General features: G+C 69.4%; 56 protein-coding genes, 1 tRNA gene and 1 pseudogene (2 of these 58 cut by a window edge). 37 read left to right on the forward strand and 21 right to left on the reverse strand.

The annotated features are described in order from the left end of the window. Together clpA and clpS are read right to left on the reverse strand one after the other, a co-directional pair. Positions 1-2,113 carry the 5' portion of an ATP-dependent Clp protease ATP-binding subunit ClpA gene (gene clpA / locus BN940_RS11060; protein WP_043683004.1) on the reverse strand. It extends 206 nt beyond the left edge of the window, so the window shows 2,113 of its 2,319 coding nt (coding positions 1-2,113); the start codon lies at positions 2,111-2,113; the stop codon falls past the left edge of the window. A 220-nt stretch (positions 2,114-2,333) separates the two neighbouring features. Next, positions 2,334-2,657, reverse strand: coding sequence for an ATP-dependent Clp protease adapter ClpS (gene clpS / locus BN940_RS11065; RefSeq protein ID WP_043683007.1), 324 nt, complete (start codon positions 2,655-2,657; stop codon positions 2,334-2,336). A gap of 134 nt (positions 2,658-2,791) precedes the next feature. On the opposite strand from clpS, the gene BN940_RS11070 reads away from it, so the two are divergent. Both BN940_RS11070 and BN940_RS11075 read left to right on the forward strand, forming a co-directional pair. Beyond that, positions 2,792-3,031, forward strand: coding sequence for a cold-shock protein (locus BN940_RS11070; RefSeq protein WP_043683009.1), 240 nt, complete (start codon positions 2,792-2,794; stop codon positions 3,029-3,031). Positions 3,032-3,255: 224 nt separating this feature from the next. Further along, positions 3,256-3,597, forward strand: a complete 342-nt coding sequence (locus tag BN940_RS11075) for a DUF192 domain-containing protein (protein ID WP_242404189.1) — start codon at positions 3,256-3,258, stop codon at positions 3,595-3,597. 8 nt (positions 3,598-3,605) lie between these two features. On the opposite strand, the gene BN940_RS11080 is transcribed toward BN940_RS11075, so the two are convergent. The 3 genes from BN940_RS11080 to xseA form a co-directional block, all read right to left on the reverse strand. After that, positions 3,606-4,856 carry an MFS transporter gene (locus BN940_RS11080; RefSeq protein ID WP_043683011.1) on the reverse strand — a complete coding sequence of 417 codons (1,251 nt, stop codon included), beginning with the start codon at positions 4,854-4,856 and terminating at the stop codon, positions 3,606-3,608. Between the two features lie 117 nt (positions 4,857-4,973). Continuing rightward, complete coding sequence (gene sodB, locus BN940_RS11085) at positions 4,974-5,555, reverse strand: superoxide dismutase [Fe] (RefSeq protein WP_043683013.1); 582 nt, start codon at positions 5,553-5,555, stop codon at positions 4,974-4,976. A 110-nt stretch (positions 5,556-5,665) separates the two neighbouring features. Further along, positions 5,666-6,970, reverse strand: coding sequence for an exodeoxyribonuclease VII large subunit (gene xseA, locus BN940_RS11090; RefSeq protein WP_043683016.1), 1,305 nt, complete (start codon positions 6,968-6,970; stop codon positions 5,666-5,668). 437 nt (positions 6,971-7,407) lie between these two features. On the opposite strand from xseA, the gene BN940_RS11095 reads away from it, so the two are divergent. From BN940_RS11095 to rpsT, 9 genes are all read left to right on the forward strand, one after another. Continuing rightward, complete coding sequence (locus tag BN940_RS11095) at positions 7,408-8,016, forward strand: MotA/TolQ/ExbB proton channel family protein (RefSeq protein ID WP_043683018.1); 609 nt, start codon at positions 7,408-7,410, stop codon at positions 8,014-8,016. After that, entirely contained in the window at positions 8,013-8,426 is a 414-nt protein-coding gene (locus BN940_RS11100; RefSeq protein WP_043683021.1) for an ExbD/TolR family protein, read from the forward strand. The genes BN940_RS11095 and BN940_RS11100 overlap by 4 nt, the downstream gene beginning before the upstream one ends. A gap of 34 nt (positions 8,427-8,460) precedes the next feature. After that, the gene (gene lpxK, locus BN940_RS11105; protein WP_043683024.1) at positions 8,461-9,570 is read left to right on the forward strand and encodes a tetraacyldisaccharide 4'-kinase; all 1,110 of its coding nucleotides are present in this window, start codon (positions 8,461-8,463) and stop codon (positions 9,568-9,570) included. Between the two features lie 172 nt (positions 9,571-9,742). Further along, positions 9,743-9,952 carry a Trm112 family protein gene (locus BN940_RS11110; protein ID WP_043683027.1) on the forward strand — a complete coding sequence of 70 codons (210 nt, stop codon included), beginning with the start codon at positions 9,743-9,745 and terminating at the stop codon, positions 9,950-9,952. Positions 9,953-10,019: 67 nt separating this feature from the next. Further along, a complete protein-coding gene (gene kdsB, locus BN940_RS11115) occupies positions 10,020-10,802 on the forward strand; it encodes a 3-deoxy-manno-octulosonate cytidylyltransferase (RefSeq protein WP_043683030.1) in 783 nt (260 codons plus the stop codon). Between the two features lie 72 nt (positions 10,803-10,874). After that, positions 10,875-11,543, forward strand: a complete 669-nt coding sequence (adk, locus tag BN940_RS11120; protein ID WP_043683033.1) for an adenylate kinase — start codon at positions 10,875-10,877, stop codon at positions 11,541-11,543. An 18-nt stretch (positions 11,544-11,561) separates the two neighbouring features. Continuing rightward, a complete protein-coding gene (locus BN940_RS11125; RefSeq protein WP_043683036.1) occupies positions 11,562-12,320 on the forward strand; it encodes a 3-hydroxyacyl-CoA dehydrogenase in 759 nt (252 codons plus the stop codon). 1 nt (position 12,321) lies between these two features. Further along, positions 12,322-13,878, forward strand: coding sequence for a murein biosynthesis integral membrane protein MurJ (gene murJ / locus BN940_RS11130; RefSeq protein ID WP_043683038.1), 1,557 nt, complete (start codon positions 12,322-12,324; stop codon positions 13,876-13,878). Between the two features lie 46 nt (positions 13,879-13,924). Next, the gene (rpsT, locus tag BN940_RS11135; protein ID WP_043683041.1) at positions 13,925-14,188 is read left to right on the forward strand and encodes a 30S ribosomal protein S20; all 264 of its coding nucleotides are present in this window, start codon (positions 13,925-13,927) and stop codon (positions 14,186-14,188) included. 227 nt (positions 14,189-14,415) lie between these two features. Here rpsT and argF read toward each other — a convergent pair whose 3' ends face one another. Beyond that, positions 14,416-15,354, reverse strand: coding sequence for an ornithine carbamoyltransferase (gene argF / locus BN940_RS11140; RefSeq protein ID WP_043683044.1), 939 nt, complete (start codon positions 15,352-15,354; stop codon positions 14,416-14,418). A gap of 187 nt (positions 15,355-15,541) precedes the next feature. Between argF and BN940_RS11145 the strand changes: the two genes are divergently transcribed. The 3 genes from BN940_RS11145 to ada all read left to right on the forward strand — a co-directional run bounded on the left by BN940_RS11145 (position 15,542) and on the right by ada (position 17,807). Beyond that, positions 15,542-15,877 carry a DUF3579 domain-containing protein gene (locus BN940_RS11145; protein ID WP_052355800.1) on the forward strand — a complete coding sequence of 112 codons (336 nt, stop codon included), beginning with the start codon at positions 15,542-15,544 and terminating at the stop codon, positions 15,875-15,877. A 201-nt stretch (positions 15,878-16,078) separates the two neighbouring features. Continuing rightward, positions 16,079-16,729 (forward strand): DNA oxidative demethylase AlkB, encoded by a 651-nt coding sequence (gene alkB, locus BN940_RS11150; RefSeq protein ID WP_043683047.1) that lies wholly within the window; start codon positions 16,079-16,081, stop codon positions 16,727-16,729. 127 nt (positions 16,730-16,856) lie between these two features. Further along, positions 16,857-17,807: a bifunctional DNA-binding transcriptional regulator/O6-methylguanine-DNA methyltransferase Ada gene (ada, locus tag BN940_RS11155; protein WP_084330651.1), complete on the forward strand. Its 951-nt coding sequence runs from the start codon at positions 16,857-16,859 to the stop codon at positions 17,805-17,807. A gap of 107 nt (positions 17,808-17,914) precedes the next feature. Here the strand turns inward: ada and argG are convergent, their stop codons facing one another. Both argG and BN940_RS11165 read right to left on the reverse strand, forming a co-directional pair. Beyond that, positions 17,915-19,258: an argininosuccinate synthase gene (gene argG, locus BN940_RS11160; RefSeq protein ID WP_043683050.1), complete on the reverse strand. Its 1,344-nt coding sequence runs from the start codon at positions 19,256-19,258 to the stop codon at positions 17,915-17,917. Between the two features lie 130 nt (positions 19,259-19,388). Next, positions 19,389-20,612 (reverse strand): alpha/beta hydrolase family protein, encoded by a 1,224-nt coding sequence (locus tag BN940_RS11165; RefSeq protein ID WP_043683053.1) that lies wholly within the window; start codon positions 20,610-20,612, stop codon positions 19,389-19,391. A 150-nt stretch (positions 20,613-20,762) separates the two neighbouring features. Between BN940_RS11165 and BN940_RS11170 the strand changes: the two genes are divergently transcribed. The 4 genes from BN940_RS11170 to BN940_RS18590 all read left to right on the forward strand — a co-directional run bounded on the left by BN940_RS11170 (position 20,763) and on the right by BN940_RS18590 (position 23,686). Further along, on the forward strand, positions 20,763-21,350 hold the full coding sequence (locus tag BN940_RS11170) for a peroxidase-related enzyme (protein WP_043683055.1): 588 nt from the start codon (positions 20,763-20,765) through the stop codon (positions 21,348-21,350). Positions 21,351-21,417: 67 nt separating this feature from the next. Then, positions 21,418-21,493: transfer RNA gene (locus BN940_RS11175), tRNA-Ala, on the forward strand. A gap of 233 nt (positions 21,494-21,726) precedes the next feature. Then, a complete protein-coding gene (locus tag BN940_RS11180) occupies positions 21,727-22,104 on the forward strand; it encodes a toxin-antitoxin system TumE family protein (RefSeq protein WP_043683058.1) in 378 nt (125 codons plus the stop codon). Continuing rightward, positions 22,097-23,686, forward strand: a complete 1,590-nt coding sequence (locus BN940_RS18590) for an HVO_A0114 family putative DNA-binding protein (RefSeq protein WP_158386283.1) — start codon at positions 22,097-22,099, stop codon at positions 23,684-23,686. The genes BN940_RS11180 and BN940_RS18590 overlap by 8 nt, the downstream gene beginning before the upstream one ends. Positions 23,687-23,718: 32 nt before the next feature. On the opposite strand, the gene BN940_RS11190 is transcribed toward BN940_RS18590, so the two are convergent. Genes BN940_RS11190 through BN940_RS11200 form a run of 4 tightly spaced genes read right to left on the reverse strand, consistent with a single transcriptional unit; the run spans position 23,719 to position 26,214 of the window. After that, positions 23,719-24,042 carry a hypothetical protein gene (locus tag BN940_RS11190; RefSeq protein WP_148304950.1) on the reverse strand — a complete coding sequence of 108 codons (324 nt, stop codon included), beginning with the start codon at positions 24,040-24,042 and terminating at the stop codon, positions 23,719-23,721. A 20-nt stretch (positions 24,043-24,062) separates the two neighbouring features. After that, on the reverse strand, positions 24,063-24,206 hold the full coding sequence (locus tag BN940_RS19265) for a hypothetical protein (RefSeq protein ID WP_158386285.1): 144 nt from the start codon (positions 24,204-24,206) through the stop codon (positions 24,063-24,065). After that, positions 24,203-25,438 (reverse strand): MFS transporter, encoded by a 1,236-nt coding sequence (locus tag BN940_RS11195; RefSeq protein WP_052355801.1) that lies wholly within the window; start codon positions 25,436-25,438, stop codon positions 24,203-24,205. The genes BN940_RS19265 and BN940_RS11195 overlap by 4 nt, the downstream gene beginning before the upstream one ends. Before the next feature lie 50 nt (positions 25,439-25,488). Then, the gene (locus BN940_RS11200) at positions 25,489-26,214 is read right to left on the reverse strand and encodes a LysE family translocator (RefSeq protein WP_242404190.1); all 726 of its coding nucleotides are present in this window, start codon (positions 26,212-26,214) and stop codon (positions 25,489-25,491) included. Positions 26,215-26,393: 179 nt separating this feature from the next. Between BN940_RS11200 and BN940_RS11205 the strand changes: the two genes are divergently transcribed. From BN940_RS11205 to BN940_RS11225, 5 genes are all read left to right on the forward strand, one after another. Next, entirely contained in the window at positions 26,394-27,815 is a 1,422-nt protein-coding gene (locus BN940_RS11205) for an aminotransferase-like domain-containing protein (protein ID WP_043683065.1), read from the forward strand. Between the two features lie 8 nt (positions 27,816-27,823). Beyond that, on the forward strand, positions 27,824-28,762 hold the full coding sequence (locus BN940_RS11210; protein WP_043683068.1) for an alpha/beta hydrolase family protein: 939 nt from the start codon (positions 27,824-27,826) through the stop codon (positions 28,760-28,762). A gap of 78 nt (positions 28,763-28,840) precedes the next feature. Further along, positions 28,841-29,608: an SDR family NAD(P)-dependent oxidoreductase gene (locus tag BN940_RS11215; protein ID WP_052355802.1), complete on the forward strand. Its 768-nt coding sequence runs from the start codon at positions 28,841-28,843 to the stop codon at positions 29,606-29,608. Positions 29,609-29,800: 192 nt separating this feature from the next. After that, positions 29,801-30,253: a MarR family winged helix-turn-helix transcriptional regulator gene (locus BN940_RS11220; RefSeq protein WP_043683071.1), complete on the forward strand. Its 453-nt coding sequence runs from the start codon at positions 29,801-29,803 to the stop codon at positions 30,251-30,253. Positions 30,254-30,356: 103 nt separating this feature from the next. Then, on the forward strand, positions 30,357-31,595 hold the full coding sequence (locus BN940_RS11225; protein ID WP_198408268.1) for an MFS transporter: 1,239 nt from the start codon (positions 30,357-30,359) through the stop codon (positions 31,593-31,595). Between the two features lie 509 nt (positions 31,596-32,104). Here the strand turns inward: BN940_RS11225 and BN940_RS19840 are convergent. Beyond that, a pseudogene (locus BN940_RS19840) lies at positions 32,105-33,013 on the reverse strand (HD-GYP domain-containing protein); the annotation flags it as partial. Between the two features lie 200 nt (positions 33,014-33,213). On the opposite strand from BN940_RS19840, the gene BN940_RS20110 reads away from it, so the two are divergent. The 3 genes from BN940_RS20110 (at position 33,214) to BN940_RS11245 (ending at position 37,921) form a co-directional block, all read left to right on the forward strand. Beyond that, positions 33,214-35,259 (forward strand): methyl-accepting chemotaxis protein, encoded by a 2,046-nt coding sequence (locus BN940_RS20110; RefSeq protein ID WP_052355803.1) that lies wholly within the window; start codon positions 33,214-33,216, stop codon positions 35,257-35,259. Between the two features lie 206 nt (positions 35,260-35,465). Continuing rightward, positions 35,466-36,887, forward strand: a complete 1,422-nt coding sequence (locus BN940_RS11240; RefSeq protein WP_084330654.1) for a methyl-accepting chemotaxis protein — start codon at positions 35,466-35,468, stop codon at positions 36,885-36,887. Beyond that, positions 36,884-37,921: a PIG-L family deacetylase gene (locus BN940_RS11245; protein ID WP_052355804.1), complete on the forward strand. Its 1,038-nt coding sequence runs from the start codon at positions 36,884-36,886 to the stop codon at positions 37,919-37,921. The genes BN940_RS11240 and BN940_RS11245 overlap by 4 nt, the downstream gene beginning before the upstream one ends. Here the strand turns inward: BN940_RS11245 and trmD are convergent. From trmD to BN940_RS11280, 7 genes are all read right to left on the reverse strand, one after another. Next, positions 37,918-38,733, reverse strand: coding sequence for a tRNA (guanosine(37)-N1)-methyltransferase TrmD (gene trmD / locus BN940_RS11250; RefSeq protein ID WP_052355805.1), 816 nt, complete (start codon positions 38,731-38,733; stop codon positions 37,918-37,920). The genes BN940_RS11245 and trmD overlap by 4 nt on opposite strands. Before the next feature lie 92 nt (positions 38,734-38,825). Continuing rightward, positions 38,826-39,449 (reverse strand): ribosome maturation factor RimM, encoded by a 624-nt coding sequence (gene rimM / locus BN940_RS11255; protein WP_043683073.1) that lies wholly within the window; start codon positions 39,447-39,449, stop codon positions 38,826-38,828. 21 nt (positions 39,450-39,470) lie between these two features. After that, on the reverse strand, positions 39,471-39,731 hold the full coding sequence (rpsP, locus tag BN940_RS11260; RefSeq protein ID WP_043683076.1) for a 30S ribosomal protein S16: 261 nt from the start codon (positions 39,729-39,731) through the stop codon (positions 39,471-39,473). A gap of 109 nt (positions 39,732-39,840) precedes the next feature. After that, complete coding sequence (locus BN940_RS11265) at positions 39,841-40,086, reverse strand: sulfurtransferase TusA family protein (RefSeq protein ID WP_043683079.1); 246 nt, start codon at positions 40,084-40,086, stop codon at positions 39,841-39,843. Between the two features lie 16 nt (positions 40,087-40,102). After that, positions 40,103-42,727, reverse strand: a complete 2,625-nt coding sequence (gene alaS, locus BN940_RS11270) for an alanine--tRNA ligase (protein WP_043683082.1) — start codon at positions 42,725-42,727, stop codon at positions 40,103-40,105. A 171-nt stretch (positions 42,728-42,898) separates the two neighbouring features. Continuing rightward, the gene (locus BN940_RS11275; RefSeq protein WP_043683084.1) at positions 42,899-43,309 is read right to left on the reverse strand and encodes a hemerythrin domain-containing protein; all 411 of its coding nucleotides are present in this window, start codon (positions 43,307-43,309) and stop codon (positions 42,899-42,901) included. A 107-nt stretch (positions 43,310-43,416) separates the two neighbouring features. Further along, positions 43,417-44,169 carry an RNA polymerase sigma factor FliA gene (locus tag BN940_RS11280; protein ID WP_043683086.1) on the reverse strand — a complete coding sequence of 251 codons (753 nt, stop codon included), beginning with the start codon at positions 44,167-44,169 and terminating at the stop codon, positions 43,417-43,419. A 269-nt stretch (positions 44,170-44,438) separates the two neighbouring features. Here BN940_RS11280 and BN940_RS11285 point away from each other — a divergent pair, with 269 nt between their 5' ends. The 6 genes from BN940_RS11285 to BN940_RS11310 all read left to right on the forward strand — a co-directional run bounded on the left by BN940_RS11285 (position 44,439) and on the right by BN940_RS11310 (position 48,851). After that, positions 44,439-44,825, forward strand: a complete 387-nt coding sequence (locus BN940_RS11285; protein WP_242404191.1) for a flagellar protein FlaG — start codon at positions 44,439-44,441, stop codon at positions 44,823-44,825. Positions 44,826-44,911: 86 nt separating this feature from the next. Further along, on the forward strand, positions 44,912-46,285 hold the full coding sequence (gene fliD / locus BN940_RS11290; protein WP_043683091.1) for a flagellar filament capping protein FliD: 1,374 nt from the start codon (positions 44,912-44,914) through the stop codon (positions 46,283-46,285). A 21-nt stretch (positions 46,286-46,306) separates the two neighbouring features. Further along, the gene (fliS, locus tag BN940_RS11295; protein WP_043683094.1) at positions 46,307-46,738 is read left to right on the forward strand and encodes a flagellar export chaperone FliS; all 432 of its coding nucleotides are present in this window, start codon (positions 46,307-46,309) and stop codon (positions 46,736-46,738) included. A gap of 14 nt (positions 46,739-46,752) precedes the next feature. Next, complete coding sequence (locus BN940_RS11300) at positions 46,753-47,088, forward strand: flagellar protein FliT (protein ID WP_052355806.1); 336 nt, start codon at positions 46,753-46,755, stop codon at positions 47,086-47,088. 34 nt (positions 47,089-47,122) lie between these two features. Beyond that, positions 47,123-48,508 carry a flagellar hook-length control protein FliK gene (gene fliK, locus BN940_RS20115; RefSeq protein ID WP_052355807.1) on the forward strand — a complete coding sequence of 462 codons (1,386 nt, stop codon included), beginning with the start codon at positions 47,123-47,125 and terminating at the stop codon, positions 48,506-48,508. Then, positions 48,489-48,851 (forward strand): EscU/YscU/HrcU family type III secretion system export apparatus switch protein, encoded by a 363-nt coding sequence (locus BN940_RS11310; protein ID WP_052355808.1) that lies wholly within the window; start codon positions 48,489-48,491, stop codon positions 48,849-48,851. Before fliK ends, BN940_RS11310 begins: the two co-directional genes overlap by 20 nt. Before the next feature lie 27 nt (positions 48,852-48,878). On the opposite strand, the gene fliE is transcribed toward BN940_RS11310, so the two are convergent. Next, a complete protein-coding gene (fliE, locus tag BN940_RS11315; RefSeq protein ID WP_148304951.1) occupies positions 48,879-49,211 on the reverse strand; it encodes a flagellar hook-basal body complex protein FliE in 333 nt (110 codons plus the stop codon). Positions 49,212-49,543: 332 nt separating this feature from the next. Between fliE and fliF the strand changes: the two genes are divergently transcribed. The 5 genes in view from fliF to fliJ are tightly spaced (each overlapping or abutting the next) and all read left to right on the forward strand, a layout consistent with a single transcriptional unit that may run on beyond the window. Next, on the forward strand, positions 49,544-51,250 hold the full coding sequence (gene fliF / locus BN940_RS11320) for a flagellar basal-body MS-ring/collar protein FliF (RefSeq protein ID WP_043683099.1): 1,707 nt from the start codon (positions 49,544-49,546) through the stop codon (positions 51,248-51,250). Beyond that, the gene (gene fliG / locus BN940_RS11325; RefSeq protein WP_043683101.1) at positions 51,237-52,238 is read left to right on the forward strand and encodes a flagellar motor switch protein FliG; all 1,002 of its coding nucleotides are present in this window, start codon (positions 51,237-51,239) and stop codon (positions 52,236-52,238) included. Before fliF ends, fliG begins: the two co-directional genes overlap by 14 nt. Further along, on the forward strand, positions 52,231-53,004 hold the full coding sequence (gene fliH / locus BN940_RS11330; protein WP_043683103.1) for a flagellar assembly protein FliH: 774 nt from the start codon (positions 52,231-52,233) through the stop codon (positions 53,002-53,004). The genes fliG and fliH overlap by 8 nt, the downstream gene beginning before the upstream one ends. Continuing rightward, on the forward strand, positions 53,001-54,464 hold the full coding sequence (gene fliI, locus BN940_RS11335; RefSeq protein ID WP_052355809.1) for a flagellar protein export ATPase FliI: 1,464 nt from the start codon (positions 53,001-53,003) through the stop codon (positions 54,462-54,464). Before fliH ends, fliI begins: the two co-directional genes overlap by 4 nt. Continuing rightward, positions 54,461-54,737, forward strand: partial view of a flagellar export protein FliJ gene (gene fliJ, locus BN940_RS11340; RefSeq protein ID WP_043683106.1) — the 5' portion only. It continues 173 nt past the right edge of the window; the window shows 277 of its 450 coding nt (coding positions 1-277); its start codon is at positions 54,461-54,463; its stop codon lies off the right edge, out of view. The genes fliI and fliJ overlap by 4 nt, the downstream gene beginning before the upstream one ends.

Genomic DNA, 54,737 nt, shown 5'->3' on the forward strand with positions numbered 1-54,737 from the left:
CCATGGCCGGGTCGAAGCCGGCGCGCGCCAGATGATCGCGCAGCGCCTGGGTGAACACCACCTCGACGTGCTTGTCGTGGAGCTGGTCTTCGAGCTGCATGAGGAACTTGTCCACCACCTGCAGGATGACCTCGCGCGGCAGGGGCGAGAAGCCGATGATGGCGTCCAGCCGGTTGCGGAATTCGGGCGTGAACTGGCGCTTGATTTCCGCCATCTCGTCGCCCGTGCGCTGCGGCGCGGCAAAGCCGATGGCATTGCGGTTCAGCGTGTCGGCGCCCGCGTTGGTGGTCATCACCAGGATCACGTTGCGGAAATCCGCCTTGCGCCCGTTGTTGTCGGTGAGCGTGCCGTGGTCCATGACCTGCAGCAGGATGTTGTAGACGTCCGGATGCGCCTTTTCGATTTCGTCGAGCAGCAGCACGCAATGCGGCTGCTTGGTCACGGCCTCGGTCAGCAGGCCGCCCTGGTCGAAGCCGACGTAGCCCGGCGGCGCGCCGATCAGGCGCGACACGGTGTGGCGTTCCATGTATTCGGACATGTCGAAGCGCAGCAGTTCGATCCCCAGGACGAAGGCCAGCTGGCGCGCGACCTCGGTCTTGCCCACGCCCGTGGGGCCGGAAAACAGGAAGCAGCCGATGGGCTTGTCGGGGCGCCCCAGGCCCGAGCGCGCCATCTTGATCGAGGCGGCCAGGGCGGAGATGGCCTGGTCCTGGCCGAACACCACGGCTTTCAGGTCGCGCTCCAGCGTGGCGAGCTTGTTGCGGTCGTCCGTGGAGACGTTCTGCGGCGGGATGCGGGCGATGCGCGCGACGGTGGTCTGGATCTCGGCGCGGCCGATGAGCTTTTTCTGGCGCGACTTGGGCAGCAGGCGCTGGGCGGCGCCGGCCTCGTCGATCACGTCGATCGCCTTGTCGGGCAGGAAGCGGTCGCTGATGTGGCGCGCGGCCAGTTCCGCCGCCGCCGTGATCGCCGCCCCCGAGTAGCGCACCTGGTGGTGGGCCTCGAAGCGCGCCTTCAGGCCGCGCAGGATCTGGATGGTCTGCTCCACCGTGGGCTCGGGGATGTCGATCTTCTGGAAGCGCCGCGCCAGCGCGTGGTCCTTCTCGAAGACGCCGCGATATTCGGTGTAGGTGGTGGCCCCGATGCACTTCAGGTGCCCGGAGGACAGCGCCGGCTTGAGCAGGTTGGACGCGTCCAGCGTGCCGCCCGAGGCGGAGCCCGCGCCGATCAGCGTGTGGATCTCGTCGATGAACAGCACCGCGTGGCGGTTGTCCTTCAGGGTCTTGAGCACCAGCTTCAGGCGCTGCTCGAAATCGCCGCGGTACTTGGTGCCCGCCAGCAGCGCGCCCATGTCCAGCGCGTAGACCTGGGTCTGGTGCAGGACCTCGGGCACGTCGCCCTGGGTGATGCGCCAGGCCAGGCCTTCGGCGATGGCCGTCTTGCCGACGCCGGCCTCGCCCACCAGCAGGGGATTGTTCTTGCGCCGGCGGCACAGCACCTGGATGACGCGCTCGACCTCGTCCTCGCGGCCGATCAGCGGGTCGATGCGGCCCTTGAGGGCCTCGGCGTTGAGGTCCGTGGCGTAGGTTTCCAGGGGGGATTTCTGCTGCTCGGACTTGGGATCGGCCACGGGCGGCTCCAGGCGCGGATTGTCCGCGGCCGGCGGGTCCTCGGACACCTTGGTGATGCCGTGCGACAGGTAATTGACCACGTCCAGCCGGGACACGCCCTGCTGCACCAGGAAATACACCGCGTGCGAGTCCTTTTCGCCATACATGGCGACCAGCACGTTGGCGCCGGTCACGGCGTTCTTGCTGGAGCCGTTGGAGGACACGTGCATGATGGCGCGCTGGATCACCCGCTGGAACCCGAGCGTGGGCTGGGTATCGACGTCGCCCTCGCCGGGGAAGACCGGCGTGTTCTCGACGATGAATTTGCGCAGATCCTGACGCAGCAGCTCGATGTCCGCGGCGCAGGCGCGCAGGACTTCGACGGCCGAGGCATTGTCCAGCAAGGACAGCAGCAAGTGCTCCACGGTGATGAATTCGTGTCGGGCGGCGCGGGCCTCGACGAACGCCATGTGCAGGCTGACTTCGAGCTCTTCGGAAATCACGCTTCCTCCATTGCATATCGGAGCGGATCAAGCAATCCGTTATGCCTATTCTATGACTAAAACCGCCCGCCGTTTGAGGCTCCGGGGCTCGGGATCGTCCCTAAGCGCGGGCGCGAGGGGCGGAGAAGCGCCGATGCGTCAGAAAATACCCCCACGCTGCGCAGCCTGCGGCCGCTTGCTGCCCCCAAGGGGGCGCTTTTTGCCTTGGGGCGGCCCGGCGTCAAAAAAACGGCACAGGCTCCATCAGGCATTGCAGCGGATGCTGATCGGCATGGGCCAGGCGCAGCACGGCGTCGACCCGGGTGGCGGCCACGTCGCGCGTGTAGATGCCACAGATGCCGCGGCCTTCGTGGTGGACCTGCAGCATGATGCGCTCGGCCTCTTCGCCGCCCTTGTGGAAGACCCGCTGCAGCACGTGCACCACGAAATCCATCGGCGTGTAGTCATCGTTCAGCAGCACGACCTGATACATCGGCGGCGGCGCGAGGCGCACCGGCGCGGTTTCACGCACCAGTTGCTGCTGATTTTGGATGTCGGTCGGCATGCGAATCAGAACCTAGTGGTTTCCATAGTTGACTGAATGACTTGGAATTCAGCATGATCGTCGTGTCCCGCAGGCCGCCCTCACGGATGGCCGGGGCCGTTCAAACCCCACACTATAGTCGAGAGGCAGTTTGCATGTCGGAATCCATCGAAAACACCGGAGAGTCACAAAAGCTGACAGGAACGGTCAAATGGTTCAATGACGCCAAGGGCTTTGGCTTCATTACCCCCGACAATGGGGGTGAAGACCTTTTCGCACATTTTTCGTCCATCCAGATGAACGGCTTCAAGACCCTGAAAGAAGGGCAGAAGGTCGTTTTCGATATCGCGCAGGGTCCGAAAGGCAAACAAGCCCTGAACATCACCGCCGCCTGATCGAGGCGCGGGTGTTCTTTTCCATTTTAACGCGATGCGGGGCCCGGGGCGGGCCCTGTTTTTTTGCCGCCGGGCCGTCCCAAGGCAAAAAGCGCCCTCGCCGGGGGCAGCGAGCGGCCGCAGGCTGCGCGGCGTGGGGGCCCTCTTTTGCCGTCATCCTTGCCGCCCTCGTCCTGGCGGGTCTGCCGTGCCTTCGGGCGGCGGCGCAGCCGCCCCTGCCCATCGTGGCGCTGCGCGTGGGCGGCCATCCGGTCCAGGCCGAATACGCCGCCACGCCCGAGGCCCTGCGCGAAGGGCTGATGCACCGGACCGCGCTGGCGGCCGACGCCGGCATGCTGTTCGAGCTGGGCGAGCCCGACATCCACTGCTTCTGGATGAAGAACACCCTCATCCCGCTGTCCATCGCCTTCATCGGCCGGGACGGGCGCATCGTGGACATCCAGGACATGCAGCCGCGCAGCCTGGAGCCGCACTGCCCGACGGCGCCGGCGACCCAGGCCCTGGAAATGAACCAGGGCTGGTTCGCCCGGGCCGGGGTGCGCGCGGGCGACCGGGTGACGCGCTGAGCCGCCGCTTACGAGGCCGCGCTTTCCCGCTCCGCCGGCTTGCGGTCCGCGCGCCGGGCCATCACCGCCAGCGCTGCGAAGGCCAGCGCCAGCGGCACGAAGGACACCCACAGGACCACGTCCCAGCCATAGGCCGCGAGCAGGCCGCCCGAAGAGAAAGAACCGACCGCCATCAGGCCGAAGACGATGAAGTCGTTGAGCGACTGCACCCGCGTCTTTTCTTCGGGCCGGTGACATTCGAGCACCAGGGTGGACGCGCCCAGGAAGCCGAAATTCCAGCCCAGCCCGAGCAGGATCAGCGTCGCCCAGAAATGCGCCACGTCCACGCCCCCCAGCCCGATCGCGGCCGACAGGCCGGTGAGCACCAGGCCCGCCGTCACCACGCGCCCGGCGCCCCAGCGCGCGATCAGGTCGCCGGTGAAGAAGCTGGGCCCGTACATGGCGATCACGTGCCACTGCAGGCCCCAGTTGGCCGATTCCTGGGAATGGCCGCACAGATGCATCGCCAGCGGCGCGGCCGTCATCAGGAAATTCATCAGCAGGTAGGACACCGCCCCGCAGGTCGCCGCCGCGATGAAGCGCGGCTGGCGCGCGATCCGCCCCAGCGGCCGGCCGCCGGCGATCTCCTGCGTCGTGGGCAGGGGCAGCCTCACCCCCAGCAGGATGAGGGCGGACAGGGCCGCCACGACCGCCTGCATGAGGAAGGTGGCCGTGAAGCGATGCGGCGGCCACAGGTCCATGGTGTAGGTGACCAGTTGCGGTCCCACGACGCCCGCGGCGACGCCTCCGGCCATGACCAGCGAGAGCGCGCGGGCGCGCCGGCCGGGCGCGACGCCGTCGGCGGCCGCGAAGCGGAAGGACAGCACCACGGCCGCATAGCCGCCGCCGAAGAAGGTCCCCAGGCAGAACAGCCAGAACCATCCCAGCAGGACGGCGCACATGGCGAGCAGCCCCGCCAGCACGCCGGCGCCCGTGCCGGCCAGGAAGGCGGCGCGCCGGCCATGGCGCCGCGCGATCGCGCCCGCGGGCAGGATGCAGGCCGCCATCCCCACCACGAAGATGGAGATGGGCAGGGTCGCCAGCACCGGCGAGGGCGCGAGCTGGTCGCCGACGATGGCGCCGGTGGCGTAGACCACCACCGCGTTCGCGCCGGCCAGCGCCTGCGCGATGGCAAGCCGCCAGATGTTTCCGTTCTGGACTTCCACGGGCAGGAGGCCGGCGGAGTCGTGCGCGGATGCGGCCGGGCTGTCGTGCGTCATGCTCTTTCCGTCGTCGTCATGGAAAGACGGCGGACGCATCGCTGCGCCGCCGTCTTCGCGGGAGCGGCCCCGCAGGGGGCCGGGACCGGCGCGCCGCGCGCGCCGCGTCGCGGAGGATCAGGAAGCCAGGTTGGCCGCCGCGAAGTCCCAGTTCACCAGGTTCCAGAAGTTTTCCAGGTACTTGGGACGGGCGTTGCGGTAGTCGATGTAGTAGGCGTGTTCCCACACGTCACAGGTCAGCAGGGCCTTGTCGTCGGTGTTGACGGTGGTGCCGGCGTTGCTGGTGTTGACGATGTCCAGGCTGCCGTCGGGCTTCTTCACCAGCCAGGTCCAGCCGGAACCGAAGTTGCCGGCGGCGGACTGGGTGAAGGCGGTCTTGAAGGCATCGACGCTGCCCCACTTGGCCTCGATGGCCTGGCGCAGCGCGCCGGCGGGCTCGCCGCCGCCCTTGGGCGACAGGCTGCTCCAGTAGAAGGTGTGGTTCCAGACCTGGGCGGCGTTGTTGAACACGCCGCCGCTGGACTTGCGGATCACCTCTTCCAGGCTCAGGGAGGCCAGCTCGGTGCCTTCGATCGCCTTGTTCAGGTTCGTCACGTAGGCCTGATGATGCTTGCCGTAGTGGTATTCCAGGGTTTCCTGGGAAATGTGGGGGGCCAGTGCGTCCATCGCGTAGGGCAGCGGCGGCAGGGTGAAAGCCATGACAGTTCCTTCAAAAAGATGTTGCATGCACCACGTTCGGCGCGTCCTGGAAACGGCCCGTCCGGCAGCGATTCCGCCGGGCGGAGCGGACCAGGACGCCCCTGGTGTCCCTAGAGCAGCGCATCGGTCCGGGTGACCTCGGCCTGGGCCCTGCCCTGGCCGAACTCGATCTCGATGGGCTCATGAATCTTCAAGTCTAACGCATTTTTGACGATCGTCCCGTCGCCGCGGCGGACCAGGGCATAGCCCCGTCCCAGCACGCGGTGCGGATCCAGCGCGCCGAGGGCGGCCAGGACCGCGTCCAGCCGCCGGTGGCGGCGCTGCAGCAGGCCGTCCAGGCCCGCGGACAGCCGATCGAGCGCCGCCTGCGGGAGCAAGCGGCGTTCCCGCAGCCGCCGGTCCAGGCCGGCCTGCAGCCGCCGGGCGGCGAATTCCAGGCGCTGGCGCCGCAGCTGCAGGCGCTGGGCCGGGGACACGAGCTGGGCGCGGGCCCGGTCCAGGCGGATAGCCGCGTGCTCCAGGCGCCGCTGCTGGCCCCGCACCAGCAGGTCGCGCGCGGCCAGCAGGCGGCCCAGCGCCTGGCCGCGGTCCTCGCAGCACAGTTCGGCCGCCGCCGTCGGCGTGGGCGCGCGCAGGTCGGCGACGAAATCGGCGATGGTGAAATCCGTCTCGTGCCCCACGCCGCTGACGACCGGCATGGGGCAGGCGGCGATGCGCCGCGCCAGGGTCTCGTCATTGAAGCACCACAGGTCCTCCAGGCTGCCGCCGCCGCGCACCAGCAGCAGCGTATCGACCTCGGCCCGTTCGGCGGCCCGGTCCAGCGCGGCGCACAGCTGCGGCGCGGCGTCGCGTCCCTGGACCTGGGCCGGGTAGACGATCACCCGCACGTGGGGTGCGCGCCGCGCCATGACCGACAGCACGTCGCGCAGGGCGGCCGCCGACAGTGAGGTCACGACCCCCACCGCCCGGGGCAGCACGGGCAGCGGGCGCCGCCGGGCCGGATCGATCAGGCCTTCTTCCGTGAGCCGGTCGCGCAGGCGCAGGAAGGCCTCGTGCAGGTCGCCCCGGCCCGCCTGGCGCAGGGACTCGACCTGCACCTGGTAGTCGCCCCGGGGCTCGTAGAGCGAGACCTGGACGCGGAATTCGTAGCGGCCGCCGGCCTCGGGCACGAACCCCACCGCCTGGGCGCGCCCGCGGAACATCACCGCGCGCACGGCGGCGGCCTCGTCCTTGATGGAAAAATACCAGTGTCCGGACGCGGCCCGGGTGAAGTTGGAAATCTCGCCCGCCACCCACAGGCGCGGCACGCCCTCCTCCAGCAGCCGCGCCACCCGGCGATTGAGCTGCGACACCGTCAGGACGGCGTCGCCGGCCGAAAAACCGCCTTCGGCAAGCCTCGGAACAGAAAAACTCATCGAAACCTATCCACAGAAAGCCCTGCTTTGTCAAACCCGCCTATTTTCGGGCCTGCCAGGGGGACTCATCAACATTCACTTCAAAAAATACACGTAAGTCTTTGATTTTCAATAAATTGAAATTCCATCGACCGGTGTGCAAAAAATAACCAATCCAGTACGAAGGGCCATGAAACGTGCGCATCCGGACTCTTGTGCACAGAATTATCCACAGAAACTGTGGATACCGCCGCGAAAGCCGCGTCCCGTCTTGCGCTCGGCCCCTGGAAGGCCCGCGGACGCGGCCTGCGCGCCGGACGCACCCGCGCAAGCCGGCGGCCGGCCCGCCGCCGGGCACCCCCGGCATGCCCGGCGGCGGCCTTGGGGCCTTGGCATGACCTTGGCATAAAATACGCATTTGCGCCGATTCCCGGCCCCGCACCCCAAGGATCAGGACTGTGCTGGACATCATTCACGCGGCCGGCTGGCCGATCTGGCTGCTCGTCGCCACCTCGGTCATCACGCTGGCGATCATCATAGAACGATTCCTGGCCCTGCGCGCCCGCCACGTCATGCCCGCCGGCCTGCCCGAACAGGTGCTCGAACTCGTGCGCCGCCAGCAGGACGAGCCCGACGCCATCCTGCGCCTGGCGCGCGGCAGCCCCATGGGCCGCATCCTCGCCGAGATCGCCGCCCACCGCCACCAGGACGACACCTGGCGGCTGGCCGCCGTCGAGGCCGTCGGCCGCGACGTGTCCTGGCGCCTGAACCGCTACCTGCCCGCCCTGGCGACGATCTCCGTGATCGCGCCGCTGCTGGGCCTGTTCGGCACCGTGGTCGGCATGATCGAGATCTTCGGCGCCTACGACCCCGCCGGCGGGGACCCGGCCCAGCTCGCCCGCGGCATCTCGATCGCCCTCTACAACACCGGCTTCGGCATCCTCATCGCCATTCCCGCGCTGGCCTTCCACCGCTACTTCCGCTCCCGCGTCGAATACTTCCTGCACACCATGGAGCGCGAGGCCGAAACCCTGAACCGCCTGATCAGCCGGCGCGCCGCGACATGAACTTCCACCACCGCCGCGCCCACGACGAGCCCGAGATCAACCTGATCCCGCTGATCGACGTGCTGCTGGTGATCCTGATCTTCCTGGCGGCCTCCACCTCGTTCACCCGCCACCGCCAGCTGCAGGTCGCGCTGCCCCAGGCCCAGGCCGAGGCGCCGGACGCCTCGCCCTTCCTCGAACTGGCGATCAGCCGCGACGGCCTGTACGCGCTCGACGGCCACTACGTCGACGCGACGGACGACGCCGCCCTGGCCGAAAGCCTGCGCCAGGCGGCGGCCGGCCGGCCCGACCTCGCCCTGCGCATCGACGCCGACGGCCAGGCCGCGCACGCCGCCGTCGTCCGCGCCCTGGAAGCCGCCCGCCTGGCGCACATCGGCAAGGTCCATTTCCTGACCCAGGCCCGGCCATGAACGCGCCGGGCCACCCCAAGCGTGCGGGGGGCTCATGAACCGCAGGCTGGAGGATTTCATGCTGGCGGCCTGGAGCCGGCGCGGCGGCCTGAGCACGCTGCTGCTGCCCCTGTCCCGCCTCTACGGCCTGCTGTCGGCGCGGCGCCTGCGCGCCGGGGCGCGCGCCGCCTGGCGGGCGCCCGTGCCGGTCGTGGTGGTCGGCAACATCCTGGTCGGCGGCACCGGCAAGACGCCCGTCACGATCGCCGTCTGCCAGGCGCTGCAGGCCCGCGGCTGGCGGCCAGGCATCGTCAGCCGGGGCTACGGCGCCGCCGTCGGGCCGCGGCCGCGCCTGAGCGACGAGGGCGCCGCCGCCGCCCGCCTAGGCGACGAACCGGCGCTGATCCACGCCGCCACCGGCGCGCCGGTCGCCGTCCACCCCCGCCGCGCCCTGGCGGCGGCCGCCCTGCTGGCGGCCCATCCCGACGTGGACGTGCTGATCGCCGACGACGGCCTGCAGCACACGGCGCTGGCGCGGGACCTGGAAATCATCGTCCAGGACGGGCGCGGCACCGGCAACGGCCGCCTGCTGCCGGCCGGCCCCCTGCGCGAGCCTCCCGAACGCCTGGCGCGGGCCGACTGGCTCGTCACCCACCTGGCGGCGGGCGAGCCGGCGCCGCCCGCCGCCTCCGCCGTCCCCGCTCTCCTGAACTCCCGCGCCTCTCCCGCTTCCCCGGCGGGCGCGGCGCGCGCGCCCCGCGCCGTCGTCATGCGCCTGGAGCCCGAAGGCGCCACGCACCTGGCCAGCGGCCGCGACCTGCCCTGGGACGCCTGGCGGGCCGAACAGGGCGCGGCGCCCTGCTCCGCGGCGGCGGGCATCGGCCGGCCCGAGCGCTTCTTCGCCATGCTGCGCGCCGCCGGCGTCGTCCTGGCCCGCACCCTGCGCGTCCCCGACCACCAGGCGATCCCGGCGGAGGCATTGCGCGGCCTGCCGCCCGGCCCTATCCTCATCACCCCCAAGGACGCCGTCAAATGCGCCGCCCCACACGATCCCCGCCTGTGGGCCGTGCGCGCGGCGCCGGCCTTTTCCGACCCGGGCTGGCTCGATGCGCTCGACCAGGCGCTGCGGGCGGTGGCCGCGCGCGCCGGGGCGGGCGGCGAATAAGGGCCGCGTGCCGGGAAGGGCCGCGTGCCGGGGCCCAATGGCGGACCCGCACGCACCCCATGCAAACCCTTCGCCGGGATGTGGAAACCAGTGATGCGGAAACCAGCCGCACAAGCACGGCGGCAGGCATTACACTCTATGCTTTGCCATCCCTTCCGGATCCACGCCGCCCATGGAAACCCGCCTGCTGCAGATCCTCGTCTGCCCCGTGTGCAAGAGCGCGCTGCGCCACGACCGCGAACGCCAGGAACTGGTCTGCGCCGCCGACCGCCTGGCCTATCCCATCCGCGACGGCGTGCCCATCATGCTGCCCGCCGAAGCCCGCCCGCTGGACGCTGCACCGGCACCGGCCCCGGCCCCGGCCCCGGCGCCCGCGGCATGAACGCACCAGCCCGCCCCGCGCCCGAACGCCTCCTCCGGGGAACGGCACGCCGCGCCAGGGGGGCCTCATGAGCTTCACCGTCGTCGTCCCGGCGCGCGCCGCCTCCACCCGCCTGCCGGGCAAGCCGCTGCTCGACCTGGGCGGCCTGCCGATGGTCGTGCGCACCGCGCGGCAGGCCGCGCTTTCATCGGCCGGCCGGGTCCTGATCGCCACCGACCACGCCGACGTCGCCCGCGCCGCGGCCGAGCACGGCATCGAAGTCCTGATGACGCGCCCCGACCACCCCACCGGCACCGACCGCCTGGCCGAAGTCGCCACGGTGCTGGGCCTGGACGACGACGCCATCGTGGTCAACGTCCAGGGCGACGAGCCGCTCATCGATCCCGCCCTGATCGACGCCGTGGCGGCCCTGCTGGCGCGGCATGCCGACGCCGCCATCGCCACCTGCGCGGCGCCCATCCTGGACGCCGGCACCCTGTTCGACCCGAACGCGGTGAAGGTGGTCTGCGGCGCCAACGACCGCGCCCTGTATTTTTCCCGCGCCCCCATCCCCTGGGCCCGCGACGCGCTGGCCGACGGCCGGCAGCGCCTGGCCCCCGGGCTGCCGGCCTGGCTGCACATCGGCCTGTACGCCTACCGCGCCGGCTTCCTGCGGCAATTCCCGGAACTGCCCCCGGGCCGGCTCGAACGCGTCGAATCCCTGGAACAGCTGCGCGCGCTGGAACAGGGCTTTCCCATCGTGGTGCACGCCACCGGCGCCGTCCCGGCGCGCGGCGTGGACACGCCCGAAGACCTGGCCCGGGTGCGCGCCCTGTTTGACGAGGGTGAAGCCCCGTCCGCATCGGCTTGAAACCCTGCAGAATCTGCTGCATTGCGGCATAATCGGAAAAATTTGAAAAATAGTGATTGATCGGAGGAAATCATGCGTTTGATTCTGCTAGGCCCCCCGGGGGCGGGAAAAGGCACCCAGGCGGCCTACATCACCGAGGCATTCGGCATCCCGCAGATTTCGACCGGCGACATGCTGCGCGCGGCGGTCAAGGCGCAGACTCCGCTCGGTCTGGAAGCCAAGAAGATCATGGACAGCGGCGGGCTGGTTTCCGACGACATCATCATCGGCCTGGTGCAGGACCGCCTGCGGCAGCCCGACTGCCGGGCCGGCTACCTGTTCGACGGCTTCCCGCGCACCATTCCCCAGGCCGACGCCCTGAAAAACGCGCACGTGCCGCTGGACTACGTGATCGAGATCGCCGTCCCCGAGGAAAACATCATCGAACGCATGAGCGGCCGGCGCGTGCACGTGGCCAGCGGCCGCACCTACCACGTCAAGTTCAATCCGCCCCGGCGCGAAGGCCTGGACGACGAGACCGGCGAGCCGCTGATCCAGCGCGACGACGACCGCGAGGAAACCGTGCGCCACCGCCTGTCGGTCTACCGCGACCAGACCCGTCCGCTGGTGGACTACTACTCCAGCTGGGCGGCCACCGGCGCGGCCGAGGCGCCGCGCTACGCCCAGATCTCGGGCGTGGGCTCGGTCGAGGAAATCCGCGACCGCATCCTCGGCATCCTGCGCGCGCACCACGCCGCCTGACCGTCACCGGACCCCGCCATGGACATCCGCAACCAAGTCATCCTCATCACCGGCGGCGCTTCGGGCCTAGGGGCGGGCACGGCCCGCGCCTTGACGGCCCAGGGCGCCCGCGTGGTCCTGGCCGATGTCCAGGACGAAGCCGGCCAGGCGCTGGCCGCCGAACTCGGCCAGACCTACGTACACTGCGACGTCACCGCCGAGGCCGACGCCCAGGCGGCCGTCGACGCCGCCACGGCGCAGGGCACGCTGCGCGGCCTGGTCAACTGCGCCGGCATCGCGCCGGCCTCACGCATCGTCGGCAAGAACGGCCCGCACGAACTGTCCCTGTTTCGCCGCGTGATCGACATCAACCTGATCGGCACCTTCAACATGGCCCGGCTGGCCGCCCAGGCCATGTCGGCCAACGAACCGCAGGTCACCGGCGAACGCGGCGTGCTCGTCAACACGGCCTCGGTCGCCGCCTACGACGGCCAGATCGGCCAGTCCGCCTACGCCGCCTCCAAGGCCGGCATCGTCGGCATGACGCTCGCCATCGCGCGCGACCTCTCGCGCCTGGGCATCCGCTGCATGACGATCGCCCCGGGCATCTTCGGCACCCCCATGATGTTCGGCATGCCCCAGGAAGTGCAGGACTCCCTGGCCGCCAGCGTGCCTTTCCCGCCGCGCCTGGGCCGCCCCGAGGACTACGCCAAGCTGGTGCTCTCGATCTTCGAGAACGACATGCTCAACGGCGAAACGATCCGCCTGGACGGCGCCATCCGCATGGCGCCGAAGTAGTTTGAGCCTTCTCCGTTCGGCCGCCACCATCAGCGGCCTGACCCTGTTTTCCCGCGTCACCGGCATGCTGCGCGACGTGCTCATCGCGGGCATGTTCGGCGCCGGGCCGCTCACGGACGCGTTCTGGGTCGCCTTCCGCATCCCCAACCTGCTGCGCCGCCTGTTCGCCGAGGGCGCCTTTTCCCAGGCCTTCGTGCCCATCCTGGGCGAAGTCCGGCAGCGCGGCGACCACGAATCCCTGCGCCGCCTGCTGGACCGGGTGGCCCTGCTGCTGTTCGTCGCCCTGTGCGGCGTGACGCTCGTCGGCATGCTGGGAGCCGCCTGGGTCGTCACGGCCATGGCCAGCGGCATGCGCGACCCCGCCCGCGCCCACGAATTCGGCGAAGCCGTGTGGATGACCCGGGTGATGTTCCCCTACATCCTCTGCATGTCGCTGGTGGCCTTCGCCTCGGGCGTGCTCAACACCTTCAGCCGCTTCGCCGTCCCGGCCTTCACCCCGGTCCTGCTGAACCTGTCGATGATCGGAGCCAGCCTGCTGCTGGCCGGGCACATGGCGCAGCCCATCCACGCCCTGGCGGTGGGCGTGATGATCGGCGGCGCGCTGCAGCTTGCGGTGCAGTGGGTCGCCCTGGGGCGCCTGGGGCTGCTGCCGCGCTGGGGCCACGGCCTGCGGGCGGCGTGGCGCGACCCGCTGGTGCGCCGCATCCTGCGGCAGATGCTGCCGGCCACCCTGGGGGTGTCGGTCGCCCAGCTGTCCCTGCTGATCAATACCAACATCGCCACCTGGCTCGCCCCCGGCAGCGTCACCTGGCTGTCCTTCGCCGACCGGCTGATGGAATTCCCGACCGCCCTGCTGGGCGTGGCCCTGGGCACGGTGCTGCTGCCCAGCCTGTCGGCCGCCCATGCCCGCGAGGACCACGCCGCCTACAACGCCCTGCTGGACTGGGGCCTGCGGCTGGTGCTGCTGCTGGGCCTGCCCGCCGCGCTGGGCATGGCCCTGCTGTCCGACGGGCTGGTCGCCGTCCTGTTCAACTACGGCGCCTTTTCCGCCGCCGACGTGGCCCAGACCCGGCTGGCCGTGATGGCCTACGCGGTCGGTCTGCTCGGCCTGCTGGCCATCAAGATCCTGGCGCCCGGCTTCTACGCCAAGCAGGACATCCGCACCCCGGTGCGCATCGCCATCGCGGTGCTGGTGTTCACCCAGCTGATGAACCTGATCCTGGTACCCTGGCTGGCCCATGCCGGGCTCGCCCTGTCCATCGGCCTGGGCGCCAGCGCCAACGCCCTGACCCTGGTGGTCCTGCTGCGCCGCCGCGGGCTGTACGCCCCCCTGGCCGGCTGGTCCGGCTTCTGCCTGCGCCTGCTGCCGGCCCTGGCCGCCCTGGCCGCCGTGCTGCTGGCCGCCGACCGCTACCTGGACTGGATCGCCCTGGCCGCTCATCCGGGCATCCGCGCGGCCTGGCTGGCGGCGGTCCTGGCCCTGGCCGTCCTGGCCTATTTCAGCGCCTTGTTTTTATTCGGTTTTCGCCCCAGAGACTTTACACGCCGGCGTGCATAGGCTAGAATCGCTGTCTTTGACGCAACCCCGAATACAGATAACCTTTATGGCCAATTCCGCTCAAGCCCGCAAGCGCGCCCGCCAGGCCGTCGCTCACAACAAACACAACGCCAGCATGCGCTCGATGCTGCGCACCGCAATCAAGCGCGTGCGCCAGGCCATCGAAGCGGGCGACCAAGCCGCCGCCAACGAAGTCTTCCGCAAGGCCAGCAGCGTCATCGACCGCGTGGCCGACAAGCAGATCATTCACAAGAACAAGGCCGCCCGCCACAAGAGCCGCCTGTCGGCCGCGATCAAGGCCCTGGCCTGATCCAAGCCCCGGGGGCTTGCGCAAGAAAAAGGACGCTTCGGCGTCCTTTTTGCTTTGCACGATGCAGGCATCGGGAGGCTGGGATGCATGAGTTTGTCAGACAAGGCACCCGGATTCGACAGGCACGGGCCTGTCTCCAGCCGTGGCATCCCTCCACCTCGCGCCTTGCAAGGCGCTCGGATTCGACAGGCTGAGCATGGTCCGCAGGGACCATGCTCAGTCCCGTCTCATTCCAATCTCCCCAGCAGCAGGAACTCCATCAGCGCCTTCTGCACATGCAGGCGATTTTCCGCCTCGTCCCAGACCACGCTCTGCGGGCCGTCGATGACCTCGCCGGTGACTTCCTCGCCGCGGTGCGCCGGCAGGCAATGCATGAACAGCGCGTCGGGGTTGGCGGCCGCCATCATGCGGGCGTCCACGCACCAGTCGGCGAAGGCCAGGCGCCGGGCCTCGTTCTCGGCTTCGTAGCCCATGCTGGTCCAGACGTCCGTGGTGACCAGGTCGGCGCCCTTGCAGGCTTCCAGCGGATCGTCGAATTCGCGCAGGATGGTTTCCGGCTGGCCGCCCACGCGCAGCGGATCCAGGCGGTAGCCGGCCGGCGCCGACACGTGCAGCGTGAAGCCCAGCAGCTCGGCCGCCTGCAGCCAGGTGTAGGACATGTTGTTGGCGTCGCCGATCCAGGCGACCGTCCGGCCGCGGATCGGGCCGCGATGCTCGATGAAGGTCAGGATGTCGGCCAGGATCTGGCAGGGGTGGTATTCGTTGGTCAGGCCGTTGATGACCGGCACCCGCGAATGGGCGGCGAAGCGTTCGATGCGCGTCTGTTCGAAGGTGCGGATCATCACCAGGTCCACCATGCGCGACACCACGCGGGCGGTATCCTCGATGGGCTCGGCGCGGCCGAGCTGGGAGCCTTCGGTGGTCAGGTAGATGACCGAGCCGCCCAGCTGGTACATGCCCGCCTCGAACGACACCCGGGTGCGGGTGCTGGCCTTCTCGAACACCATCGCCAGGTTGCGGTCGTGCAGGGTGTGGTGCGGCAGATAGCGTTTGAACTTGTCCTTGATGAGGCGCGCCCGGTCGATGACGTAGAGGATCTCGTCCTCGGAAAAATCGCGCAACTGCAGAAAATGACGCAAAGGCCCGGTCGGATTGGCGGCAGACATGTCAAACCCTGAGTAAAACGGCCATATTACCGTGCGCCCGGGGCGCGTGCAAAACCCTGGGCTCCCCGATCGGATACAATGCGCGGCGAAGGGGATGACACCCGTCCTTGACCTCGCATGCCGCCCGGCCCGCCGCACCAGCGAACCGCGCGCCGCACAGGACGAGTCCCGTCTTTGGAATCACCACATGAGCGACCCTGTCCAGCATTTGATCATCCATGGCAAGACCCTGGAGGGCCAGCGGTTTCGGCCCAGCGACTGGGCCGAGCGCCTGGCGGGGGTCCTGTCCCAGTTCCGGCCGGCCGGTTCCATCGCCAACCCCCTGTCCTATTCCCCCTACGCCATGCCGCGCACGCTGAACGGCCTGCCCTGCGTGATGATCGACCACCGCCTGCGCCAGCTGGAACCGCTGGCCTGGAAATTCGCCTGCGACTTCGCCCACAGCAACCGGCTACAGACCACCGACACGGCCGCGCGCAACGAGGACGCGGACGCCGTGCCGCCGGCCTCGTCGGCCGCCTGAAGCGCCGGGCGGGCGGCCCGCCGCGCGGCGCGGCGGCGTGGACCCGGCGGCTCCGGATCCCCGAGTCGGGGGTTCCGCGCTCCGAGTCCTGAGTCCCGAATCCCGGTTCCGAGCCCTGGATTCCGAGTCCTGGTTCCCAAGTCCTGGGTTCCGTTCCGCGCCGCGAGCTCCATTCCCCTGCGGCTGTGCCAAAATCATCTCATGACGACCCTGGATCTGTTCGGCGATCTCGACCCCGGACGGCGCACGCGCCTGGGGCCGCAGGCCTGGGTGCTGCGCGGCTACGCCCTGCCCCGCGTCGATGCGCTGCTGGCGGCCCTGGCCGATATCGAGGCCGAGGCGCCCTTTCGCCAGATGAAGACGCCGGGCGGCTTCACCATGTCCGCCGCCCTGAGCAGCTGCGGCGCGCTCGGCTGGACGAGCGACCGGCGCGGCTACCGCTACAGCTCCCTGGACCCCGACAGCGGCCGCCCCTGGCCGCCCATGCCCGAGGTCTTCGTCCGCCTGGCGCGCGAAGCCGCCGCCGCGGCCGGATTCGAGGGCTTCGCGCCGGACGCCTGCCTGATCAACCGCTACCTGCCCGGCGCCCGGATGTCGCTGCACCAGGACAAGAACGAGCGCGACTTCGACGCGCCCATCGTCTCGGTGTCCCTGGGCATGAGCGCCGTCTTCCTGTTCGGCGGCCATGCGCGCGCGGACAAGGCGGCCCGGGTGCCGCTCCACCATGGCGACGTCGCCGTCTGGGGCGGCGCGGACCGGCTGCGCTACCATGGAATCCTGCCGCTGGGCGCCCAGCCCCATCCCCTGATGGGCGCCCGACGCATCAACCTGACCTTCCGCCAGGCGGGGTGAAGCCGCGCTCCGGCCCCCCGCAGGAACGACGCGGCCCGCCGACGGCCCCGCCACCGCAAGAAACGGAGTGCCCGCGCCGCGCATCCCGTCTAAGCTGACAGGCATTGCGACACACCAGGACGACGCCATGAATACCTCTTTCCTCGCCCCGGACGAGTCCGGCGCCGACGACGCGCGCCGGCAGGACCCGCACGCCCCTACGCCCCGCGCCACCGCGCAGGCCCGCCATGCCGCCGTGGCGGCGCGGGCCTGCCGCGCCATCGAATCGGCCGCCACGCCCCCGTCGCTGGACGAGCTGGCCGCGCAGGCGGGCCTGAGCCCCTGGCACTTCCATCGCGTCTTCAAGGCCGCCACGGGCCTGACCCCGAAAGCCTACGCCGCCGCGTTTCGTGCGCGCCGCCTGCGCGAGGCGCTGGACGCGGCCGGCGGTTCGGTCACGGATGCGATCTACGATGCCGGCTTCAACTCCAGCAGCCGCTATTACGAGAACGCCGGGCGGATGCTGGGCATGCGCGCGCGGGACTACCGCGCCGGGGGCGCCGGCGCCGTGATCCGCTTCGCGGTCGGCCAGTGCGCACTGGGCGCCATCCTGGTCGCGCAAAGCCGGATCGGCCTGTGCGCCATCCTGCTGGGCGACGACCCGGACCAGCTGGTGCGGGACTTGCAGGACCAGTTCCCCCGGGCCGAGCTGATCGGCGGAGACCCCGGCTTCGAGCGGCTGGTCGCCCAGGTGGTGGGCTTCGTCGAGGCGCCCGCCGTGGGGCTGGACCTGCCGCTGGACGTGCGCGGCACCGCTTTCCAGCAGCGGGTCTGGCAGGCGCTGCGCGAGATCCCGGCGGGCGCCACCGCCAGCTACGCCGAGATCGCCGCGCGCATCGGCGCGCCCAGGGCGGCGCGGGCCGTGGCGCGGGCCTGCGGCGCCAATCCCCTGGCCGTCGCCATCCCCTGCCACCGCGTGGTGCGGCGCGACGGCGACGTGCCGGGCTACCGCTGGGGCGTGGCGCGCAAGCGCGAACTGCTGCGGCGCGAGGAAGACGGGAAACAGCCCGGGAAAATCCGGCAAGACAGCCCGCAATAAACGAACGGGGCTCCCCGAAGGGAGCCCCGCGTCACCTATCCCGCGTTGCGCAGCGCGCATCCCGCGTTCCGCGGCGGGCGGGAAGCACCCCGCGCGCCGCGTCCGGATCACTTCGCCGGCGTGTCCTGCTTGAGCTGGGGGATGTCCGACTGGCCGCTCTTGGTCAGCAGGCCGGCCTGGGTGTAGGTGAACAGCTTGGCGCGCGTGTCCACGATGTCGAGGTTGCGCATCGTCAGCTGGCCGATGCGGTCCAGCGGCGAGAACATGGACTCGCCCTTTTCCATCGTCAGGCGATCCGGGTGGTAGGTCAGGTTGGGCGAGCGCGTGTCCAGGATGGAGTAGTCGTTGCCGCGGCGCAGTTCCAGGGCGACCTCGCCGGTGATGGCGCGCGCCACCCAGCGCTGCGCGGTTTCGCGCAGCATGATGGCCTGGGGATCGAACCAGCGGCCCTGGTACAACAGGCGGCCCAGGCGCAGGCCGTTGATGCGGTACTGCTCGATCGTGTCCTCGTTGTGGATGCCGGTGACCAGGCGCTCGTAGGCGGCGTGCAGCAGCGCCATGCCCGGGGCTTCGTAGATGCCGCGGCTCTTGGCCTCGATGATGCGGTTCTCGATCTGGTCGCTCATGCCCAGGCCGTGGCGTCCGCCGATGCGGTTGGCCTCCAGCATCAGTTCGACCGGATCGGAATATTCCACGCCGTTCAGGGCCACGGGCTGGCCCTGCTCGAAGCGCACCGTGACTTCCTCGGCCTTGACCTCGACATCCTGCTTCCAGAACGCCACGCCCATGATGGGCTGGACGATGCGGATGCCGGAATCCAGGCGCTCCAGGTCCTTGGCCTCGTGCGTGGCGCCGAGCATGTTGGAGTCCGTGGAATAGGCCTTTTCCGCCGACATCTTGTAGTCGAAGCCGTTTTCCTGCATGTACTGCGACATCTCGGCACGGCCGCCGAGTTCGTCGATGAACTGCTGGTCCAGCCAGGGCTTGTAGATCTTCAGGTCCGGATTGGTCAGCAGGCCGTAGCGGTAGAAACGCTCGATGTCGTTGCCCTTGAACGTGCTGCCGTCGCCCCAGATGTGGACGTCGTCCTCGCGCATGGCCGACACCAGCATGGTGCCCGTCACCGCGCGGCCGATGGGCGTGGTGTTGAAATACGTGACCCCGCCGGTGGAGATGTGGAAGGCGCTGCATTGCAGGGCGGCGATGCCCTCGGCCACCAGCTGCGCGCGGCAGTCCACCAGGCGCGCGCCCTGGGCGCCGTAGCGCAGGGCCTTGCGGGGGATCTCGTCGTAATCCGGCTCGTCGGGCTGCCCCAGATTGGCCGTGTAGGCGTAGGGCAGCGCGCCCTTGTTCTTCATCCACAGCAGCGCGGCGCTGGTGTCCAGCCCGCCCGAAAAGGCGATGCCGACCTTCTGCCCGACCGGCAGGTTTTCGAGAATGGTTGTGCTCATGGAAAGGGTCCGGAGAAGCCTGAGATTGAAATCGATCCGGCATTATATCGTCCGCGGCGGCCCGCCCCGGCCGCTGCGCCCGGGGCGGGCCGGGCTGCGCGCCGGCCCGGCATGCGCCGCCCGCGCGCCCTCACCCCAGCGTTTCGTCGAGCCAATCCATGGTCACCGCCGCCGAAAAGGCCAGGTTGCTGGTCTGGCAATGCGCATCCGCGCCCTCCAGGGCGGTGAACAGCCGGGGCGTGCAGGGCCCGCCGACCCCGTCCTGGAATGCCCGCCATTGCCGCAGGGGCTCGGCGCCCTCGCCATCGCCCACCAGCGCGAGCGACGGGCAGCGGATCGCGGCCAGTTCGTCCGCGCTCAAGCTGAAGTCCTTGATGCGGCGATAGGTCTGGACGAAGGTCGGCCGGCCGAAGCGCAGCATGAGGTTGCGTGACATCGCGCGCGTCTGGGCGTTCATCACCGCATCGGGGATGTGCTCGAGGTCGGCCACGCCGAAATCGTCCGACTCGGGCAGCGTCGCCGGGTCGATCCCGGCAAAGGAGACCATGTAGGCGTGCAGGTCGGTGATCGGCGAATTGGGGATCAGCGCCCGGATCCGCGGCTCGTGCGCCGCGATGCGGGAGGCGAAATACCCGCCGAAGCTGATGCCCATCAGGGCCAGGCGGCGCGGGTCCACGCCCGGCTGCGCGAGGACGTAGTCCACCGCCTGCCGGCCGACCCCCTCGAATTCGGGCGCGAAATGGCTGGCCGCGTTGAAGCGCCAGGTGTCCATCTGGCCCGGCCCGGTGAACAGCAGCAGATCGTAGCCGCGCTCGAGCGCCGCCCGGCCGTAGGCGAGATGGGATTCCTCGAGCGTGCCGTCGAATCCGCTGACGATCATCAGCACGCGCCCCCCGGCGCTGCGCGCGCCGCGGATGTGGTAGGCGGGCAGGCGCAGGCCGTCATGCGAGAACCAGAGTTCGGCGCAGGAAGCCTCGTCCCACTGCATCGCCGACAGGAAAGCCTGGCGGCTGGCCAGGCCGTATTCCCGATGGCGGGGATCGTCCACCGGGCAGTAGTATTCCGCCGCGCGGTAGCTGTTGCAGGCCACCAGGTATTGGTCCCGCGCGCTGACCGCGTGCCCGTTGCGCGCGCGCACCGCCGCATCCTCGGACTGGCGCCGGCCGGCCTCGGCGAAGACCTCGGTCCACGAGGCCGGATCGGCATCGCGGATCCGCGCCGCCGCCGCCAGGCATTCCCCGATCGAGGCGCCGCCGTACCGGACCGAGCCCAGCTGGCGCATGAGCTGGTGATCCATTTCAGGGTCCCGGAAGCCCTGCACCCGGGTATGTCCGCGCTCCAGTGCTTCGACCATGTCTCCTCCCGCGGCCGCGCAGGCCTGCCGATCGTTGGTTTTCGCGCCCCGCCGCGGCCCGTGCCCCGCCGCCCCGCTGTGACGCCGCATGTGACGGTATGCTACTTTAATTCGACGCCCTCCCGGCCAATTCCCACAAGGACTCCGCGCATGAGCACGCCTCCCATCAGCCGCTTTCCGATCCCCGACATCGACACCCTGCCCGAGGACATCCGCGACCGCATCCTCGCCGTCCAGGAAAAGGCCGGCTTCATCCCCAACGTGTTCCTCGCCCTGGCCCACCGCCCGGCCGAATTCCGCGCCTTCTTCGCCTATCACGACGCCCTGATGGAAAAGGAAGGCGGCCTGACTCCCGCCGAGCGGGAAATGATCGTGGTGGCGACCTCCGGGGCGAACAACTGCCAGTATTGCGTGATCGCCCACGGCGCCATCCTGCGCATCCGCGCCCGCAACCCGCTGATCGCCGACCAGGTTGCCATCAACCACCGCAAGGCCGACCTGAGCCCCCGCGAAATGGCCATGCTGGACTTCGCCCTGAAGGTCTCGCTGGACGCCCAGGACATCGACGAATCCGACTACCAGGCCCTGTATCCCCACGGCTTCGACGACGAGGACATCTGGGACATCGCCGCCATCGCCGCCTTCTTCGGCCTGAGCAACCGGATGGTGAACTTCATGTCCATGCGTCCCAACGACGAGTTCTACCTGATGGGGCGGCTGCCCAAGGGGACGCATTAGCCACGAGCGCATCGGCGCAAAGCGAAAGCGCGCACCGTTATTTTCTGTGCTAGAATGCACGTCTTTCGGGGACGTAGCTCAGCTGGGAGAGCGTCGCGTTCGCAATGCGAAGGTCGGGAGTTCGATCCTCCTCGTCTCCACCAGAACACCAAAACCGCTTGATTTTTCAGGCGGTTTTTTTTCGTCCGTCTTTTCGGACGGTAGCGGAATCGGGAGCAAACCAATGACGATCCTCCCAAATACCCGTCCCATCACCATGGCCATGTGGGGCTTCGTGGAATTGCATGTTGGGCAACGGTACCGTTCTGCTTGAAATCCTGCGCACAGCATGCGACAAATGATGTTGCATCCACCAATACATATCGAGATATGATATATGTTCGGATATGGCGAACTCTCCAATCTGATCGAAACGGCCGGCGTGTATCCAATGGAAAACGGCTGGCAAGTGGTCATCCGTGCGGATTGGGTCGATGCCACGCCCCAGCAGCCGCACGGCATCGACTACGCGCTCATCCTGCAAGACGAGCACGGCAACCGCATCTTCGGTTTCGACAATGCACACGCCTATGACAATGCACAGGCCGAGGATTGCTGGGACCATGAACACAAGGTCGGTCGTGTCGGGCAGCGGTTTCGCTATGACTTCGTTTCGGGCTCGCAATTGATTACCGACTTTTTCGAGATGCTCAATAGCTATTGCACGCTGCACGGCGTCACAGCGAACTTTATTTCGGACGATGAACATGAGTAAGGTCATCTCGGCTTCCGCGATGCGCGATCGGCTGCTGGCCCGCGTCCAGGCGGCGCCAAAGCATGACGACTGGGTCCGTGTGCTCGGAACACCTGGACATCGGGAATTGCTCGGTCTCATCGCGCGCCATGCGCCCCCCAGCATCGGCGCACTCGCAGAACTCGCCGGACGCGCACAACCCAACGTCAGCAGGACTCTGTCCGCCCTGCACTCCGCCGGTTTGATCGAGGTCGTTTCAGACGGACGTCGCTCCGTGCCACGAATGACCGAAATGGGCATATCCAAGGCACGTGAACTTGGACTGCTTCCAGCGAGCGAAGCGCCGACCGCACCCGATGCCAAAACAGATAGGCTCTTGACGGTCGAGATCGAGTCTCGCCCTACAGATGAAGCCTTCTCCAATGATGTGATCGAAGGCCGTCTGACGGCACGACTCCGGTTTTCTTCACACAAAGAAGAGATCGCCGCCCGGACTTCCGGAGATCTGGATGCGCTGGGACGCCAGTTGCTGGAAAATTGGTGGCGCATTTTTTATCGGCGCGGCGCGCCGTTTCGCCTGTGGGATTTTTCACTGGAGGATCATGCGGCCGGAAGCTATGCGTTGCTCGCCACAGTCCCCGGCTCACGCATCGAACTCCAAGCCAGGAGCAGCACCAACGACCCGCTGCACCTTGAACGCGAATCGCAGACTTTTCCCGTTTCCACGTTCGAGCAGCTTCTGCTCGACGAATTTCTGCACCCGCTCGCCACCCACCATCTTTCCAGGGGCCGGAGCGCGCGTCCATTGCACGCATTGCTGCGGCGAATCGAGGATTCGCGCGGCCAGCCCGCCGAACGCGCTTTCTGCCGCACCGCTGGCGCGCTCGGCATGACACCTTACGACCTCGGGGATGACCGCGCCGCCCGGATCCGGGCGCTTCTGGAACTCATCCCGGAAGAAGACGCCCGCCTCGATTTCAGTTCGGCGGTTCTCTCCGAAGCGTTGGATAAAGGCTGGCTTTGGACGAGCCAGCAGCTTGAAGTGTTTCGACGGCGCAACGCGATGCCCGTCCTCAGGCAGCTACACACCCGTTGCGCGAAACAGCCAAACACCGCGACACGGCCTTACCAGCACGGTTATGCCCTGGCACGCGAAACACGCGCCCTGTTGAATCTCGCCGAAGATCAGCCCGTCGGCGGCATCGAAGGGCTGTCGAGGCTACTCGGCGCCATCGATACGATCGGCCTCAGTACCAAGGCACCAGGGTCGCTGCGCGCGTTCCAGAGCATGGAAGGCGACGTACCCACCCTCATCATAGAGGACGAAGGGCCGCACGCGAGCGCCTTTGTCCTGGCACGCGGCATGGGGGATTTCATTGCCTTCGGCAGCCGCGCAGCCTGCGTGGCTGATCTCTACACCGACCGCCAGGCAGTGGGCCGCGCCTTTGCCGCCGAATTCATGGCGCCAAGGGATGCGGTGGTCCGGATGATGGAGGAGGAGGATCATCCAATCGCAACGGTCGCCGACCATTTCGGCGTCCAGACCTCGGTCGTGCAGCATCAGTATGAAAACAGCTTTCGCAGGTTTTCATCGCCCGCCTGACTCGCGCGGATTGCGATGGGCATTGCAGCGCGTCACCAGAAGCCGTCGCGCATCCCCTGCGCAGGGCGGACGCCGCTGCGCGCCGGATGGCGGCCGCCCATGTCCCGGTACCCGGTGGGGATGCCCAGCCTGCGCCGCTCGGCGATGAACCAGTCGCGCGGCAGGCCCATGTCCTCCAGCAGATAGTCGTCCAGCTCGAGCAGATGCCGCAGCGCCCGGCGGCCGCCGGACCGGCATCGGTACCCCCAACGATCGCCGAACCGGCACCGAAAGGACGGAAGGATGCCCCGGAGCCGGGGCGCCACGGGCTGCGCACGGAAAACCGCCCGCACCGTATCGAAAGCGTCGTTCATCATCCGCATCTCCATCATCCGCATCATCCGCATCCATAGGCGCCGTTCGCCCAGGCGAACAGCACGTCGGCCTCCAGCCAGGCGCGGAACAGCCAGCCCAGCGCCCAGGCGCCCGCCCCGGCCAGCAGGACGCGCCCGGGCACGCCGGGCCACGACGCCCTGCTCATGGCCGCACCAGGCGCAGCCCCGGCCCGTCCGACGCCGCCAGAGGGGTGTCGTCGATCAGCCAATGCGCGGCGGCGGCCACGCATCCGATGGCGATCGCGCCGATCCAGAGCCATTCGTAGGAATGCGTGCGGTCGTAAACCCACGCCCCCAGCCACACACCGAAGAAGCCGCCGACCTGATGGCCGAGGAAGACGATGCCGAACAGGGTCGCGACGTAGCGCAGGCCGAACATCCGCAGCACCAGCTCGTTGGTCATCGGCGCGGTGCCCAGCCACAGGAACCCCATGACCAGGGCGAAGGCATAGGCGCTCGCCGCCGTGACCGGCATCGACAGGAACAGCAGCATGGCCGCCACCCTGACCGCGTACAGGCCCGCCAGCAGGTGCTTGATGCGCCAGAGCCCGGCCGATCGGCTGCAGGCATAGGTGCCGAAGATGTTCGCCAGCGCGATCAGGGCCAGGGCCGTGCCGGCCTGCTCCAGGCCCAGCCCATGCTGCAGCAGGTAGGCGGGCAGATAGGCCGCAATGAAGGCCAGTTGGAAACCGCAGGCGAAGAACCCCAGGTTCAGCAGCCAGAAGCCCCGGCGGCGCAAGGCGTCCCGAACGGAAGCGCCGGGCGGACGGCCCGGAAGCCCCGCCTGCTTTTCCAGGACACGGGCACGCAGCGGCAGGGCCAGCGGCAGGCTCGCCAGCACCAGCAGGCCCAGGACGGTCGCGGCGTTCTGCCAACCCGCTCCGGCGAGCAGGTGCTGAACGAAGGGCACCAGGCAGAACTGCCCCAGGCCGCCGATGGCGCCGGCGACGGCCAATGCCCAGCCGCGCCGCCGCGGCTCGAAAATGCGGGACAAGGCGCCGTAGACGGTGCCGAAGGCCGTACCCGACAGAGCGATGCCGATTAACACGCCGTGGCTGGCGATGAAGCCGGCGGGTCCCCCGGCTTGGGCCATCAGATACAGGCCCAGGCCATACGCCAGGATCCCGAGGCACAGCACCCTGCCGGAACCGTAGCGGTCGGCCACCAGGCCGGTCACGGGCTGCGCCAGGCCCCAGACGAGGTTCTGCACAGCCAGGGCCAGGCCGAACGTTTCCAGGGGCCAGCCATGGCTGGACGTCACCGGCTGCATGAACAGGCCCTGCGTATGCCTGATCCCCAGGGACAGGCCCATGAGGACGCCGCCGGAAATGACGATCGCCCAGCGGGATGCGGCGGTCGGGGAAGCGTTGGCGTTCATTAGAAGGCTCCATGGGATCGAAATGCGTGGGCGGTCCGTCCTGCGGCGCGTCAGGCCTGGCCCAGCATCGGGTACAGGGAAGCGAGCAGCAGGACCGCCATCGCCCGGTTGAATCCGCGCTGCCGCGACGGATCGTCGAGCACGCGGCGGATCAGGCTGCCGCAGCCGGCCCAGAGGCCGACGCACGGCAGGTTGATGGCGGCGAACAGCGCGGCGATGACGAACACGTTCGCCAGATGGCCTTGCTGCGGCATATAGGTGCTGACGGCGGCAACGGCCATGGTCCAGGCTTTCGGATTGACCCACTGGAAGGCGGCCGCGCCGAGAAAGCCGAGCGGCGCGCCGGCGCCGCGGCGGCCCTCGCCGGGTGCGGCGGACGACGCGCTTGCGATCCTCCAGGCGAGATAGACCAGGTAGGCCGCCCCCAGATGGCGCAGCCAGCCATGCAGGCCGGGAAAGGTCCTGAACAATGCGCCGAAGCCCAGGCCGATGGACAGCACCATCAGGAAGAAGCCGCCCGTCACGCCCAGCATGTGCGGCAAGGTCCGGCGAAACCCGAAGACGGCGCCGGAAGCCAGCAGCATGGTGTTGTTCGGCCCCGGCGTGATGGAGGAGATCAGGGCGAACAGGGAAAAGGCCAGGAGCAGGTCGGAGGAAGGCAGCATGATCACGTTCTGTTCTGCGGGCGGTCCGGCCCCCACGGGCCGGCAGAACATCTTCACGGATGGCGCCTGTGTATTGAATACACAGTCATCATGAGTTTTTTCGATACACACGGGATAATGAATCCGCTGAATTTCAAAAAATTCCTGGATCTGTATCTTTTCCCCGTACCGGATCGACCCTACAGTGACAGGCGGTCCTGCGAGACCCCATCGCACCGTCCCCGCGATCGATGGGCCCGCCGGGCCGCCCCCGGCGCCGATACCGGAGCGCACCGCATGAAGACAGTCCAATGAGCCGTTATCTCGACCTTGCCGATACCCTGGGCAGCCGCATCGAACAGGGTCTGTACGAAGCCGGCAGCCGCCTGCCCTCCGTACGCGCCCTGAGCACCGAGCACGGCGTCAGCCTGACGACCGTCCAGCAGGCCTACCGCTGGCTGGAAATGTCCGGCCTGGCGCAAGCGCGGCCCCGTTCGGGCTGGTACGTGCCGACGGCCCGCCCGGCGCCCGGACTGCCCAGCATGGGCAAGCCCAACCTGCGGCCGATCGACGTGTCGGACTGGGGGCAGGTCCAGGATCTGCTCGACCTGGAGCGCGAGGGGAAGACGATCCAGCTGGGCCGGGGCATGCCGGACGTGGAAAGCCCCAGCCTGCGGCCCCTGCAGGCGGCGCTCGCGCGGGAAAGCCGCCATGCCGGCATCGCCAGCCTGCACTACAACGACATGCAGGGGGTCCCCGCCCTGCGGGAACAGCTGTCCCGGCTGGCCGTGGACGCGGGCTACCGGGCCGCGCCCGACGCGCTGATCGTCACGACCGGCTGCCAGGAGGCGCTGTCGTGCGCGGTCCGGGCCCTGTGCGCGCCGGGCGACATCGTGGCCGTCGCATCCCCCAGCTACCACGGCATGATGCAGATCCTGAAGGAAGCCGGCGTCCAGGCCTTCGAGATTCCTTCGGACCCGGTCCGGGGCATCAGCCTGGAGGCCCTCGAACTCGCGCTGGAACGCTGGCCCGTCAAGGCCATCCAGGTGATCCCCAACGCCAGCAACCCCCTGGGCTACACCATGCCGGAACACCGCCGGCTGGGCCTGATTCGCCTGGCCCAGCGCTTCGACGTCCCCATCATCGAAGACGACATCTACGGCGACCTGGTCTATGGCTGGCCCCGGCCCCACGCCCTGAAGGCGCTCGACGAGGACGGCCGGGTCCTGCTGTGCAGCTCGTTTTCCAAGACCCTGGCGCCCGGGCTGCGGGTGGGCTGGATCGCGCCGGGACGCTATTTCGACAAGGTGCTGCGCATGAAGTACACCAGTTCCGGCCCGACCGCGCCCCTGCCGCAGATCGCCGTCGCCGAGTTCCTGCGCAAGGGGCACTACCCGGCGCACCTGCGCCGGATGCGGCGCCAGTACCAGCGCCAGCGCGACGTCATGACCGACTGGGTGCAGCGCCATTTTCCCGCAGGAACGCGCATCAGTCATCCGCAGGGCGGCTTCACCCTGTGGATCGAATTGCCGGAATCGTTCGACACGCACGCGCTCGATCCCATGCTGAGGGAAAACGGCATCGTCATCGCGCACGGCAACATCTTCTCGGCAGCCGGCAAATACCGCAACTGCATGCGCCTGAGCCACGCCTCGGTCTTCACCCCGCGCACCGAATGGGCGGTCCGCAGGATCGGCGAGGCCATCGGCGAAATGCTCCGCACGCACCACTGAGGCCCGCCATGCCGGAATCCATCGAAATCCCCGCCACCGACGGCTACACGCTGGGCGGCTGCCAATGGCGCCACGCGCGGACGGCGGGCTCCCCGCCTCCGGTGGCCCTCATCAATCCCGCGACCTCGGTGCGCAGCCGATACTACGCGCGATTCGCCGAGTACCTGCATGCGCAGGGCTGGGACGTCCTGACCTACGACTATCGCGGCATCGGCGAATCGCGCCGCGGCTCCCTGCGCCGCTTCGGGGCCGACTGGATCGACTGGGGGGAACACGATTTCGAAGGCGTGCTGCGCTACGCTGCCCTGAATTTCCCCGGCCAGCCGGTCGATGTGATCGGGCACTCCGTCGGCGGCTTCGTCATCGGCCTGGCGCCATCGGCGCATCGCGTGCGCCGGATCTTCACCATGGGCGCGCAGTTCGCCTACTGGCGGGATTACCAGGCGGAAAAACGGCGCGCCATGTTCCTGAAATGGCATGTCCTGATGCCCCTGCTGGCGACGCTGCTGGGCCACGTCCCGGCCAAGCGGCTGGGCTGGATGGAAGACACGCCCAAAGGCGTGGCGCTGGACTGGGCGCGCATGGCCCCGCGCTTCGAGGACTCGGTCCGCCGAGGCGTCCGGACGGCGGACGGCCTGCCGCAGGCGCTCGAACTGGCCCGCAACTTCAGGACCATCGGCGCGCCGATCCTCGCATTCGGAGTCGAGGACGATCCCTACGGCACCGAGGCGGCGCTGGATCGCCTGCTGCGGTATTACAGCGCCAGCCGGCGCAGCCACCTGCGCCTCAGCCCGCGGGACGTCGGCCTGGACGCGATCGGCCATTTCGCGTTCTTCCACGAGCGCTTCCGCGACGTCCTGTGGCCCTACGCCCTGGAATGGCTGCGCAGCGCGGCCCTGCCGGCAGGACTCCCCGGACGGCTGAAGATCATGCCGCCCGGATACTGAACGCCCTGCCCCCTGCATCACCGGGACGCCTCATCCAAAGCCGGCCCGGGCACACCCACGCCACAGGAGCTCCAGACCATGAACGATCGACATCCGGACGACCGCCGGCCGAACACCCTGCTCATCACCGGCGCCGGCCGCGGCATCGGCGCGGCGACCGCGCTGGCCGCGGCGCGCCTGGGCCACGACATCGTCCTGAACTACGCCCGCGACGAACAGGCGGCCCGCGCCGTGGCGGAGTCCATCCGCGCCATGGGGCGCAGGGCCGCCGTCATCCAGGCCGACGTCGGCCGCAGCGAGGACGTCCGGCGGATGTTCGCCGCGATCGACGCCGAAGCCGGACCGCTCCTCGGCCTGGTCAACAACGCGGGCATCACCGGACCGATCGGACCGTTCATGGACACGACCGAGGCGACCATCGAACGGGTGTTCCGGGTCAACGTGCTGGGGGCCATGCAATGCGCGCGCGAGGCGCTGACCCATTTCAGGCGCCACGGCACGCGCGGCGTGATCGTCAACGTGTCCTCGGTCGCGGCCCGGACGGGCAGTCCCGGCGAGTACGTGCACTACGCCGCCAGCAAGGCCGCACTGGAGGCCTTCACCCTGGGCCTGGCCCGGGAAGCGGCCGCCGAAGGCATCCGGGTCTGCGGCGTGGCCCCGGGCAGCACCCTGACGGACATCCACGCGGCTGCCGGCGAACCGGACCGGCCCGCCCGCGTCGCGCCCCGGATCCCCCTGGGGCGCCTGGCCGAGCCGGCCGAGATCGCGGCAGCCATCGTCTGGCTGGCGTCCCCCGCGGCCTCCTACGTGACGGGCACCACGCTCGCCTGCGCCGGCGGGCTCTAGACCCGCTGCGCCCGACGCCCGGCACCCCGGGACGGGCGCGGCGCGCCCGCCCCGGTCTCGTGTGCGAACGGCCCGTCGCGTGCCGGCGACACGCGGCTCCGCCCGCCTTCGCACCCCTTTCCGTCTTCCCGGTTTTTCTCCTATAATTTACATAGATAGTCTATGTAATTAATTCATCGGAGACCCCTCGGCATGCCGGACCGAACGCCGAACCACCCTGCAGGCGCCGAACTGCTGGACCGCATCGTCCGGCTCAACCGCTGGGTGACGCGCCACACGGCCTGGACCCTGCCGCTGGCCCAGGCGCGCGTCCTGTCGCTCGTCGACGAGCTGGAAACCGCCCGCATCGGCGATCTGGCGCGCGCCGAACGCTGCACCCAGCCCACCATGACCGCGCAGGTGCATCGGCTGCAGGCGCAGGGGCTGGTCAGCCGCGCCCCCGATCCCGAAGACGCCCGGGCCGCGCGGATTTCCCTGACGGAACAGGGCCGGCGCACGCTGGCCGACATCCGCCGGGCCCGCGCCGGCATCGTCGAATCCCTGGTCGAACAGCTGGATGCGGCCGACCGCGCGCGCCTGCACGAGGCGGTGCGGGCGCTGTCGGCGCTGCTGGACGCCGCCTATCGCCAGGAGCCCGGCCGCTGACCGGCCGCCTCCCCCCGGCGGCCGGCCGGTCGCGGACGGCCGCACGCCGGCCGATCGCGCATCGGCCGGACACCCCCATCAACCTCGAGGAACCCCATTCATCATGAACCTGCTGCGACAACCGAAAGCCGTGCTGGCGGTGGCGTTCGCCTGTGTCATCGCCTTCATGGGCATCGGGCTGGTCGATCCCATCCTCAAGCCCATCGCCGACTCCCTGGGCGCCACGCCATCCCAGACCTCGCTGCTCTTCACCAGCTACATGGCCGTCATGGGCCTGGCGATGCTGATCACCAGCGCCGTGTCCAGCCGGCTGGGCGTCAAACCGACCCTGCTGCTCGGGCTGGCGGTCATCATCGCAGGCGCGGGGCTGGCCGGCCTGTCCGATTCGATCCGCGCCATCGTCGGCTACCGCGCCCTCTGGGGCCTGGGCAACGCCCTGTTCGTCGCCACCGCGCTGGCCGCCATCGTCAGCGCCTCGTCGGGCTCGGTGCGCGACGCCATCATCTTCTACGAAGCGGCGCTGGGCGTCGGCATCGCCGCCGGCCCGCTGATCGGCGGGGTGCTGGGCTCGATCTCGTGGCGCGGGCCGTTCTTCGGGGTTTCCGTGCTGATGGCGCTCGCCTTCCTGGTCACCCTCCTGCTGCTGCCGAACGCGGCCGCCCGTCCCAGGCCCAGTTCGCTGCGCGATCCGTTCCGCGCGCTCAGGCACCCGGGCCTGCTGGGCGTGGCCCTGACCGCGCTGTTCTACAACTTCGGCTTCTTCACCCTGCTCGCCTATACCCCGTTTCCGCTGGACATGAGCGCCCAGCAGGTCGGGCTGGTCTTCTTCGGCTGGGGCGCGATGCTGGCCTTCGCCTCGGTGTTTCTGGCACCCCGGCTGCAGGGCGGCTTCGGCACGATCCGCTCGATCCTCATCGCGCTCACGGGCTTCGCTCTGGTGCTGGCCATGATGGCGATCTGGACCGATCACAAGCCGGTCCTGGTGGCCGGCGTGGTCGTGGCCGGCCTGTTCCTGGGGATCAACAATACGCTGGTGACCGAAACCGTGATGAAGGCCGCCCCGGTCGAACGGGGCGTGGCCTCGGCGGCCTACAGCTTCGTGCGTTTCAGCGGCGGCGCGGTCGCCCCCTGGCTGGCGGGCTACCTGGGCGAAACCTTCGGCGACCACGTGCCGTACTGGGTCGGCACCGCCGCCGTGATGCTGGGCGTCCTGGTGCTGGCCGCGAGCCGGCGGCACCTGGGCCACATCGACGAATCGCACACGATCCCCGCGGCCTCCGCGGCCCCCGCCCAGGACGGCGCGGCGGAAACGCGCGACACGTCCATGGCGCGGGCGGCATAGGCGCGGGCGGCATAGGCGCGCGCCGCCGTCTCCTGCGCCTGCCGGCCCCGCACCCGCGGGCCCGGAATGCGCCCGCGCGCCGCGCCGCCGGCCGCTACGAGAGGGACTCGGCCGGCATCCAGTACGCCTCCAGCCCGGTGAGATTCCAGGCGGCCGGATCCTCCGCCTGCAGGATGCGGTCCTCGCATTCCGGCAGGCTCAGGTCGAGGAATTCCTCGGCGCACAGCCTGCGGGTCTGCAGGCAGAAAAAGACCTTGACCTTCGGCCGCAGCAGCGAAGGGGTGTCCGACCCCACCACGACCGCCAGGCGCCGGGATTTCAGCTGCACCAGCGAGCCGATCGGATAGATGCCCACCGTCTTGACGAAGGCCTCGAAGACGGGACGATCGAAATGCCCCGTCCAGCTCGCCATGCGGCGCATGGTCTCGGCGGGATTCCAGGGCTCCTTGTAGGCGCCGCTCGGAGGTCACGGCGTCGTAGACGTCGCACACGGCGCCCATGCGGGCCAGCAGCGGGATGTCCTTGCCGGCGAGCCGGTCGGGATAGCCCGTCCCGTCGAATTTTTCGTGGTGATGCAGCGCGATGGACTGGATCGCCTCGTCCGCCCCGCCCTCGCGCAGCATCGCCGCGCCGAGGAACGCATGGGTCTTCATGATGTCGAACTCGTCGTCCGTCAGCTGGCCGGGCTTGTTCAGGATGCTCAGCGGAATGGCCGCCTTGCCCACGTCGTGCATCAGCCCGCCCAGGCCCGCGTGGCGGGTCAGGATGCCGTCCAGCCGCAGCTGGCGGGACAGCGCCAGCATCAGCGCGCAGACCGCCACCGAATGCAGATAGGTGTAGTTGTCGCGCGTCTTGAGCCGCGCCACGCTGAACAGGGCCTGCGGATGGCGGCCGACCGAATCGGCGATCTGGCGCACCAGCGGCAGGGTGGCCTCCGGGTCGATGGCGCGGCCCATCCGGGCTTCCTCGAACATCCCCATGACCTGATCCTGCGCGGCCAGGCACAGGCGGCGGGCCTGGTCGATCTCTTCTTCCAGGGACACCGCCGTCGGGGAGGGCTCCACCGGAGCGAACCCGTCGCCCTGCCGCGCCTGCGCGTCGCGGCGGGCATTGGCCTGCGCCACGGCCGGATCGGGCGGGCTGCGGCCCTTGTCCGTATCGATCCAGACGCTCTGGATGCCCGCGGCCTGGATGGCTTCCAGATCCTGCTGCCGGCTCAGCAGGAAGCTGCCGCGCCAGAAAGGATGGCGAAACCAGTCTCCCTTCAGCCGGTGGATATACATTCCGAGCCGTAGCTCGGACAGGGAAACACGCTTGATTGGCATGTCTCGCACCCGCAAATCCCGGGCGATCGCTGCGCAATCGGTACCGGTCATCGACATTCTTCTGCATGTAACAGGTAAAGTCCATCGGCACATCCGCCGATTTGTGGTGCCAAAGACTCAGGATCGGCCCTGCTCCGGTCAAAAGACTTGATCCAGATTAAAGGCCCTTCACTCTTCCGGGTCATTCCCTCATGGACGACGCTTTTCTTGCAGGCCCAACTTTAAAATTATCTAACCAATTGAAACATTGCCTGCGCTCCGCCCCGGGGCGCCCCACCGACCGGAACGCCCCCATGAAACAAAGCGCTCTCGACACCGTCCTGAACCGCCTGCGCCTCTGGCAGAAATTCGCCGTGCTGGCGCTCTTCGGCGTGGTGCTGGTCGCCATGCCCTTCATCCTGTACGTGAACGAGTCCGGCAAGACGATCCAGGCCACCCGGCTGGAATCGAGCGGCCTGGAGCCCATGCGCCTGCTGATGAAGGCCCTGCAGCTCACGCAGCAGCACCGCGGCCTGTCGATGATCACGCTCAATGGCGACGCTTCCGCCGAAGCCCGGCGCGCCACCCTGCAGGGCGACGCCGACCGCGCCTTCGAGGCGCTGGACGCCGCGCTGCGCCGGGACGTCCAGGCGCCGGGGCTCCTGAGCGCCTGGCAGGAAGTCCTCCAGGGCTGGAATTCGCTCGAAGGCCAGGTCGCGCGCAAGAGCCTCGCGCCCGCCGACAGCTTCCAGGGCCACGTCGAGCTGATCGGCCGCCTGCTGCGGGTCAAGTCCCTGCTGCTGCAGCACTACGGCCTGAGCTTCGACCCGCAGGCCCAGGGCTATTACCTGGTGGACACGGCGCTGAACCAGGTGCCCATGCTGACCGAGCTGTTCGGCCAGACCCGCGCCATGGGCGCCGGCCTGCTGACGCGCCACGAGGCGTCCGAGGCCGAGCGGCTGCGGATCATGGTGCTGATCAACCGCGCCGAGGAGCACTACATCAGCCTGAACGACGCGCTGGAAAGCGCCGTCCGGCAATACCCCGAGCTCGCCGCCAGCCTGGGCGAGCCCGGCAAGGCGGCGCTGCGTGAAGCCCGCCAGGCCATCGAACTGGCACAGAAGGAAATCATCCAGGCGCAAGCCCCCCGCTACCCGGCCGCCGATTTCTTCGCCCGCTACACGCAGGCCATCGACAGCCAGTACCAGCTCAACCAGGTCGCCCTGGCGCAGCTGGAATCGGTGCTCGACGAGCGCGCCGCAAGCCTGTCCCGCACCCGCATGCTGCTCGGCGGCGGCATCGTGCTGCTCAGCCTGCTGGCGGCGCTGGCCAACTTCCTCATCACCCGCGCGCTGCTGCGCCAGCTGGGCGGCGAGCCGGCCTATGCCACGGCCATCCTCAACCGCATCGCCACCGGCGACCTGGCCGTCCCCATCGAACTGAAGGCCCAGGACCGCACCAGCCTGCTGTTCGCCATGCGGGACATGCGCGACCGCCTGGCCGAGATCGTCAGCAAGGTGCGCGGCGGATCGACCTCCATCGCCTCGGCGTCGAGCCAGATCACCGCGGGCAACCTGGATCTGGCCTCGCGCACCGAGCAGCAGGCCAGTTCCCTGGCCGAGACCGCCGCCACGATGGAGGAAATCACCGCCACCGTGCGCCAGAACGCCGACAACGCCCAGCAGGCCAACACCCTGGCCGTCTCGGCGGGCCGCACGGCCACCGAGGGCGGCGCCATCGTCGCCGAGCTGGTCTCCACCATGGGCGAGATCAACGCCCGCGGGCAGCAGGTGGCCGACATCATCGGCGTGATCGACTCCATCGCCTTCCAGACCAACATCCTGGCGCTCAACGCCGCGGTCGAGGCCGCGCGCGCCGGCGAACAGGGCCGCGGCTTCGCCGTGGTGGCCGCCGAAGTACGCGCGCTCGCCCAGCGCTCGGCCGGCGCCGCCAAGGAAATCAAGACCCTCATCGAGACCTCGGTGGAATCCACCGCCAGGGGCAACGAGCAGGCCGCGCGCGCCGGGGCCACGATGCAGCAGATCGTCGACGGCATCCACCGCGTCACCGACATCATGAGCGAGATCAGCGCGGCCAGCCGCGAGCAGACCACCGGCATCGAGGAGATCAATGCCGCCGTCACGCAGATGGACGACGTCACGCGCCAGAACGCCAGCCTGGTGGAAGAATCCGCCGCCGCCGCGGCCAGCCTGCAGGAGCAGGCCGACACCCTGGTCGAACTGGTGGCGTTCTTCCGCCTCGACACGGCGGACCACGCCGACCCGACGGGACAGCCGGGCGGCGCGCACGTCCAGTCGCGCCGCGCCCAGGCGCCCCGGCTGCTGCCCGCCAGATCCTGATCCGGCCCCGTCTCCCCCCGCGGCGCCGCCGCCCCTGTGTCCGACGCGCGACACCCGGGCGGCGGCGTTCGCTTTCAATCTGCTTCAAACCTTAACTTTCAGTCGGGTATTGCCGTAAAATTCCCTGTCCGCCTCCGGACGCCCCCGGCGGCCCCATCCGCCTTCCGGTTCCTTTCGCTGCGCCGCCCGGCCGCGTCCCCATTCCAATGACTTCATCCGAAACCGACTTCCCGCGCGCCCGTTCGTCCTCGTACGGCCGTCAGGCCGACCGCATCATGCTGCCCTTGCTGTGGATCCTGTTCGCCACGGCCCTGGGCCTGGCCCCCTGGCACGATACCTGGCACCTGGCGCTGTGGATCGGCCTGCCGCTGGCCCTGATCCCCACCGCCCTGATCTTCTGGCAGCCCGGCCAGCTGGTCACGCGCCTGGCGGTGGCGACCGCCTTCATGCTGTTCTGCGCGCTGCACATCCACCAGTCCCTGGGCACCATCGAACTGCACTTCGGCATCTTCGTGCTGCTGGCCGTGCTGCTGTGCTACCGCGACATGCGCGTGATCCTGCTGGGCGCCGCCGTGATCGCCGTCCACCACCTCAGCTTCAACTTCCTCCAGGAAGCCGGCTTTCCCACCTACTGCTTCGTCGAACCCGGCCTGGGCCGGGTCATCGCGCACGCCACCTACGTGGTCATCGAAACCGCCGCCCTGTGCTACATCGCCCGCTGGATGCGGCGCGACGCGCGCCAGACGCACGAGCTGACCAGCATGGTCGCCCGGGTCACCGAGGGCGGCCACATCCGCCTCGGCCTGGACGGCCCGGCCCCGGCCAGCCCGATGGGCGTCGCCCTGCACCAGGTGCTGCAGGCCATCGCCGGCGCGGTCGCCCGGGTGCGCGAGAACGCGCTGGCCATCGACCAGTCCCTGGAACGGATCACGGCATCCAACGAAGCCGTCAGCGCCGGCGCCCACGACCAGGCGGCCGCCATCGGCCAGGCGGCCGCATCGATCCAGGCCATCGGCGCTTCCCTGGCCGACGACCAGCAACGCGCCCAGGCGGCGCAGCAGGACGTCGATCAGACCGTCGCGCTGGCCGGCGAAGGCAGCCAGACCATGACGCGCTCGGTCGAAAGCATGCGCGAGATGCGCGCGCTGTCCCAGCGGATCACGGAAATCACCACCCTGATCGACGGCATCGCCTTCCAGACCAACATCCTCGCGCTCAACGCCTCGGTCGAGGCCGCCCGTGCCGGCGAGCACGGCCGGGGCTTCGCCGTGGTGGCCGGCGAGGTCCGCACCCTGGCGCAGCGCAGCGCCGACGCCTCGCGCCAGATCCGCAACCTGATCGACGAATCCGTGCGCCAGGTCGCCGAAGGCACCGACCTCATCGAACACAGCGGCCGCATCATGACGCGGCTGGCCGACGGCATCGGCTCGCTGCACGGCATGCTGGAGCACCTGCGCCAGGCCAACGCCAGCCAGTCCGGACAGATCCAAGACCTGGAGCGGGCCATCGGCAAGATCCAGGACATCGCCCGGGACACCCTGCACCAGGCGCAGGACGCCGGCGCCCTGGTGGGACACCTGGACCAGGGCGCCCGGCGCCTGAACCAGGCGGTCGGGCTGATCTCATGATCCCGCGCCCGCTCCTGCGCCTGTGCGCGCTGATCCTGCCGTGCCTGGCGCTGCTCGCGGCGCCGGCCGCGCGGGCCGCCCTGCCGGCGCCGCCGCCGGCCATGCCCGAAGCCGCCGCGCGGACCGCCCCACCCCCCGCCACGCCCGCCGCCGCACCCGTTCCCCCGCCCGCGGGCTGCGCGGCCGGCAAGGTGCTCAGCTTCGTCGCCCATCCCGACGACGACCTGCTGTTCATGAACCCCGACCAGGACGATGCGATCCGCCAGGGCCGCTGCGTGCACACCGTCTACCTGACGGCCGGCGACCGGGGCGAGGGCCTGGGATACACCCTGGCGCGCGAGCGCGGCATCATGGCCGCCTACGCCGACATGGCCGGCGTGGCGGACGCCTGGAGCACCGACGGCCTGGTGGTCGGCCAGCACACCCTGGTGCGCCACACCCTGCGCGCCAATCCCCGCGTCCAGCTCATCATGCTGCGCCTGCCCGACCCCTGGCTGGGCGAGGGCTGGGGCAGCCTGACGCCCCTGAGCCGGCTGGAATCCGTGCCCCACGCCCGCGTGCGGTCCTACGCCCCCTACCCGGACACCTACACGCGCGGCGAACTGGTCCGCCTGCTGGCCGACCTGATCCGCCAGGAACGCCCGCAGGCCGTCCGCCTGATGGACCCCTCGATCACCATTCCCTACCGGTCGCTGTGCTGGCGCTGCGCCGGGCACGACCATCCCGACCACATCGCCGGCGCCCGGCTGGTCGAGGCCGCCACGGCGCTCGCCCCCGGCGCGTATTCCCGCACGGCCTACCTGAACTATCCCAGCCAGGAGCTCCAGGCCAACCTGGACGCCGCGCAGACGAACCGCAAGACGCGGATCTACCTGCGCTATGCCAAGGACGATCCGCGCACCTGCCCGCCCGGAACCGACTGCTCCCGGCCCCTGGGCCCCGAAGCCGCCTGGGTCGGGCGGCAATACTACGCCCGGAATGCCGCCCAGCCGCTGCAGGCGCGCGCGGTCCAGGCGGCGCGGCCGCGGCCCTAGTCCGCGCCGGCCGGCTTCGCGGACGGGACCGCCGCGGACGCGGCCGCCCGCTGTTCCAGCGCGCGCTCGTCGCGCGCGTCCAGCCCGCCCGCCGCGCGCGCGCGCTCGATCAGTTCGGGCCGGCGTGCCGCCGTCAGCGCCAGGGACCGGTCCCGCCGCCAGACGGCGATGCGGGCATGGTGGCCGGACAGCAGGGCCTCGGGCACGGCCTCGCCGCGCCAGACTTCGGGGCGCGTGTAGTGCGGGCTGTCCAGCAGGCCGCTCAGGGCGGGATTGAAGGAGTCCTGCGCGGCGGACTCGGCATCGTGCAGCACGCCGGGCAGCAGGCGCACCACGCTGTCCATCAGGACCATGGCGCCCAGCTCGCCGCCCGACAGCACGAAATCCCCCAGCGACACTTCCTCGTCCACGCAGCGGTCGATGAAGCGCTGGTCGACGCCTTCGTAGCGGCCGCAGATCAGGATGGCGCCGGTGCCCTGCGCCGCGCGCCGCGCGCGCGCCTGGTCGTGCGTGCGGCCGGCCGGCGACAGCAGCACGACGGGGGCCGGCGCGTCCGCGGCATCGGCGCCCGCCCGCAGGCGGGCCGCGCGGGCGGCCTCGACGGCCAGCGCCAGGGGCTCGGCCAGCATCACCATGCCCGGGCCGCCGCCGTAGGGGCGGTCGTCCACCGTGCGGTGCACGTCGGTCGTGAAGTCGCGCGGATTCCAGGTCTCCAGGGACCAGAGGCCCCGGGCGTGCGCGCGGCCGCTGACCCCGTGGTCGCGCACGGCGGCGAACATCTCGGGAAACAGCGTGATCAGGTCAAATCGCATCGCACGATCCGGGGGAGGAGAACGGGAAAAGGAAGGCGGGGCGCGGCCCGGGCGGAGGCATCCCGATGCCCGGACATCCGGATATCCGGATGTCAGAAATCGGCCGGCCAGTCGCTGTCGATGCGGCGCGCCTGCAGATCGACGTGCTGCACGTGCGCCGCCACGAAAGGAACCAGAACGTGGCGCGGCCGGCCCCGCGCATCGCTGAACGGCTGGAAGACGCCTTCGGCATCCGGCGCGCCCAGGGCCACCTGCAGCACGGCATGGGCGCCGTTGTCCAGAACCTGATCGACGCGCCCCAGCAGGCGCGGCCCGTCGTCCCCCATGCCGTGGAAATCGCAGCCGATCAGATCGATCCAATAGTATTCGTCGTCGCCGGCCGAGGGAAATGCCGCCCGGGGCACCCAGACGGTGTACCCCCGCAGCGACTCGGCCGTGTCGCGGTCGGCGATCCCGTCGGCCTGGGCCGCCAGGAATTGCCCCGCCTGGCGGCGGCAGGCGCGGATGCGCAGGCCGCGCGGACGCGGCAAGGCACCCGATCCCGCGACAGGATCGGGCGCCTTGAGCCACCAGACCGGGGCGCCCAGCAGGGCGTCCGCCTGGGGCGAATAGGGCTGGATCTTCAGCCAGCCGCGCACGCCGTGGGCGGCGGCCACCCGGCCGACCTCGACCAGATCGTCCGGCGGTGCGTCATCCAGGAAGGCGGGATCGGCCATCGCCGGCACGACGGGCCGCGATCAGGCGGCGGAAGCGACCTTGGCGGAGTATTCCTTCACCAGGCGGGCCGCCGTGTCGGACAGCTGGGCGCCCTGGTCCACCCAGTGCTGGACGCGATCCAGGGCCAGGCGCAGGTTTTCCTGACCTTCACCGGCGAGCGGGTTGTAGAAACCCACGCGTTCGATGAAACGGCCATCGCGGCGATTACGCGAATCGGCAGCAACGACATTGTAGAAGGGACGCTTCTTCGAGCCGCCGCGGGCCAGACGAATCACAACCATTGATAATCCTTTGAAAATGCTGTGAAAAACGCAAAATTTTAGCATCACACAGGCCGTGTCCGCAATGGATGCGGGCGAACGGCCTGCGAATGCCGGGAAAAACAACACATCAGCGGCGCTGCACGTAATGCACCTGGACGGCGTCCTCGCGCATCCGCTGCGCCAGCAGCGCATTGCCCGTCTGCTGGCAGAACGCCTGGAAATCCCGGCCCGCGTGCGGGTCGGTGGTCAGCACGGCCAGCACCTGGCCGCTTTCCAGCCGCGCCAGGGCCTTCTTGGTGCGCAGGATCGGCAGGGGGCAGTTCAGCCCCCGCGCGTCGACTTCCTCGTCCGCGTGCGGCGATTCCGCGGTCATGCGGCCTCCCTGGCGCTCATGCGGCGCCCAGCCGCTCGGTCAGCCAGGCCGGCACGCCCGCCAGGGCGCCGTCGAGCGCGGCCACGTCGGAGCCGCCGCCCATGGCCATGTCCGGACGGCCGCCGCCCTTGCCGCCCACCCGGGCGGCCACGGCCCCCACCAGGTCGCCGGCCTTGACCCGCGCGGTCAGTTCGGGGCTGACACCGGCCACCAGGCTGATCTTGTCGTCCGCCACGGCGGCCAGCAGGATCACCGCGCCGGACAGCTTCGACTTGAGCTGGTCCACCATGCCGCGCAGCGACTTGGGATCGACGCCGTTGAGCCGCGTGGCCAGCAACTTCACGCCGGCGACCTCCACGGCCTGGCCGGCCAGATCGGAACCCGCCGCGGCGGCCAGCTTGTCCTGCAGGCGTTCCAGTTCGCGCTCGATCTGGCGCGTCTGCTGCTGCAGCGCCTGGATGCGCTCGGGCACGCCGGCGGGCTGGGCCTTGAGCAGCCCGGCCGCCTGGTCCAGCGTCTCGCAGGTGCGCCGCACCCAGGCCAGGGCGCCGTGCCCGGTGATGGCCTCGACGCGGCGGATGCCGGCGGCCACGCCGCCCTCGGACACGATCTTGAACAGGCCGATGTCGCCCGTGCGCGCCACGTGGGTGCCGCCGCACAGTTCGCGCGAGAAGCCGATGTCCAGCACCCGCACCACGTCGCCGTATTTTTCGCCGAAGAGCGCCATGGCGCCGCCGGCCACGGCCTCGTCGTAGCTGAGATGCTGGGTGCGCACGGCCTGGTTGGCGAGGATTTCATCGTTGACGATGGCCTCGACCCGCGCGATCTGCTCGGCCGTCATGGGCGCATCGTGCGCGAAGTCGAAGCGGGTCTTGTCGGGATCGACCAGCGAGCCGCGCTGCTGCACGTGATCCCCCAGCACCTGGCGCAGGGCCTTGTGCATCAGGTGGGTGGCCGAGTGGTTGCGCATGGTGTCGGCGCGGCGCCGCGCATCGACCTGCGCCCGCACCGTGTCGCCCACCGCCAGCGCGCCCTGCTCCAGCGTGCCGTGATGGCCGAAGACGTCGGCCTGGATCTTCTGGGTGTCGGCCACCTGGAAGCGCGCCGACGCGCCGGCCAGCAGGCCGGTGTCGCCCACCTGGCCGCCGGATTCGGCATAGAACGGCGTCGCGTCCAGCACCACCACGGCCTGCTGGCCCTGGGCGATGGAAGGCACCGAGACGCCGTCCACGTACAGCGCTGTGACGGCGGCCTCGCCTTCCAGGTGGTCGTAGCCGTCGAAGCGCGTGGCCACGCCGTCGTAGCTGAGGTCGGCCGCCGCCTTGAACTTGCCGGCGGCGCGCGCCTGCTCGCGCTGGTGCGCCATGGCCTGCTCGAAGCCGTCCAGGTCCACGGGGATGGAACGCTCGCGGCAGATGTCGGCCGTCAGGTCCAGCGGAAAGCCGTAGGTGTCATAGAGCGTGAACAGCGTCTGGCCGTCCAGCGCCTGGCCGGCCGGCAGGGCCGCCAGGGCGGATTCCAGGATGCGCATGCCGTTTTCCAGGGTTTCGCCGAAGCGTTCTTCTTCCTGGCGCAGCACCTGCTCGACCCGCGCCTGCTGCGCGGCCAGTTCGGGATAGGCCTCGCCCATCTGTCCGACCAGGTCGGCCACCAGGCGATGGAAGAACAGGCCCTTCTGGCCCAGCTTGTGGCCGTGGCGCAGCGCGCGCCGGATGATGCGGCGCAGCACGTAGCCGCGGCCCTCGTTGCCGGGAATCACGCCGTCGACCACCAGGAAGCCGCAGGCGCGGATGTGGTCGGCGATGACCTTGAGGGAATTGTCGGCCAGGTCCGTGCAGCCGGTCTCGCGCGCGGCGGCGCGGATCAGGCTCTGGAACAGGTCGATCTCGTAATTGGAATGGACGTGCTGCAGCACGGCGGAAATGCGCTCCAGCCCCATGCCGGTGTCCACGCAGGGCTTGGGCAGCGGATGCATCGTGCCCTGGGCGTCGCGCTCGAACTGCATGAACACCAGGTTCCAGATCTCGATGTAGCGGTCGCCGTCTTCCTCGGGCGAGCCCGGGGGGCCGCCCCAGATCTCCGGGCCGTGGTCATAGAAGATTTCGGAACAGGGGCCGCAGGGACCGGTGTCGGCCATCTGCCAGAAGTTGTCCGAGGCATAGCGCGCGCCCTTGTTGTCGCCGATGCGGATGATGCGCTCGCGCGGCACCCCGATCTCCTGCGCCCAGATGTCGTAGGCCTCGTCGTCTTCCTGGTAGACGGTGACCCACAGCTTTTCCTTGGGCAGGCCATAGACTTCAGTCAGCAGGGTCCAGGCGTAGGCGATGGCGTCGCGCTTGAAATAGTCCCCGAAGCTGAAATTGCCCAGCATCTCGAAAAACGTGTGGTGCCGCGCGGTGTAGCCGACGTTTTCCAGGTCGTTGTGCTTGCCCCCGGCGCGCACGCAGCGCTGCGCCGTGGTCGCCCGATGATAGGGGCGGGTGTCCTTGCCGGTGAAGACGTCCTTGAACTGGACCATGCCGGCGTTGGTGAACAGCAGCGTGGGGTCGTTGCCCGGCACCAGCGGCGAGGACGGCACGATCTGGTGTCCCTTGGACTCGAAAAAGGACAGGAATTTCTGACGGATCTCGGAGGTTTTCATTCGTTTGGCCGCTGGGGGAAACTAGCCGGCCATTATATGCGTTTTGATGCCACGAACGGCGCAACAGCCCGCAGCGGACTGCCAGACATCTCCATGCCTCGCGCCTTGCGAGGCGCTCCGGTTCGCCAGGCACGGAACAGTCCGCGGGGACCATTCCGTGTCCGGACTCATCTACAGCGCCTCGATGGCCGGATAGAACTCGCGGTTTTCGCGCAGCATCCGGTCATGCACGTTCTTCAGCACCGTATTGGCCTCGGCGCGGAATTCTTCCGGGCTGCGGCTCAGCAGCGTGGCGTTGCCCCAGCGGCGCGCGAAATTGATGAAGGCGCTGGCGATGCCTTTCATGTCGCTCTGGTAGGTCACGCTCATGCGCGCCATGCGGTCGTTGCCGCTTTGCTCCAGTGAGGGGTACAGGATGCGGTCCTCGATGGCCAGGTGCTGGGTGACGACCTGGGACAGCGCCCTCAGTTCGTGGGCGATGTCCACGGCGTGATCGGCGATCCCCTGGTGGGACAGCCGGCGCAGCATGCTGATGCCGCTGAGGATTTCGACGTGCTGGTGCTTGAAACGATCGATGTTCATGATGAGGTTCCCTCGCCATTGTGTTTCCGGCAGCCTGTGCCGTATAAGATATATATTAAATGAATCTTATTGCGGACGCAAGGCGGCGGAGGGTCCCTGCGGCCCGCCTACAGCAGGTGTTCGTAGTCGTCGGTATCGGCGTCCGGTTCCCAGGAATGGCTGGACAGCCAGGCCCGGATGCGCGCCACGGCCTGGGAGCGCAGCTGGGACACGCGGCCCTCGGTGATTTCCAGGACCGCGGCGATTTCCTTCTGGTTCAGGTCCTGCTCGAACTGCAGCGACAGCAGCAGCTGCTCGCGTTCCGGCAGGTTGCGGATCGCCTCGATCAGCACCGAGCGCAGGCCTTCGCGCATCAGCCAGTCCAGGGGATTGCCGCCCCGCCCGGCCGCCACCGCGTCGAGCATGCCCTCGCCGTCGTGGTCTTCCCGGTGCAGGGCGAGGTCTTCGTACATCAGCACCTGGACGCCGCGCGCCTCTTCGAGCAGGGCCTGGTAGGCGGCCAGATCCAGCCCCATTTCAGCGGCGATCTCGGATTCGGTGGCCGGGCGCAGCAGGCGGTGGCGCAGCGTCTGGATGGCGTCCTCGATGCTGCGCGCCTTGGCGCGCACGCTGCGCGGCAGCCAGTCCTGGGCGCGCAGTTCGTCCAGCATGGCGCCGCGGATGCGCGTGACCGCATAGGTCTCGAATTGGGCGTCGGCCTGCTGCTGGTAGCGCCGCACCGCGTCCAGCAGCCCCATCATGCCGGCCTGCATCAGGTCGTCGAGTTCGACGCTGGCCGGCAGCTTGCCGATCAGCGCCAGCGCCTGCCGGCGCACGAGCGGCGCATGGCGGGCGATCAGCTGGTCCTCGGAAAGAGGCATCGCACAATCCGTGAAACACGTCATAAAATGCAAGTATGCCCTATGAACGCTGCGGATGTTCTCCCCGGAACCCTCCGCGCGGGGAATCCCCTCCGGACGCGATCGATCCTCCGGGATTCCAACCCTAAAGTTTTTCCGGACATCGCCGTTATGTCAGAGTGAAAATCCAGGATCCGCCCGATCCGGGGGGGATGAGACCCGGGCGCCTCCCATAACAGGACACGCTCATCCGGACAGGAGCACGCATGATTCACCCTATTGGAAACCAGTTGGCATCCTCGAGCCTGGGTCTGGCGGCTCCCGTTTCCGAACGGCTGCCCGCTCAGCCCGAGCCGGCCGTGCAGGTCACGCCCGTCGACGATGCCCGGTCCGGCCGCTTCAACAAGCAGGCCGATGCGCGCGAGCTCGGCCTGAAACAGCCGATCGAGCAGCCCAAATCCTCCCTGGAAAAGGCGCTCGAATCCGTCAACGACAGCCTCAAGGCCTGGTCCACGGGCATGCGCTTCGAAATGGACGAAGACGCCCAGCGCCTGGTCGTCTCGATCATCGACAGCAGCACCGGCGAAGTCCTGCGCACCATCCCGTCCGAAGCCGTGCTGCGCGTCGCGAAAATGATCGTCCAGCTCCAGGGCGCCGGCGTGGATACCCAGGCCTGATCCCCGAACAGAAACGAAATCCCGCCCCACACATCGCCTTTGCCGCCGCCGAACCGGGGCATAATGGCTGAACGGAGAACCACATCATGGCATCAGTCTCTTCCCTCGGCCTGTCCGGCCTGCCGCTCACCGACCTGCTCGACAAGCTGAAGACCAACGAAAGCCAGGTCCTGAACACGATCAAGAGCCGGCAGACGGCGGCGGAAGCCAAACTCTCCGCCTACAGCAAGCTGAAATCCGCCGTCGATACGTTCCAGAAGGCGGCCCAGGCCGTCGGCAAGGAAAGCGCCTTCGGCGCGGTCGCCGCGAAATCCGGCTCGGATGCGATCTCCGCATCGGCCGACAGCACGGCCATCCCGGGCCAGTATTCCATCCAGGTCGACAAGCTCGCCTCGAACCAGACCCTGGTCTACGCCGGCCGGGCCGACCGCACCGCCGACATCGGCACCGGCGGCACCCTGAAGATCACGATCGACGGCACGGAAAAGTCCCTCGACCTGAGCGGCAAGGGCACGTCCCTGAACGACCTGGTGGCCGCCATCAACGCCGACAAGGACATCGGGGTCAACGCCACCGTCGTCAACGACGGCACGCCGGGCAGCCAGTACCGCCTGCTGCTCACCAGCCGCGAGACGGGCACCCAGAACGCCGTCACCAACATCACGGTCGATGACAACGCCGACCTGGACGCCTTCCTCGGCTACTCGGGCGGCGGCTCCACGGCGGGCGTCACGGTCCAGGACGCCACCAACGCCGAGCTCTCCATCAACGGCATCGCCGTCACCAGCCAGAGCAACACCATCGAAAACGTGATCGACGGCGTCAAGCTCACGCTGAACCAGACCACGACCAGCGCCGCCAACCTCGCCCTGACCCGCGACGACAGCGCCGCCAAGAAGGCCGTGCAGGACTTCGTCTCGTCCTACAACAGCCTGTTGAGCACGATCAAGACGCTGACGGCCTACGACACCGACGCCCAGACCTCGTCCGCCCTGACCGGCGACTCGCTCGCCCGCACGGTGCAGACCCGCATGCGCGACGCGATTTCGGGGGCGTTCGATGCCACCAACGGCACGAGCCTGTCGAAAATCGGCATCACGACCAACCCCACGACCGGCCAGCTGAGCATCGACGACACCAAGCTCACCCAGGCGCTGTCCGACAACCTCGACGGCGTGAAGTCCCTGTTCACCAGCGGCACCGGCATCGGCAGCCGGGTGGACGCCGCCGCCACCGCCTTCACCAAGACCGACGGGATCTTCAGCACCACCACCACCGGCCTGAGCAAGACCATCGAAGACATCAAGAAACAATACGACGCGACCTCCGACCGCATCGATCAGCGCATGGAGACCTACCGCGCCCAGTTCACCCAGCTGGACACCATGGTCAGCCAGATGAACACGCTCAGCAGCTACCTGTCGCAGCAGCTCAGCGCACTGAGCAGCAGCAAGAGTTGATCCACTAAGAGCTGATCCACCATGACCTATGCGCCCCGCTCCCGCTCCGCCCGCGCCACCGGCTCCTACGCCAACATCGGGCTCGAAACCGAAGTGCTCGGCGCCTCGCCCGAGCGCCTGATCTCGCTGCTGTTCCGGGGCGCCCTCACGGCCATCTCCCAGGCCCGCCACCACCTGGGCAACGGCAATATCCAGGAACGCGGCAAGGCCCTGTCCAAGGCGATCGACATCGTGGATTCGGGCCTGAAGGCGGGCGTGGACACGGAACGCGGCGGCGAGGTCGCCCGCCTGCTGATCGCCTCCTATGAGCTCATCATCCGCGACCTGATGCAGGCCAATCTGCGCAGCGACGAGGCCAAGCTCGATACGGCCGAAAAAATGCTGATCGACCTGGCCGGCGCCTGGCACACGGCCGTCGACCCTCAATTCAGCGATCCGCCCCCCAGCCACTGACCGGAATCCCGCCATTGAGCACGCCGCACGCATCCATCCTCGAGCGCTACCAGGAAATCGCCGACCTGTCCGGCCAGATGCTGATCAAGGCCCAGACTCAGGAATGGGACGATCTGGTGGCCCTCGGCGCCCGCTACCAGGACGCGGTCGAGCGGCTGAAGACACTGGACCCGCTGGACGACGACCAGAAAAACGCCCGGCGCGAACTGCTCACCCGCATCCTGGAAGACGACGCCCGGATCCGCCAGCTGATCGCCCCGGAACTCGAACGCCTGAGCCACCTGCTGGGCACGTTCAAACGCCAGCGCACGGTCCTGCAGGCCTACTACAGCACGGTGCGCCCGCACTGAGGGCCGGCCACGCCCGCCCAGGAATCACGCAGCCATGAGCATCGGGGCCCCCTCCAACCTCGGCACACTGCTGATCCAGCGCCTGGACGCCGTACTGGGCACCACGCTGGGCCAGCAGGCCAACCTCGCCTCCGGCGCGGGCCCCCAGGCCGTGCCGCAGCCGGCCAACCCCGAAAACCCCAGCGCGCTGCAGAATCCGGCCCAGCGCCACCCCCGCGAAGCTGTCGACCAGGCCAACCAGCAGGGCCGCCAGCAGGCCGCCGTCGGCAAGGCCGTGCGGGACATGCGGCTGGACAACCTGCTGGGCCGCGGGACGACCTTCCATGGCACCACCCAGTCCGCGCCGACCACCCTGGGCTACGCCGCCCGCATCATTCTCGCGCTGCTGAACCACTTCCCCCACGACGGCCAGGCCGTGCGCGGGCAATCGCCGCTGCTGCCCAATGCCGGCGGCCGCCCGGGCGCCGGCGCCGCCGCCTCCGGACTGCCCGGCGGCACGGGCACGGGCACGGGCGCACCGACGGCCGGCGGCTCGTCCGCACAGGCGGGCGGAGTCACCCAGACCTGGGCCCAGCTGGCCACCTCGCTGGGACAGCCCGGCGCCCTGGCCGCCCGCTTCGCCCAGGCGCTGTCGCAATCGGTGCAGACGAGCGGCCTGTTCTACGAATCCCATCTGACGCAGCTGGCCGCGGGCAAGACCACGCCGCAGGATCTGCGCCAGGAGCCGCAAGGCCGCATCCCGCCCCATCCCACGCCTGCGGGCGGCGCCCCCCGGGACGCCGCCCCCACGGCCCAGAACGCCGCCGCCGCCCAGAACCTCCCCACGGCCCGGAGCGCTCCGAACCACGCCCCGAACGCCCTGCTCCAGAACGCCCAGCCCCAGAATGCCCAGCAGGCGGCGCCCACGCCCGGGGCGCCGGCCGCGGCGACGGGCGGCGCCGGCCCGGAAGCCGCCCAGGCCCACACGGCCGCCGGCCAGACCCACACCGCACCCGTGCCGGGCATCGATCCGCAGGCCCAGCTGCTGGTGCGCCAGCAGCTCGAAGTCCTCGCCAACCAGGCCTTCGTCTGGCAGGGCGAGGCCTGGCCGGGCGCCGGCATGCAATGGGAGGTCCGCCGCCGCCCGCAGGACGAAGACGGCGAGCGGGATTTCGAGGGCGACCACTGGTCCACCCGCCTGAATCTGCACTTGCCGAGCCTGGGAGACGTCGAGGCGCGCCTCAGCCTGTCCGGCGACCAGCTCGTCATGCGGCTGACGGCGCCCCAGTCCGCCGAGCGGCTGGGGCAGGCCATCGAGCCGCTGCGCGCCCGGCTGCTGGCCCACGGCCTGCAGGCCAGCCAGCTGTCCGTCCAGGCCCGCGACGGCGACCCCGACACCTCCATGCTGGCCCCCCGGGAAAATGAAATCGCCGCATCCTGACCCCCACCGGCCCAGCGCCGTCGCCGTCACCTACGATCCGGCGGATGCCGCACCCCGGGTCGTGGCCAAAGGCTATGGCACGCTGGCGGACACCATCGTGCGCACCGCGCGCGAACACGGCTTGTACGTGCATGAATCGCCCGAACTGGTCGGCCTGCTGATGCAGGTGGACCTGGACGCGCACATTCCCCCCCAGCTCTACGTCGCCATCGCGGAACTGCTGGCGTGGCTGTATGCGCTGGACACCGATGGCGGCGTCGTGCGGCGCGCCCCGGGCGACGAAGCGCCGCAGCCTGCGGCGGCTGCGCCGGCAGCGGCGTCCAGGCCGCCGCCCGCATTCTGAGCCGCCGTCAGACGGTCTGAACCGTCGTCAGACGGCCATGTTGGCGATTTCCTTGTAGGCGTCCACCAGGCGGTTGCGGACCTGCACCGTCGCCTGGAACGCCAGGCCGGCCTTTTGCAGGTCGATCATCACGTTGCTCAGGGAAATGTCCGGATCGCCCAGTTCGAAGGCCTTCGCCTGGGTATTGGCGGCATTCTGCGCCTGGGACACGCGGTCCAGGGAGCGGGCCAGCTCGGCGGCGAAGCCGCCGCCCTCGGTGGAGGCGGCCGGCTGCGCCGACAGGCCCTGGGATTCGCGCGCCACGGCGCGCATCTGGGCAAGCAGGTTTTCGACGCTGGCAAGAGCCTGGGAAGTGATCATGGCGGACGGAACGGGAAGAAGACGGAAACGCCGGCCATCGATCACACGTCGGGCCGACGATGTACTATACGGCCTGCCCCGCGGCGGCAAGCCCCGCAATAGCGGGGATAAGGACGGATACTTCCGCCGTTTGCCCGAACCGGCGCGCGCACCGGACGGATCATCCTAACTAAGCCCCAAAAACGGGGTTTTTCAGGGCTTGCCCGAACGCCAATCGCCGCCATAATGGCCGCCAACATCCCATCATTCTGCCGTAACAGCATGCACATCATCCAGACCATCGGTTTCTGGCCCGGGCGCGCCCTGGCGGCCCCCTCTGCAATTTCCATCCGATGAATCCCATTACCGACTGGATGAACCGCAACCCCGCCCTGGCGCGGATGGCTGCCCTGCCCCGGCCGGTACTGCTGGGCCTGGGCGCCGCGATCGTGGCCCTGTTCGTCGTCGCCGCCCTGTGGATGCGCGAACCGGAATACCGCGCGCTGTTCTCGAACGTGGAAGCACGCGACGGCGGCGCCATCGTCTCCATCCTCAACCAGCGCAACGTCCCCTACAAGTTCGCCGACAACGGCGCCACCATCCTGGTGCCGGCCGACCAGGTCTACGCGCTGCGCCTGCAGCTGGCCGAACAGGGCCTGCCGCGCGGCGGCAGCGTGGGCTTCGAGCTGCTGGACGAACCGAAATTCGGCGCCAGCCAGTTCTCTGAGCAGATCACCTACCAGCGCGCCCTCGAAGGCGAACTCGCCCGCTCCATCGAGGCCCTGCAGCCGGTCAAATCCGCCCGGGTGCACCTCGCCATCCCGCGCCAGTCCCTGTTCGTGCGCGAGCGCGAAACCCCCACCGCCTCTGTGCTGCTGACGCTCTATCCGTCGCGCACCCTGAGCGAATCCCAGGTCTCGGCGATCGCCTGGCTGGTGTCCTCCAGCGTGCCCAAGCTCAATGCCGAATCGGTCTCCATCGTCGACCAGGACGGCCGCCTGATGTCCTCGCCGGGCGGCGAAGCCGCCATGGACGGCACCCGGCGCAACTTCATCAACGACATCGAACAGCGCACGGCCCAGCGCATCCTGACCCTGCTCAACCCCATCGTCGGGCCGGGCAACGTGCGCGCCCAGGTCAGCGCCGCCGTGGACTTCTCCCAGCGCGAGCAGACCTCCGAGGTCTACCGCCCCAACGAGACGCCCGGCACGGCCGCCATCCGCAGCAAGCAGACCAGCGACTCGGCGCAGAACGGCATGCAGCCCCCCGCCGGCGTCCCCGGCGCCCTGTCGAACGAACCGCCGACCAACGCCACGGCCGCGATCCAAACGGCGCCGGCCACCCCGCCGGCCCAGGGCGCGCAGGGCCAGACTGGCGCGCCAGGCGCCCAGCAGGGCGCCGCGGCCCGGCCCGCCGGCGGCCCCACCGCGATCAACGGCACGCCCGTCGCCTCCGGCGCCGCCCCCCGCCAGGGCTCCCTGCGCAACGACGCCACCGTCAACTACGAGGTCGACCGCACCATCAGCCACGTCAAGCACGAGCTGGGCACGCTGCAGCGCCTGTCCGTGGCCGTGGTGGTCAACTACCGCAACAAGAACGGCGAACCGGCCCCGCTGGAATCGTCCGAAATGGACGACATCAACGCGCTGGTCAAGCAGGCCATGGGCTATTCGGCCGACCGCGGCGACACCCTCAGCGTGGTCAACAGCGCCTTCACCAACACCGAACCCCAATTCAAGCCCTGGGAGAACCCGGAATACCGCGGCCTCGCCCTGCAAATCCTGAAGGTGCTCCTGGTCCTGGCCGTCCTGTTCTTCCTCTGGCGCTCGATCGTGCGGCCCATCGTCCAGGGCTTCGCCAACGCCCAGGTCGAGCGCGTCAAGAACGAGGCCCACCTGGAAACCCTGCGCGAACAGCGCCGCCAGGACGAACTGCGCGCCTCGGAAATGAACCGCTACGAGGAAAACCTGGACACCGCCCGCCAGCTGGCCGAACGCGATCCGCGTGCCGTCGCCATGGTGCTGCGTTCATGGATGGACCCCAAGAATGCCAAATCCTGACACTGACCTGACCCGCTGCGCCATCCTGATGATGTCCCTCGGCGAGGACGCGGCCGCCGAAGTCTTCAAGTACCTGTCCTCGCGCGAGGTGCAGCAGATCGGCTCGGCCATGGCCAACCTCAAGCAGGTCACGCGGGCCGACGTCGACCAGGTCCTGGAGGACTTCCGCCGCGAGGCCGACCAGTTCATGGCCGTGACCCTGGGCTCGGACGACTACATCCGCTCCGTCCTGACCAAGGCGCTGGGCACCGACCGCGCCGCCGGCCTGATCGAGGACATCCTGGAGGCCGGCGAAGGCACGGGCTCGGGCATCGACGCGCTGAACTGGCTGGAGCCGGCCAACGTCGCCGAACTGATCGCCGACGAGCACCCGCAGATCATCGCCACCATCCTGGTCCACCTGGAACGCGACCGCGCCTCGGCCATCCTGGCGCTGCTCAACGAGCGCGTGCGCAACGACGTGATGATGCGCATCGCCACCTTCGGCGGGGTGCAGCCGTCCGCGCTGCACGAACTGACCGAGGTGCTCAACGAGGTCCTGTCCGGCCAGGGCGCCAAGCGCTCGAAGATGGGCGGGGTGCGCACCGCCGCCGAAATCCTGAACTTCATGAACACGGCCGAAGAAGAAGCCGTGGTCAGCAGCCTGCGCGAGATCGACGCCGACCTGGCGCAGCGCATCATCGACGAGATGTTCGTGTTCGACAACCTGGTCGACGTCGAGGACGCCGCCATCCAGCTCATCCTGAAGGAAATCGACACCGCCTCGCTGACCATCGCCCTGAAGGGCGCCAGCGAGGAACTCTGCGCCAAGTTCTTCAAGAACATGTCCAACCGCGCGGCCGAGATCCTGCGCGACGACCTGGACGCCCAGGGTCCGGTGCGCATGTCGCGCGTCGAAACCGAGCAGAAGGCGATCCTGATGGTGGCGCGCAAGCTCGCCGACGCCGGCCAGATCAACCTGTCGATGGGCAACGACGAGTATGTCTGACAAACCCCGGCCGGTCATCGACCTGGCGACGCGGGCCCGCTGGCAGCGCTGGGAAATGGAATCCCTGGACGCGCTCAAGCAGCCCATCGGGCGCCGTGCGAGCGACCGCGACCCGCGCCAGCAGGCCGAGCTCCAGCGGCGCCGCACCCAGGCGCTCGCCGAGGCGCGCGCGGAAGGCCTGGCCCAGGGCCGCGCCGAGGGCTTCGAGCAGGGCCGCCGCGAAGGCTACGCCCTGGGCCTGGAACAAGGGCTGGCCGAAGGCCATGCCCAGGGGCTGGAACGGGGCCTGGCCGAAGGCCACGCCCAGGGCCGCGCCCAGGGGCTGGAAGAAGGCGCCGCCCTGGCCCGCGAGCAGGCCGCCCGGCTGGACGGCCTGGCCGGGGCCTGCGCCGGCGCGCTCTGGCACATCGAGCAGGAAGTCGGCCAGTCCGTCATCCAGCTGGCCGTGCGCATCGCCGAGCAGGTGCTGCGCACCCATATCCGCGACTATCCCAACCACATCCTGGACCTGGTGCGCGAGGTCATGCAGGCCCGCCCCGAGCAAAGCGCCACGCTGCGGCTGCGCCTGCATCCCGACGACCTCGAACTGGTGCACGCCTTCCTGCAGCAGACGCCCGACCCCGCCCGCTACCGCCTGAGCGCCGACGAAAGCATCACGCGCGGCGGCTGCGTCGCGGAAACCGCCCTGGGGTCCGTGGACGCCACGCTGGAAACCCGCTGGCAGCGCATCATCGCCGCGCTGGGCCAGCCGGACGGGCCGCCATGACGCCGGACGGGTCCGCGGCGCACTCTCCCGGCGCGCGCTGGCGGGCGCAGCTGGCCGCCTGCGAGCAGCGGGTCTCGGCGCGCCAGCCGACCAGCCGGCAGGGGCGCGTGACCCGCGCCACCGGCCTGGTGCTCGAGGCCACCGGCCTGCAGCTGCCGGTCGGCGCCGCCTGCAAGGTCCAGATCTCGCCCGACCAGGACCGCTGGGCCGACGCCGAGGTCGTGGGCTTCCACGCCGACACCCTCTACCTGATGCCGCAGAGCGACATCACCGGCCTGCCCCCGGGCGCCCGCATCGTGCCCGCCGAAACCCTGTGGCTGGACCCGGTCCCGCTGCCTGAAGACCCCGCCGACCAGGCCGGGGCCGAAGCCGCCGCCATCGTCACCGACCAGGTGCGCCACCTGCCGGTCGGCAACGCCCTGCTGGGGCGCGTGCTGGACGGCGCCGGCCGGCCGCTGGACGGCAAGCCCCTGCCCGCGGACCTGGAGATGGCGCCGCTGACGGCCCTGCAGATCAACCCCCTCACCCGCGCGCCCGTGGACACCGTGCTGGACGTGGGGGTGCGCGCCATCAACGGCCTGCTGACCGTCGGCCGGGGCCAGCGCATGGGCCTGTTCGCCGGCTCCGGCGTGGGCAAGAGCGTGCTGCTGGGCATGATGGCCCGCTACACCCAGGCCGACGTGATCGTGGTCGGGCTGATCGGCGAACGCGGCCGCGAAGTCAAGGAATTCATCGAGCTGAACCTGGGGGCCGACGGCCTGGCCCGCTCCGTGGTGGTGGCCGCCCCGGCCGACGTCTCGCCCCTGCTGCGCCTGCAGGGCGCGGTCTACGCCACCCGGCTGGCGGAATTCTTCCGCGACCAGGGCAAGCACGTGCTGCTCATCATGGATTCGCTCACGCGCTACGCCATGGCCCAGCGCGAGATCGCCCTGGCCATCGGCGAGCCGCCCGCCACCAAGGGCTACCCCCCGTCCGTGTTCGCCAAGCTGCCGACCCTCGTGGAGCGCGCGGGCAACGGCGCGCCCCAGGGCGAGCGGCCGGCCGGTTCCATCACCGCCTTCTACACCGTGCTGACCGAAGGCGACGACCAGCAGGACCCGATCGCCGACTCGGCGCGCGCCATCCTGGACGGCCACATCGTGCTGTCGCGCAGCCTGGCCGAATCCGGCCACTACCCGGCCATCGACATCGAGGCCTCGATCTCGCGGGTCATGTCCGCCATCGTGCCCGACAGCCAGTTCCGCCACGTGCACCGGTTCAAGCGCATGATGTCCCGGTACCAGCGCAACCGCGACCTGATCGCCGTCGGCGCCTATACTGCGGGAAACGACCCCGAAATCGACCAAGCCATCGAGCGCCACCCCTGGCTCGAAGGCTACCTGCAGCAGGGCATCGACGTGCGGGTGGACTATCCCACCGCGGTGGCCGCGCTGGCCGGCGTGCTGGGAGAAAGCCCATGAGTCCTGAAACACCGCTGGACGTGCTGATCGACCTGGCCCAGGAAAAGCTCGACGAGGCCGGACGCGCCCTGTCCGAACTCAGCGCCCGGCGCCGCGAGGCGCAGGGCCAGCTGAACACCCTGGACGACTACCGCGCCGACTACACGCGGCGCCTGCAGAACACCACCGAGCAGGGCGTATCGGCCTCGAATTACCACAACTTTAGGCAGTTTATTGCCACATTGGACGAGGCCATTTCCCAGCAAAATACGATCATCGCCCAGATCGACGTGC

The sequence above is a fragment of the Castellaniella defragrans 65Phen genome (genome assembly GCF_000612685.1).
Classification (GTDB): domain Bacteria; phylum Pseudomonadota; class Gammaproteobacteria; order Burkholderiales; family Burkholderiaceae_B; genus Castellaniella; species Castellaniella defragrans.

Excerpts from the sequence above, each read along its gene's own strand:
- clpS (WP_043683007.1), bottom strand. The coding sequence starts at position 2,657 with ATGCCGACCGACATCCAAAATCAGCAGCAACTGGTGCGTGAAACCGCG.
- BN940_RS11070 (WP_043683009.1), top strand. The coding sequence starts at position 2,792 with ATGTCGGAATCCATCGAAAACACCGGAGAGTCACAAAAGCTGACAGGA.
- BN940_RS11080 (WP_043683011.1), bottom strand. The coding sequence starts at position 4,856 with ATGACGCACGACAGCCCGGCCGCATCCGCGCACGACTCCGCCGGCCTC.
- sodB (WP_043683013.1), bottom strand. The coding sequence starts at position 5,555 with ATGGCTTTCACCCTGCCGCCGCTGCCCTACGCGATGGACGCACTGGCC.
- xseA (WP_043683016.1), bottom strand. The coding sequence starts at position 6,970 with ATGAGTTTTTCTGTTCCGAGGCTTGCCGAAGGCGGTTTTTCGGCCGGC.
- BN940_RS11100 (WP_043683021.1), top strand. The coding sequence starts at position 8,013 with ATGAACTTCCACCACCGCCGCGCCCACGACGAGCCCGAGATCAACCTG.
- lpxK (WP_043683024.1), top strand. The coding sequence starts at position 8,461 with ATGAACCGCAGGCTGGAGGATTTCATGCTGGCGGCCTGGAGCCGGCGC.
- BN940_RS11110 (WP_043683027.1), top strand. The coding sequence starts at position 9,743 with ATGGAAACCCGCCTGCTGCAGATCCTCGTCTGCCCCGTGTGCAAGAGC.
- kdsB (WP_043683030.1), top strand. The coding sequence starts at position 10,020 with ATGAGCTTCACCGTCGTCGTCCCGGCGCGCGCCGCCTCCACCCGCCTG.
- adk (WP_043683033.1), top strand. The coding sequence starts at position 10,875 with ATGCGTTTGATTCTGCTAGGCCCCCCGGGGGCGGGAAAAGGCACCCAG.
- BN940_RS11125 (WP_043683036.1), top strand. The coding sequence starts at position 11,562 with ATGGACATCCGCAACCAAGTCATCCTCATCACCGGCGGCGCTTCGGGC.
- rpsT (WP_043683041.1), top strand. The coding sequence starts at position 13,925 with ATGGCCAATTCCGCTCAAGCCCGCAAGCGCGCCCGCCAGGCCGTCGCT.
- argF (WP_043683044.1), bottom strand. The coding sequence starts at position 15,354 with ATGTCTGCCGCCAATCCGACCGGGCCTTTGCGTCATTTTCTGCAGTTG.
- BN940_RS11145 (WP_052355800.1), top strand. The coding sequence starts at position 15,542 with ATGAGCGACCCTGTCCAGCATTTGATCATCCATGGCAAGACCCTGGAG.
- alkB (WP_043683047.1), top strand. The coding sequence starts at position 16,079 with ATGACGACCCTGGATCTGTTCGGCGATCTCGACCCCGGACGGCGCACG.
- ada (WP_084330651.1), top strand. The coding sequence starts at position 16,857 with ATGAATACCTCTTTCCTCGCCCCGGACGAGTCCGGCGCCGACGACGCG.
- argG (WP_043683050.1), bottom strand. The coding sequence starts at position 19,258 with ATGAGCACAACCATTCTCGAAAACCTGCCGGTCGGGCAGAAGGTCGGC.
- BN940_RS11165 (WP_043683053.1), bottom strand. The coding sequence starts at position 20,612 with ATGGTCGAAGCACTGGAGCGCGGACATACCCGGGTGCAGGGCTTCCGG.
- BN940_RS11170 (WP_043683055.1), top strand. The coding sequence starts at position 20,763 with ATGAGCACGCCTCCCATCAGCCGCTTTCCGATCCCCGACATCGACACC.
- BN940_RS11180 (WP_043683058.1), top strand. The coding sequence starts at position 21,727 with ATGTTCGGATATGGCGAACTCTCCAATCTGATCGAAACGGCCGGCGTG.
- BN940_RS18590 (WP_158386283.1), top strand. The coding sequence starts at position 22,097 with ATGAGTAAGGTCATCTCGGCTTCCGCGATGCGCGATCGGCTGCTGGCC.
- BN940_RS11190 (WP_148304950.1), bottom strand. The coding sequence starts at position 24,042 with ATGATGAACGACGCTTTCGATACGGTGCGGGCGGTTTTCCGTGCGCAG.
- BN940_RS19265 (WP_158386285.1), bottom strand. The coding sequence starts at position 24,206 with ATGAGCAGGGCGTCGTGGCCCGGCGTGCCCGGGCGCGTCCTGCTGGCC.
- BN940_RS11195 (WP_052355801.1), bottom strand. The coding sequence starts at position 25,438 with ATGAACGCCAACGCTTCCCCGACCGCCGCATCCCGCTGGGCGATCGTC.
- BN940_RS11205 (WP_043683065.1), top strand. The coding sequence starts at position 26,394 with ATGAGCCGTTATCTCGACCTTGCCGATACCCTGGGCAGCCGCATCGAA.
- BN940_RS11210 (WP_043683068.1), top strand. The coding sequence starts at position 27,824 with ATGCCGGAATCCATCGAAATCCCCGCCACCGACGGCTACACGCTGGGC.
- BN940_RS11215 (WP_052355802.1), top strand. The coding sequence starts at position 28,841 with ATGAACGATCGACATCCGGACGACCGCCGGCCGAACACCCTGCTCATC.
- BN940_RS11220 (WP_043683071.1), top strand. The coding sequence starts at position 29,801 with ATGCCGGACCGAACGCCGAACCACCCTGCAGGCGCCGAACTGCTGGAC.
- BN940_RS11225 (WP_198408268.1), top strand. The coding sequence starts at position 30,357 with ATGAACCTGCTGCGACAACCGAAAGCCGTGCTGGCGGTGGCGTTCGCC.
- BN940_RS20110 (WP_052355803.1), top strand. The coding sequence starts at position 33,214 with ATGAAACAAAGCGCTCTCGACACCGTCCTGAACCGCCTGCGCCTCTGG.
- BN940_RS11240 (WP_084330654.1), top strand. The coding sequence starts at position 35,466 with ATGACTTCATCCGAAACCGACTTCCCGCGCGCCCGTTCGTCCTCGTAC.
- BN940_RS11245 (WP_052355804.1), top strand. The coding sequence starts at position 36,884 with ATGATCCCGCGCCCGCTCCTGCGCCTGTGCGCGCTGATCCTGCCGTGC.
- trmD (WP_052355805.1), bottom strand. The coding sequence starts at position 38,733 with ATGCGATTTGACCTGATCACGCTGTTTCCCGAGATGTTCGCCGCCGTG.
- rimM (WP_043683073.1), bottom strand. The coding sequence starts at position 39,449 with ATGGCCGATCCCGCCTTCCTGGATGACGCACCGCCGGACGATCTGGTC.
- rpsP (WP_043683076.1), bottom strand. The coding sequence starts at position 39,731 with ATGGTTGTGATTCGTCTGGCCCGCGGCGGCTCGAAGAAGCGTCCCTTC.
- BN940_RS11265 (WP_043683079.1), bottom strand. The coding sequence starts at position 40,086 with ATGACCGCGGAATCGCCGCACGCGGACGAGGAAGTCGACGCGCGGGGG.
- alaS (WP_043683082.1), bottom strand. The coding sequence starts at position 42,727 with ATGAAAACCTCCGAGATCCGTCAGAAATTCCTGTCCTTTTTCGAGTCC.
- BN940_RS11275 (WP_043683084.1), bottom strand. The coding sequence starts at position 43,309 with ATGAACATCGATCGTTTCAAGCACCAGCACGTCGAAATCCTCAGCGGC.
- BN940_RS11280 (WP_043683086.1), bottom strand. The coding sequence starts at position 44,169 with ATGCCTCTTTCCGAGGACCAGCTGATCGCCCGCCATGCGCCGCTCGTG.
- fliD (WP_043683091.1), top strand. The coding sequence starts at position 44,912 with ATGGCATCAGTCTCTTCCCTCGGCCTGTCCGGCCTGCCGCTCACCGAC.
- fliS (WP_043683094.1), top strand. The coding sequence starts at position 46,307 with ATGACCTATGCGCCCCGCTCCCGCTCCGCCCGCGCCACCGGCTCCTAC.
- fliK (WP_052355807.1), top strand. The coding sequence starts at position 47,123 with ATGAGCATCGGGGCCCCCTCCAACCTCGGCACACTGCTGATCCAGCGC.
- BN940_RS11310 (WP_052355808.1), top strand. The coding sequence starts at position 48,489 with ATGAAATCGCCGCATCCTGACCCCCACCGGCCCAGCGCCGTCGCCGTC.
- fliE (WP_148304951.1), bottom strand. The coding sequence starts at position 49,211 with ATGATCACTTCCCAGGCTCTTGCCAGCGTCGAAAACCTGCTTGCCCAG.
- fliF (WP_043683099.1), top strand. The coding sequence starts at position 49,544 with ATGAATCCCATTACCGACTGGATGAACCGCAACCCCGCCCTGGCGCGG.
- fliG (WP_043683101.1), top strand. The coding sequence starts at position 51,237 with ATGCCAAATCCTGACACTGACCTGACCCGCTGCGCCATCCTGATGATG.
- fliH (WP_043683103.1), top strand. The coding sequence starts at position 52,231 with ATGTCTGACAAACCCCGGCCGGTCATCGACCTGGCGACGCGGGCCCGC.
- fliI (WP_052355809.1), top strand. The coding sequence starts at position 53,001 with ATGACGCCGGACGGGTCCGCGGCGCACTCTCCCGGCGCGCGCTGGCGG.